At 71.9% G+C, this 44147-nt stretch carries 42 protein-coding genes; 21 read left to right on the forward strand and 21 right to left on the reverse strand.

Going from position 1 to position 44147, the window contains the following annotated elements:
- Window positions 1-255 precede the first annotated feature (255 nt).
- Window positions 256-1149 carry a LysR family transcriptional regulator gene (locus AC6H2I_RS27940; protein WP_497504058.1) on the reverse strand — a complete coding sequence of 298 codons (894 nt, stop codon included), beginning with the start codon at window positions 1147-1149 and terminating at the stop codon, window positions 256-258.
- 183 nt (window positions 1150-1332) lie between these two features.
- Here AC6H2I_RS27940 and AC6H2I_RS27945 point away from each other — a divergent pair, with 183 nt between their 5' ends.
- The gene (locus AC6H2I_RS27945) at window positions 1333-1662 is read left to right on the forward strand and encodes a nuclear transport factor 2 family protein (RefSeq protein WP_497504059.1); all 330 of its coding nucleotides are present in this window, start codon (window positions 1333-1335) and stop codon (window positions 1660-1662) included.
- Between the two features lie 49 nt (window positions 1663-1711).
- Here the strand turns inward: AC6H2I_RS27945 and AC6H2I_RS27950 are convergent, their stop codons facing one another.
- Complete coding sequence (locus AC6H2I_RS27950; RefSeq protein ID WP_497504060.1) at window positions 1712-2185, reverse strand: MarR family winged helix-turn-helix transcriptional regulator; 474 nt, start codon at window positions 2183-2185, stop codon at window positions 1712-1714.
- Between the two features lie 130 nt (window positions 2186-2315).
- Here AC6H2I_RS27950 and AC6H2I_RS27955 point away from each other — a divergent pair, with 130 nt between their 5' ends.
- Complete coding sequence (locus AC6H2I_RS27955; protein WP_497504061.1) at window positions 2316-3110, forward strand: alpha/beta fold hydrolase; 795 nt, start codon at window positions 2316-2318, stop codon at window positions 3108-3110.
- A 100-nt stretch (window positions 3111-3210) separates the two neighbouring features.
- Here the strand turns inward: AC6H2I_RS27955 and AC6H2I_RS27960 are convergent, their stop codons facing one another.
- From AC6H2I_RS27960 to flgF, 5 genes are read right to left on the reverse strand one after another with little or no spacing between them, the layout of a single operon-like run.
- A complete protein-coding gene (locus AC6H2I_RS27960) occupies window positions 3211-3717 on the reverse strand; it encodes a hypothetical protein (RefSeq protein ID WP_497504062.1) in 507 nt (168 codons plus the stop codon).
- 47 nt (window positions 3718-3764) lie between these two features.
- Window positions 3765-4496 carry a flagellar basal body L-ring protein FlgH gene (gene flgH, locus AC6H2I_RS27965; protein ID WP_497504063.1) on the reverse strand — a complete coding sequence of 244 codons (732 nt, stop codon included), beginning with the start codon at window positions 4494-4496 and terminating at the stop codon, window positions 3765-3767.
- A 14-nt stretch (window positions 4497-4510) separates the two neighbouring features.
- Window positions 4511-5314 carry a flagellar basal body P-ring formation chaperone FlgA gene (flgA, locus tag AC6H2I_RS27970; protein WP_497504064.1) on the reverse strand — a complete coding sequence of 268 codons (804 nt, stop codon included), beginning with the start codon at window positions 5312-5314 and terminating at the stop codon, window positions 4511-4513.
- Between the two features lie 5 nt (window positions 5315-5319).
- Window positions 5320-6105 (reverse strand): flagellar basal-body rod protein FlgG, encoded by a 786-nt coding sequence (gene flgG, locus AC6H2I_RS27975; protein WP_497504065.1) that lies wholly within the window; start codon window positions 6103-6105, stop codon window positions 5320-5322.
- A gap of 12 nt (window positions 6106-6117) precedes the next feature.
- Window positions 6118-6849: a flagellar basal-body rod protein FlgF gene (gene flgF, locus AC6H2I_RS27980; RefSeq protein ID WP_497504066.1), complete on the reverse strand. Its 732-nt coding sequence runs from the start codon at window positions 6847-6849 to the stop codon at window positions 6118-6120.
- 249 nt (window positions 6850-7098) lie between these two features.
- Between flgF and AC6H2I_RS27985 the strand changes: the two genes are divergently transcribed.
- The 9 genes from AC6H2I_RS27985 to AC6H2I_RS28025 all read left to right on the forward strand — a co-directional run bounded on the left by AC6H2I_RS27985 (window position 7099) and on the right by AC6H2I_RS28025 (window position 17776).
- Window positions 7099-9705 carry a hypothetical protein gene (locus tag AC6H2I_RS27985; RefSeq protein WP_497504067.1) on the forward strand — a complete coding sequence of 869 codons (2607 nt, stop codon included), beginning with the start codon at window positions 7099-7101 and terminating at the stop codon, window positions 9703-9705.
- Between the two features lie 85 nt (window positions 9706-9790).
- Window positions 9791-10675 carry a flagellar motor stator protein MotA gene (gene motA / locus AC6H2I_RS27990; RefSeq protein ID WP_497504068.1) on the forward strand — a complete coding sequence of 295 codons (885 nt, stop codon included), beginning with the start codon at window positions 9791-9793 and terminating at the stop codon, window positions 10673-10675.
- Window positions 10676-10681: 6 nt separating this feature from the next.
- Complete coding sequence (locus tag AC6H2I_RS27995; protein ID WP_497504069.1) at window positions 10682-11746, forward strand: flagellar motor protein MotB; 1065 nt, start codon at window positions 10682-10684, stop codon at window positions 11744-11746.
- A gap of 178 nt (window positions 11747-11924) precedes the next feature.
- Window positions 11925-13169: a flagellar hook protein FlgE gene (locus AC6H2I_RS28000; protein WP_497504070.1), complete on the forward strand. Its 1245-nt coding sequence runs from the start codon at window positions 11925-11927 to the stop codon at window positions 13167-13169.
- 25 nt (window positions 13170-13194) lie between these two features.
- Window positions 13195-14592, forward strand: coding sequence for a flagellar hook-associated protein FlgK (gene flgK, locus AC6H2I_RS28005; protein WP_497504071.1), 1398 nt, complete (start codon window positions 13195-13197; stop codon window positions 14590-14592).
- Window positions 14593-14596: 4 nt separating this feature from the next.
- The gene (locus AC6H2I_RS28010; RefSeq protein ID WP_497504072.1) at window positions 14597-15697 is read left to right on the forward strand and encodes a flagellin; all 1101 of its coding nucleotides are present in this window, start codon (window positions 14597-14599) and stop codon (window positions 15695-15697) included.
- A gap of 9 nt (window positions 15698-15706) precedes the next feature.
- Entirely contained in the window at window positions 15707-16861 is a 1155-nt protein-coding gene (locus AC6H2I_RS28015; protein WP_497504073.1) for a flagellar basal body P-ring protein FlgI, read from the forward strand.
- 25 nt (window positions 16862-16886) lie between these two features.
- Entirely contained in the window at window positions 16887-17267 is a 381-nt protein-coding gene (locus AC6H2I_RS28020; protein WP_497504074.1) for a rod-binding protein, read from the forward strand.
- On the forward strand, window positions 17264-17776 hold the full coding sequence (locus tag AC6H2I_RS28025) for a flagellar protein FlgN (RefSeq protein ID WP_497504075.1): 513 nt from the start codon (window positions 17264-17266) through the stop codon (window positions 17774-17776). Before AC6H2I_RS28020 ends, AC6H2I_RS28025 begins: the two co-directional genes overlap by 4 nt.
- Window positions 17777-18018: 242 nt before the next feature.
- Here the strand turns inward: AC6H2I_RS28025 and AC6H2I_RS28030 are convergent, their stop codons facing one another.
- From AC6H2I_RS28030 to AC6H2I_RS28040, 3 genes are all read right to left on the reverse strand, one after another.
- Window positions 18019-18270 carry a pilus assembly protein HicB gene (locus tag AC6H2I_RS28030; RefSeq protein ID WP_497504076.1) on the reverse strand — a complete coding sequence of 84 codons (252 nt, stop codon included), beginning with the start codon at window positions 18268-18270 and terminating at the stop codon, window positions 18019-18021.
- A complete protein-coding gene (locus AC6H2I_RS28035) occupies window positions 18267-18689 on the reverse strand; it encodes a putative toxin-antitoxin system toxin component, PIN family (RefSeq protein ID WP_497504077.1) in 423 nt (140 codons plus the stop codon). Before AC6H2I_RS28035 ends, AC6H2I_RS28030 begins: the two co-directional genes overlap by 4 nt.
- Before the next feature lie 310 nt (window positions 18690-18999).
- Complete coding sequence (locus tag AC6H2I_RS28040) at window positions 19000-19545, reverse strand: hypothetical protein (protein ID WP_497504099.1); 546 nt, start codon at window positions 19543-19545, stop codon at window positions 19000-19002.
- A gap of 227 nt (window positions 19546-19772) precedes the next feature.
- Here AC6H2I_RS28040 and AC6H2I_RS28045 point away from each other — a divergent pair, with 227 nt between their 5' ends.
- The 8 genes from AC6H2I_RS28045 to AC6H2I_RS28080 all read left to right on the forward strand — a co-directional run bounded on the left by AC6H2I_RS28045 (window position 19773) and on the right by AC6H2I_RS28080 (window position 29412).
- On the forward strand, window positions 19773-21824 hold the full coding sequence (locus AC6H2I_RS28045; protein WP_497504078.1) for a TonB-dependent receptor domain-containing protein: 2052 nt from the start codon (window positions 19773-19775) through the stop codon (window positions 21822-21824).
- Window positions 21825-22012: 188 nt separating this feature from the next.
- Window positions 22013-22771 (forward strand): sulfite exporter TauE/SafE family protein, encoded by a 759-nt coding sequence (locus tag AC6H2I_RS28050; RefSeq protein ID WP_497504079.1) that lies wholly within the window; start codon window positions 22013-22015, stop codon window positions 22769-22771.
- Between the two features lie 192 nt (window positions 22772-22963).
- A complete protein-coding gene (locus AC6H2I_RS28055; protein ID WP_497504080.1) occupies window positions 22964-23797 on the forward strand; it encodes a ParB/RepB/Spo0J family partition protein in 834 nt (277 codons plus the stop codon).
- Window positions 23798-23914: 117 nt separating this feature from the next.
- Complete coding sequence (locus AC6H2I_RS28060; RefSeq protein ID WP_497504081.1) at window positions 23915-24940, forward strand: AAA family ATPase; 1026 nt, start codon at window positions 23915-23917, stop codon at window positions 24938-24940.
- Window positions 24930-25781 carry a ParB/RepB/Spo0J family partition protein gene (locus tag AC6H2I_RS28065; protein WP_497504082.1) on the forward strand — a complete coding sequence of 284 codons (852 nt, stop codon included), beginning with the start codon at window positions 24930-24932 and terminating at the stop codon, window positions 25779-25781. Before AC6H2I_RS28060 ends, AC6H2I_RS28065 begins: the two co-directional genes overlap by 11 nt.
- 509 nt (window positions 25782-26290) lie before the next feature.
- Window positions 26291-26710 (forward strand): type II toxin-antitoxin system HicB family antitoxin, encoded by a 420-nt coding sequence (locus AC6H2I_RS28070; RefSeq protein ID WP_497504083.1) that lies wholly within the window; start codon window positions 26291-26293, stop codon window positions 26708-26710.
- Between the two features lie 887 nt (window positions 26711-27597).
- On the forward strand, window positions 27598-28476 hold the full coding sequence (locus AC6H2I_RS28075) for a hypothetical protein (RefSeq protein ID WP_497504084.1): 879 nt from the start codon (window positions 27598-27600) through the stop codon (window positions 28474-28476).
- A gap of 30 nt (window positions 28477-28506) precedes the next feature.
- On the forward strand, window positions 28507-29412 hold the full coding sequence (locus tag AC6H2I_RS28080) for a hypothetical protein (RefSeq protein WP_497504085.1): 906 nt from the start codon (window positions 28507-28509) through the stop codon (window positions 29410-29412).
- 592 nt (window positions 29413-30004) lie between these two features.
- Here AC6H2I_RS28080 and AC6H2I_RS28085 read toward each other — a convergent pair.
- On the reverse strand, window positions 30005-31237 hold the full coding sequence (locus AC6H2I_RS28085) for a plasmid replication protein (protein WP_497504086.1): 1233 nt from the start codon (window positions 31235-31237) through the stop codon (window positions 30005-30007).
- Between the two features lie 725 nt (window positions 31238-31962).
- Between AC6H2I_RS28085 and AC6H2I_RS28090 the strand changes: the two genes are divergently transcribed.
- Window positions 31963-32817: a helix-turn-helix domain-containing protein gene (locus AC6H2I_RS28090; protein WP_497504087.1), complete on the forward strand. Its 855-nt coding sequence runs from the start codon at window positions 31963-31965 to the stop codon at window positions 32815-32817.
- The gene (locus AC6H2I_RS28095) at window positions 32814-33431 is read left to right on the forward strand and encodes a hypothetical protein (RefSeq protein ID WP_497504088.1); all 618 of its coding nucleotides are present in this window, start codon (window positions 32814-32816) and stop codon (window positions 33429-33431) included. Before AC6H2I_RS28090 ends, AC6H2I_RS28095 begins: the two co-directional genes overlap by 4 nt.
- A gap of 80 nt (window positions 33432-33511) precedes the next feature.
- On the opposite strand, the gene AC6H2I_RS28100 is transcribed toward AC6H2I_RS28095, so the two are convergent.
- From AC6H2I_RS28100 to AC6H2I_RS28145, 10 genes are all read right to left on the reverse strand, one after another.
- Window positions 33512-33829: a hypothetical protein gene (locus AC6H2I_RS28100; RefSeq protein WP_497504089.1), complete on the reverse strand. Its 318-nt coding sequence runs from the start codon at window positions 33827-33829 to the stop codon at window positions 33512-33514.
- 82 nt (window positions 33830-33911) lie between these two features.
- Complete coding sequence (locus tag AC6H2I_RS28105; RefSeq protein WP_497504090.1) at window positions 33912-34235, reverse strand: DUF3325 family protein; 324 nt, start codon at window positions 34233-34235, stop codon at window positions 33912-33914.
- On the reverse strand, window positions 34228-35817 hold the full coding sequence (locus tag AC6H2I_RS28110; RefSeq protein ID WP_497504091.1) for a PepSY-associated TM helix domain-containing protein: 1590 nt from the start codon (window positions 35815-35817) through the stop codon (window positions 34228-34230). The genes AC6H2I_RS28105 and AC6H2I_RS28110 overlap by 8 nt, the downstream gene beginning before the upstream one ends.
- The gene (locus tag AC6H2I_RS28115; RefSeq protein WP_497504092.1) at window positions 35814-36125 is read right to left on the reverse strand and encodes a hypothetical protein; all 312 of its coding nucleotides are present in this window, start codon (window positions 36123-36125) and stop codon (window positions 35814-35816) included. Before AC6H2I_RS28115 ends, AC6H2I_RS28110 begins: the two co-directional genes overlap by 4 nt.
- A gap of 13 nt (window positions 36126-36138) precedes the next feature.
- Window positions 36139-38628, reverse strand: coding sequence for a TonB-dependent siderophore receptor (locus AC6H2I_RS28120; RefSeq protein ID WP_497504093.1), 2490 nt, complete (start codon window positions 38626-38628; stop codon window positions 36139-36141).
- A 122-nt stretch (window positions 38629-38750) separates the two neighbouring features.
- Complete coding sequence (locus AC6H2I_RS28125; protein ID WP_497504094.1) at window positions 38751-39728, reverse strand: FecR domain-containing protein; 978 nt, start codon at window positions 39726-39728, stop codon at window positions 38751-38753.
- The gene (locus AC6H2I_RS28130) at window positions 39725-40294 is read right to left on the reverse strand and encodes a sigma-70 family RNA polymerase sigma factor (RefSeq protein ID WP_497504095.1); all 570 of its coding nucleotides are present in this window, start codon (window positions 40292-40294) and stop codon (window positions 39725-39727) included. Before AC6H2I_RS28130 ends, AC6H2I_RS28125 begins: the two co-directional genes overlap by 4 nt.
- A 251-nt stretch (window positions 40295-40545) precedes the next feature.
- Window positions 40546-41406: a type III effector HrpK domain-containing protein gene (locus AC6H2I_RS28135; protein ID WP_497504096.1), complete on the reverse strand. Its 861-nt coding sequence runs from the start codon at window positions 41404-41406 to the stop codon at window positions 40546-40548.
- 247 nt (window positions 41407-41653) lie between these two features.
- Window positions 41654-42700 (reverse strand): tetratricopeptide repeat protein, encoded by a 1047-nt coding sequence (locus tag AC6H2I_RS28140; protein WP_497504097.1) that lies wholly within the window; start codon window positions 42698-42700, stop codon window positions 41654-41656.
- Window positions 42697-44147, reverse strand: a 1451-nt coding sequence (locus tag AC6H2I_RS28145) for a substrate-binding domain-containing protein (protein ID WP_497504098.1), incomplete at its 5' end; no start/stop codon positions are given. The genes AC6H2I_RS28140 and AC6H2I_RS28145, both read right to left, overlap by 4 nt.

Consider the following 44147-nt stretch of genomic DNA (forward strand, 5'->3'; position numbering starts at 1 on the left):
GTCCGCGACTACGAAGCCAGGATCGACGTCTCCGGCGGCATGATTCAACTCGCTATGGCGAGCCTGCTACTCCGGCGAGTCTGCCACAGATAGGGTTGTCAAACGGACTCTGAGCGGCGCCGGCGCACCCGCTCAGCCGCCGTCGCAGGTCAGCGGCCGGGCGGGAGGCCCAGCGCATGCGCACCGAGCGCGGCAGGGGCCGTCCGCCGAAGCCCCCGGCCGGCGCAGCGGTGCGCCGGATCTCTGCGGCGACGATCAGTCCGTTGCCGTTGGTGACGCCGCGAATTTCCTGGCCAGATCAACAAACACCTTGAACGCGGCAGACGGGTGCTGCCGGCTGGGATAGTAGAGGCAGAGCTGTTCCTGAGGCGGCGTCCAGTCTTCGAGAACGCGAACCAGGCGGCCAGCGGCAAGGTCGCTTTGGACGTCGGACTCCATGAAGAAGCCGATCCCCATATCCCCCAGCACCGCCATGCGGGCGAGGCTGGCCTCGTCCAGGGTGATCGGGCCGTCCACGTCGATCTGAATCGGCTGTCCTCCCTTCTCGAACGGCCACCGGTACAGCGCCCCATTGGGCAACCTCACGCGGATGCACGGATGGGCAAGCAGGTCGGGAGGGGACATCGGCTGGGTCCGCGTCCGGAAATAGTTCGGTGAAGCAACCACCGCATAGCGGCGGCGCCGGCCGAGCGGCACCGCGATCATGTCGCTGGGGACGAGGTCCGCGGTGCGGATGCCCAGATCGAAGCCGTCCGCGACGATGTCGACGAGGCGGCCCTCGGTGACGAGGTCGACATGGACCTGCGGATGGAGCCGCAGGAACTGGAGCAGGAGAGGAAGGATCTCTCGCGCCGCCGCGGCAAAGCTGTTGATGCGCAAGATGCCGGACGGCGTGTCCTGCTGCGACCGGGCGGTTTCCACCGCCTCATGGATGTCCTGGAGCGCGGGCCCGACCTTGTCCACGAACCGCCGCCCCGCGTCGGTCAGGGAGACGCTGCGGGTCGTGCGATTGAACAGGCGAACCCCCAGCTCCCGCTCCAGCTTGCCGATCGCGTTGCTGAGCGCCGTCGTCGAAACGCCGAGTTCCAGCGCCGCCGCGCGGAAGGACCCGCGGCGCATGATGGCGACCACCGCATCCAGCTCGATCAATCCACTCCGCATGATTGTCCCGAATTTTGTGACGATACATCCCGGTTTATCCCGATTATACAGGTGACGATCCCGGCGTACACTCTCGGCAGATCAGGTCGGGATGGACGGCGCACCCCCGTTTCCGAAGGGCATGGCGTCGTCTTCCCCGACTCCGTCAAAAAGATGATGAAGGAGATCGCCATGATGATGGAGCTGCCTGGCGCCATTTCCGCCTATTTCGCTGCTGACGCGACCAAGGATGCCGACCGCGTTGCCCGGTGCTTCACCCAGGACGCCGTGGTGAGGGATGAACGAAGGGCACATCACGGGCGCGACGCCATCCGGTCGTGGAAGGCGAACGCATCCACCGCCTACAGCTACACCGTCGCCCCCTTCGCGATCGCGTCCGAAGGTGGCCGAACGGTGGTGACGGGCCGTCTGGAAGGCAATTTCCCGGGCAGTCCGACGAACCTGCGCTACCTCTTCGTCCTGGATGGCGACGAGATCGCCGAGTTGGAGATCGTTCCGTGACGGCCTTCCCGCGCCCCGGTTCCGGCGGTGCGAGGGCGGGCGTCACCCTTCACTGAGCGTCGGGTGACGTCCAACCGCCGATGTGCGCGTAAACGGCATCCCGCAGCTGCGCGATCTCGCGGTTGAGCCTTGCCAAAGCGCTGGGCGACGCCCCGGAGGCGCGGAGCAAAGCATCGCCAAGGCACCCGGCCCTGAAGCGCAGAGCCGCTCCTTTGGCCGTCAGTGACACGATCACCTGCCTCTCGTTGGCCGGGTTGCGCGTGCGATGGATCAGTTCCGCGGATTCGAGGCGTTTGACCAAAGGCGTCAGCGTGCTGGATTCGAGGGCGAGTTGCTGGGCGATGCTTCCCACCGTTTGTCCGTCTTTGCGCCACAGGACGTTCAGGACGAGATACTGCGGATAGGTGAGGCCAAGGGCGTCCAGCAGGGGCTTGTAGGCCCGCTGGATGGCGATGCCGGCGGAGTAGATCGCGAAGCAGAGCTGCTCCTCCAATGGCACCGGCGGCTTGTTCTCATCCGACATGGGCTGGCTCCCTTCGCAGCGCGTCCTCCGCCGACATATATCGCGATAAATTTCCCTGGACAAGAGAACCCCTCCGCGATACACACACAGATATCGCGATAATCGTTATCGTCATATCATGGAGGCACACATGAAGAGCATGCTTCAGTCCCTGATCCTGGCCGCCTCGGTCGTCGCCCTGCCGTCCTCGGGTTCGCAGGCGCAGCCGGCCGGCCGGTCCGCCGATCAGGCGGCGGTCAAGAACATCGTCCTGGTCCACGGCGCCTTTGCCGACGGATCGGGGTGGCGGAAGGTCTTCCAGGATCTGACCAGCCGCGGATACCGGGTCACGATCGTCCAGAATCCGCTGACCTCCTTCGAAGACGATGTGGCGGCGACCCGGCGCGCGCTCGACAGGCAGGACGGGTCCGCCGTTCTGGTCGGCCACAGCTGGGGCGGCAGTGTCATCACCGAAGCCGGTGTCCATCCCAAGGTGCGCGGTCTGGTCTACGTGTCGGCCCTGTCGCCCGACGCCGGCGAGACCACGGCGCAGCAGTACAACGGCTACACGACGCCGCCCGAGTTCGTCATCGAGACCAGCGAGGACGGCTTCGGCTTCATCAAGCCCGAGCATTTCGCCGCCGGCTTCGCGGCGGATGCGACGGAGGCCGACGTCGATTTTCTGAAGGCGTCGCAAGTTCCCATCAACATGGCGAGCTTCGGCGTGACCCTCCAGCACGCCGCCTGGCGGACCAAGCCCAGCTGGGCGGTGATCGCGACGGAAGACAAGGCCTTCGACCAGCGGATGCTGCAGGACATGGCGAAACGCATCGGTGCGAAGGTCACCAACGTCGCGGCCAGCCACGCCGTCTTCTTCACGCAGGCGGAGGTCGTTGCGACGGTGATCGACGAAGCGGCCCACCAGTCGGGCGAGGTTTCGCCCTAAGCGCCGGCATCGACGGACCATTCGCTCGTACCGAGGGCGACGACCGGCAACAGCGCCCGACCGCCCGGCCCGGTGAAACCGGCGGTCGAGCCGCCCGCCGTCAGCGCCGGGTGTTGTCCTGGCGCAGCAGGCGGTCGATCAGCACCGCCTTGACCGGGGCGGCCGTGAACTGCTCGTTGGCGCTGGCGCGCAGCGCCGCGGCCACCGCCGCCGGGTCCACCGCCGGCCCGTTGAAGGCGCCGGAATGGGCGAGACCGAACAGCGTCTCCAGCATGGCGCTGCGGACGTGCAGCAGGCGCCGGCGCACCACCGCCGCCTCGATGCCGTCGCCGGCCTCCAGGGTGACCTGGGTCATGACGAAGGCCGCGGTCTCGCCGCGGGCCAGCAGCGGCACGATGAGCTGGCCGCCCTCGACGTAGTGGGGACCGGACACCCCGTCCTCGCCGGCGCGCAGGGGGGGCGCGCCCCCGTCGTCGGCCTCGGCGTCGCCGGCCGGCTCCGCCGCGGCCGCGGCCTGGGCGCGCAGCGTCAGCTCGTAGCGGCCACCGATGTAGCCCCCGGCAAAAAACAGCCCCGCCGCGAGCGCGACCATCAGCAACGCCTTCACCGTCTTCCCCCGTCGCGCTCGTCCCGCCATCGCTCCCCCGCCCCGGATCAGAAGGGCAGGACCACGTCCAGCACCTGCTGGCCGTAGCGCGGTTGCTGCACATCGGTGATCTGGCCGCGCCCACCGTAGGTGATGCGCGCCTCACCGATCTTGTCGTAGTCGATGGTGTTGCCGTTGGAGATGTCCTCGGGCCGGATGACGCCGGCGATGCGCAGCTCGCGCAGCTCGTAGTTCACCCGCATCTCCTGCCGGCCGGCGATGACGAAGTTGCCGTTGGGCAGGACCTGGGTGACGAAGGCGGCGACCCGCATGGCGATCCGCTCGTTGCGCTGGATCGTGCCGTTGCCGCTCGACGTGCTGGAACTGTCGATGTCGACCAGGCTTTCCGGGTCCACCTCGTCGGGCAGGATGGCGCCGAGCTGGCTCTCCAGCCCGAAGAAGCTGGGGACGCCCATGGATTCGCCGTTGCTGCGGGCCCGCTGCGTCCGGTTCTGCAGCTGGGCCTGGTCGGAGATGTCGATGATGACCGTCAGCAGGTCGCCGACCGTCTTGGCGCGGGGGTCGCGGAAGAAGTTGCGCGAGCCGGTGCGCCACAGCGAACTCGGCACCTGCTCGACGTTGATCGGCTGGGGCATGGGCATGGAGATCACCCGGGCCTCGGGCTGCAGGCCCGGGTTGGCGATCTCCGACAAGGGCGGCGGGGTGCCGATCTCCGACAGGCGGGAACATCCCGCCACGGCGACCGACATCAGCACCAGCGCAAGACAGGCGGCGCGCATGGCAAGGCTCCCAGTCAGGGCATGGAGGTGGCGGCGCCCGCGCTCGCGGGGCCGGGCAGGCCGGGACCGTTGACCGACACCGTCTCGGCCCCGGTGATGGTGCCGGTGACCACGGCGTTGCTGGCGATGTTCATGACGCGCACGAGGTCGCCGACGCCGCCGTCCTGCAGGGCGCGGCCGCGCGCGGCGAGGAGCAGCGGGCCGTCCTCGTAGATCAGCACGACCGGCCGGTTGCGCTGGACGACGATGGGGGCGCCGACCGAGCCGACGCGGATCAGCCGGCCGGCCGACACCTGGCGGCGCGGCGACATCCCGACCAGCGCCTCGGCATCGGTGAAGAAGGCGCCGCCGACGCGGTCCAGCGGCATCCGGATCAGCGTCAGGTCGGCCGCGGAGATGACGTCGCCGGGGCGCAGCCGGCGCACCGGCACCGGCACGTCGACCTCGATCGACACCTGCCCGGCCAGCTCGACCAGTTGGCCGTCGCTGCTCACCAGGGCCTGGAAGCTGCCGTCGCGGGGGTCGTAGGACAGCTCGCGCACCGCCTCCACCGGCCCCTCGAACGGCCGGCCGAGGGTCAGCGACACGGCGGCCTCCGGCGGCACCGCCGGGCCCAGGCTGTCGCGCAACTCGGCGGCCAGCGCGGTCTCGGCCGGACCGGCCGCGGCGGCCGCGGCGGCCGCGCCGGTCGGCGCGACGAGCGCCAGCGCCGCGGCCAGGAGGACGCCCAGGAGACCCCCCAGGACGGCGGGCCGGCCGGCGGCGGACAGGGCGCCCGCCCGGTGTGCCGGGCGGATCGGGACGGGGCGGCGGGCCATGGCCATCACCGCATGTTGGTCAGCGTCGAGGCCATCTGGTCGCCGGCCTCGACCACCTTGGCGTTCATCTCGTACGCGCGCTGGGCCGAGATCAGCTCGGTGATCTCCTGCACCACGTTGACGTTGGAGCTCTCCAGGTACTTCTGGCGGATGGTGCCGAAGCCGGCCTGGCCGGCGATGCCGTCCTGCGGCTCGCCCGACGCCGGGGTGGCGCGGAACAGGTTGTCGCCCAGCGCCTCCAGCCCCGATTCGTTGACGAACACGGTGACCGCGAGCTGGCCCTGGTTGAGCGGCTGCGCCTCGCCCTCGACGTAGACGAGGACCTCGCCGGAGCGGTTGATCACCACCTCGCGCGTGCCCTGGGGCACGGTGATCCCCGGGGCGACGGTGTACCCGTCGGCGGTGACGATGGTGCCCTCGGGCGACAGCTTGAAGCTGCCGGCGCGGGTGTACACCGTGTCGCCGCCGGGATCGGTGACGTTGAAGAAGCCGCGACCCTCGATCGCCAGGTCCAGCTCGTTGCCGGTGGAGGTCAGGTTGCCGACGATGTTGATGCGGTTGACCGCCGCCGGCCGCACCCCCAGACCGACCTCGATGCCGGTCGGGATGATGGTGCCGGTGTCGGTGGACTGGCTGCCCTGGCGCCGTTCGGACTGGTACATCAGGTCCTGGAACTCGGCGCGCGAACGCTTGTAGGCGGTGGTGTTGATGTTGGCGATGTTGTTGGAGATCACTTCGACGTTGAGCTGCTGCGCCATCATGCCGGTGGCGGCGATGCTGAGCACGCGCATGGGCGGGCCTCCTTACTGGGATTTGCCGAGTCGGTTGATGGCGGTGCGCAGCAGGTCCTGCCCTTCGTCCATCATCTTGGTCACCTGCTGGTAGTCCCGGGACAGGTCCATCAGGCGTGTCACCTCGACCACCCCCTGGACGTTGGAGCGCTCAACCTTGCCCTGGACCAGCCGGGTGTCGGCGTCGGGAAGCGCCGCCGCCTCGTCGTCGGAGCGGTACAGGAGATCGCCGCTCTGGGTCAGGGACTGGGGGTTGTCGAAGCGCACCACGCCGATCCGGGCGAGGACGTCACCGTCCGCCGACACCAGGCCGTCGGACGCGATGGTCATGGTGGCGTAGTCGGCGTCGATGGTGATCGGCTGCCCGCCGTCGTCGAGCACGGGGTGGCCGCTGGCGGTGACGAGCTGCCCGTCGGTGTCGCGGCGCAGCCGGCCGTCGCGGGTGTAGGCCACCCCGTCCGGGGTGCGCACCGACAACCACCCCTCGCCGTCCAACGCCACGTCGAACGGATTGCCCGTCTCGGAAAACGCGCCGGGCTGCAGGTCGGTGTAGGTGGAGCGGTCGATGGTGAAGGCGATGCGGTCGGTGGGCTTGGTGCCCCCCTGCTCCATCGCCGCCTCGAACAGGTTGCGGTGGCCGCGGAAGCCGACCGTGTTCATGTTGGCGATGTTGTTGGCGACCACGTCGAGCTGCCGGCGCAGGGTCACCTGTCGCGACAGCCCGATGTAAAGCTGGTTCTCCATCGCTGGATATCCCCGGATTTGAACGCTGCCTTAATCTGGACGATGCAGTTTAAAGCCGGGTTTCAACTTCGGTCGGGCGGAACGGAGCGTTCCAGACCTGTCATCGATTTTGTTCTGATTTCGATAAAATTCGGGATGACTGCGATGAATCGGCGGAAAGATCGGCGGACAGACCTCGCGCGGACCGTTGCCTCCACCCTGGCCCTCGCGCTGGCCGCGACACCGGTCGCGGGCGCGGCCGATGCGCCCGTGAGGGGCCAGGTCGGCGACCACCGCACCTTCTCGCGCCTGGTTCTGACCATTCCCAGCGGTCCCATGCCCCGCGTGGTGCCCGGCGCGTGCGAGGTGCGCATCCGCCGCGACGCGCCGACGGCATGGCCAGTGGACGAACTCCGCGACGCCTGGACCGAACGCCTCTCCAACTTCCGGATCACCGGGCCCGAGGACGTGGAGCCGGACTCCGCCCCCGAGGACACGCCCCAGGACATCGCGGAGGACACCGGCGCGGATCCCGCGCCCCCACCCGCAGCCACCGCCGAAACCGGCGGCCCGGCCCTCGCCGCCGCGATCCCGTGCGGCGGGCGGGTGACGGCGATCCGTGAACGCCGGCTGCTGATCGTCGACATCGCCGACCCGCCCGTCCCGACCCGCAAGCCCGGGGCACCGCCCCCCGACCCGCGGGCGCTGGCCCTGGCGGCGGCAACCGCGCCGGAGTCGGCGGCACCGGCACCGGCGGACCCGACGCCGGCGGGCGCCGCCCTGTCGGCCCCCGAGCCGGCGGGCGCCCTGCCCGGCGTCGCGATGGCGCCGGCGGAGGCGGTGGCGGAGGTCGCCCCCTCGGGGCTCGCCGCGCTGGCCGCCGCCGTCGCGCCGGTCGCCACCGCGCACGCCCAGATCCCGGACCCGCCGGCCCGTCCCGGCGCCCGGCCCCGGGCCGCGGAAACCGCGCCGGAAATCGCTCCGGAAGCCGCGCCGACGGCGGCGCCGACCACCGCCCCGCCCACCCCGCCCGCCCCTCCGGTGGCCGCGGCAGCGCCGGCGCCGGCGGCGACGCCGGGCAGCCTCGAGGCCTCGGTTCAGGAGAGCGTGGCGCGCACGCTGCGGCAACTTCAAGACACGCCCACGCCGGCGGCGCCCGGCGCCGCCGCGCCCGCCACCCGCGAGCCGCAGCCCCCGGCCGAGCCGCCGATCGGCCCCATGGACCTTGCGGCGTGGGCCGGAGGCGATTTCGCCACGACGCGCGACGCCCTCCAGCGCGCCTTGGCCGAGGGGCTCGGGCGGGTGCGGGTCGACGCCTTCATCGACATGGCGCGGTTCGACCTGGCGCGGGCCCTGGAGGAGGAGGGACAGGCGATCCTCGACGCCGCGGCCGCCCTGGATCCGGCGGCCGACCAGCGCTACAGTCTGCAGATCCTGGGCGACGCGTTCCGCGCGCTCGAACGCAGCGGCGACCCCGACGAGAGCCTGTTCGTGCGTGTTCCGCCCGGGGTCGCACCCGACCACCACGTCTGGCGCACCGCCACCCTCGCGCCGACCCGGTGGTCCGAGGCCCGCAAGGGCGTGCCCATCGCCCTGAAGCGGCTGCTCGACTATCCCGCCGAGCTGCGCACCCGTCTGCTCGCCCTGCTGGCCGGCTCCGCGGCCGAGGCCGGCGACGCCAACGCCTTGAACCTGATCGTGCTGAGCATGATCACCGTGGAGGGCGAGAGCATGGCCGACGGCCGGCTCGACTACTTCCGCGGCCGCCTGGCCGAGCTGCGCGCGACCCCCGCCACCGCCCTGGAGCACTACGCCAAGGCGGCGGCCGTGCGCGAGGGGCCGTTCGGCCGCCGGGCCGAGGTGCGCTCCATCACCCTGCGCCGCGCCACCGGCGCGCTGGACGACGAAGGCGCGGTGGCCGAACTGGAGGCGCTGCGCTACGCGTGGCGCGGCGACGACGTCGAGATCGACGCCCTTGCGGCGCTGGGCGGCGCCTACGCCCGGACCGGCCGGGTCGACGCCGCGCTCGACATGTTCGGCCTGCTGGGACGGCGCTTCGGCGCCACTGTGAGCGGCCACGACGCGCTCACCGCCGGCCGTGATCTGCTGCTGGCCGTGCTGGGCCGGCTGGAGGACGAGGAGCCCGGCGGCCTCCACGCCCTGGCCCTGCACACCCGCCATGGCCGCCTGGTGACCATGGCCGACGACGAGGACGCCAGCTTGCGCCGGCGGCTGGCCCTGGCGCTGTCGCGCGACGGCTTCTCCGTCGAGGCCGCGCGCATCCTGCACGCCGTCACCGAGGAGACCAGCGGGCCGCGCCAGGCGCGGCTTGGCGCCGCGCTGGCCCGGGTCCTGATCGACGCCGGCAGGGGCGGCGAGGCGCTCGACGTGCTCAACCGCACCGGCAGCGCCGGCCTCGAGCCGGAGCTGGCGCAGCGCCGGACCCTGCTGCGGGCGGAGGCGCTGGTCGGCGCCGGCGACACCCTGCGCGCCCTCGATTCCCTGCGCGGCGTGCCGGGCACGGCCGCCGCCCGGTTGCGCGCCCGCAGCCTGTTCGAGGCCGAGGAATGGGCGGCGGCGCGCGACGCCTACGCCGCGCTGGTCGATCCGGCCGCGTCGCCGCAGCCGGACGACGTGGCCCTCTACGGCCTGTCCGCCCACCTCGCCGGCGACGGCGCCGCGGTGACCGCGCTGGCCACCCGCCACGGCGCGCGCCTCCAGGGCACGCGGTGGAGCGGCCTGCTCGACGCCCTGAAACCCCTGCCGGCCCTCGACGGCCCGCTGGCCGCCGACGACGTGGCGCGCCAGCTGGCGGCGGCCGAGGCGGTGGTGCGCATGGCCGGCCATTGGAGCGGCCAGGCAACGCGCGAACCGTAAAGCCGCTTTAAACGCCGCCCTCTACCGTTTTCCCATCGCCGGCCCATCGCGGCGACGATGGTGCAGCCGTCCCGGAGAATGACCCATGCGTTTGATGTTCGGTTTGATCGCCGTTTTCGCCAGCGTCCTCGGCGGGTTCGCGGCGATGGGAGGGCACATGGCCGTGCTCTGGCAGCCCGTGGAGATCGTCATCATCTGCGGCGCCGGGTTCGGCGGCTACATCATCTCCAACACCCCCAACGTGCTGCGCGAGAGCTGGCGCACCGTGTGCGCCGTGGCGCGCGGCCGGCGCACGTCGAAGAACGAGTACATCGACGTCATCGCCCTGGTGTACGGCCTGCTGCGCGTCGCCAAGTCCAAGGGCATGTCGCAGATCGAAAGCGACATCGACCGGCCCAACGACAGCCCGCTGTTCACCCAGTACCCCAACGTGCTGCGCCACGAACGGTGCATCACCTTCCTGTGCGACTACCTGCGCCTGGTGGCGCTGGGCCAGGACAACGCGCACGACATGGAATCCCTGATGTCCGAGGAGCTGGACACCCTGGGGCGCGAGCTGAACCAGGTGCCCAAGGCCCTGCAGAACCTGGCCGACGCCCTGCCGGCGCTGGGCATCGTCGCCGCCGTGCTGGGCGTCATCAACGCCATGGGCGCCATCAACGAATCGCCGGAGGTGCTGGGCCACATGATCGGCGGGGCGCTCACCGGCACCTTCCTCGGCGTGCTGCTGTCCTACGGCGTGGTCGGCCCGATCGCCTCGGCCGCCCGGCAGCGCCGCGAATCGGAGCTGAACATGTTCATCTGCGTCAAGGCGGCGCTGTGCGCCTACCTGCGCGGCTGCCCCCCGCAGGTGTGCGCCGAGTTCGCGCGCAAGGTGCTCTACACCGACATCCAGCCCAGCCTCGCCGAGGTCGAGGTCGCCACCACCCTTTCCTCGCAGGCCAAGGGCCGCGAGCGCCAGGCGGCGTGACCGGCCATGGCCCGCAAGACCGACCTCACCCCGATCATCATCAAGCGCCACGTCCTCGACCACGGCGAGGACGAGCACAACGGCACCTGGAAGCTGGCCTACGCCGACTTCGTCACGGCGATGATGACCTTCTTCCTGGTGATGTGGCTGTTGAACATCACCACCACCGACCAGCGCAAGGGCATCGCCGACTACTTCAACCCGATCTCCGTGTCGGAGTCCAACTCCGGCGCCGACGGCATGCTGTCCGGCCGCTCGGTCGACGACCAGGGCTCGCTCACCACCCCCAACGCCGAGGGCCAGGACGCGGCACCGGTGGCCTCGCCACCGGTGGTCGCGTCGGTCGGCGACAGCGATCGCGCGCCGGCCGGCCTCAAGGACCCCATGCCCCACCCGATGGGCACCCCGGTGCAGACCCGCCCGGGCACGGATCCGGTCGACCTGCTGGCCGGCCGGCCGGCCGCCACGGCGCAGCCCCCGGCCGGCCAGGGCGCCGCGGGCATCGGACCGGCGACGGCCGGTGGCGGGCCGGCGACGGTGAGCCGTGCCGAGCTGGAGGCCCTGCTCGACCACCAGTCCGCCGCCATCCACGAGCAGGCGGCGCTGGACGGGCTGGAGCAGGAGCTGCGCAACGCCATCGCCGCCTCCCCCGACCTCAGCGCGCTGGTGGACAGCGTGATCGTCCAGCAGGTCGCCGAAGGGCTGCGCGTCCAGCTCACCGACCAGGCCCGGTTCTCGATGTTCCAGGTCGGCTCGGCACGGATGAACGACCAGGGGCGGCGGCTGATGGGCCTGGTGGCGACGGCCCTGGCCGACGTCGACAACCCCATCACCATCACCGGCCACACCGACGGCCTGCCCTACGCCGACTCCTCCAAGTACGGCAATTGGGAGCTGTCGAGCGACCGCGCCAACGCCGCCCGGCGCGCCATGATCTCGGCCGGCATCCCCGGGGGGCGGATCGTCCGCGTCGAGGGCCGCGCCGACCTCGACCACCTCGCCCCGGAGGCGCCGCTGGCCCCGACCAACCGGCGCATCAGCATCACCTTGCTGCGCCAGCCCCCGCGCTGACGCGGGCGTCGAAGACCTTCCCAGAGAAAGCGGCCGGCTTTTTAGGTAAACCGGCCGTTTTTCTTTTAAAGCGCCTTTAAAAGCGCCCCGGTATGGTCAGGATCGACAGTGGTTCGTGGAGAACCCCGGCACTGCTCTCTTCGTCTTTCCGTCCGCAGGTTGACCAGAGGATTCCACGATGAGCCTGTACAGCGCCATGCGAGCCGGCGTCAGCGGCATGTCCGCCCAGAGCAATCGGCTCGCCGTCATCTCCGACAATATCAGCAACTCCGCGACCGTCGGCTACAAGCGGGCCACCGTGGACTTCTCGACCCTGGTCACGGCGCCCGGCAGCACCAACCGCTACGCCGCCGGCGGCGTCTCCTCCAGCGTGCGCTACCAGGTCCTCTCCGACGGCACCCCGCAGGCGAGCGACACGGCGACCCACATGGCCATTGGCGGCCGCGGCTTCTTCGTCGTCGGCAACGCCTCGGCGGGCGCGTCGCAGTATTCGCTGACCCGCGCCGGCAGCTTCGCGCCGGACGACAGCGGCTTCCTGCGCAACGCCGCCGGCCAGTATCTCCAGGCGTGGGAACTCAACCCCGACGGCACGCTGCCCAACGTCAACGCCAGCGCCTTCGACGACCTGGTGCCGGTCAACGTCGGCAACCTGCTCTACGGCGGCAGCGCCACGACCCAGCTCTCCTTCTCCGGCAACCTGCCGGCCCAGGCGGCCACCGGCGACACCTTCACCACCTCGCCGACCTTCTACGACGGCCTGGGCAACCCGCAGGCCGTCGACCTCACCTGGACCAAGACCGCGGTCGCCAACCAGTGGACGCTGACGGCCACCGGGCCGGCCGGCTACACCGTGGCCGGCGTGCCGGTCACCCTGGACTTCGCCGCCACCGGCCCCTACGCCGGCATGCCGGTGGACGGCCTGGGCGACCCGCTGTCGCCGATGCCCACCTTCACCCTCACCTCGCCGGCCACCCCGACGGCCGACACCATCACCTTCGGCTTCGGCAACGTCACCCACCTCAACGGCGACTACGTGCCGCAGGTGATCGGCGACGGCAGCGCGGTGGGGCGCGTCACCACCGTCGACATCGACGAGACCGGCGTGCTGTGGGCGCTCTACGACAACGGCTCCAAGCAGGCGCTCTACCAGGTCCCGGTGGCCGACGTGATGAACCCCAACGGGCTGGTGGCGCAGGATGGCAACACCTTCACCATGGGCACCGATTCCGGCGCGCTCAGCCTCAGCGCGGGCAACACCGGCGCGGTCGGTTCGGTGATCGGCTGGGCGCTGGAGCAGTCCAACGTGGACATCGCCGACGAGCTGGTGTCGCTCATCGAGACGCAGCGGGCCTATTCGTCGAACGCCACGATCGTGCGCACGGCCGACGAGATGGTCGACGAAACCAACCGCCTGAAGCGCTGAGCGCCGACGCACGGGAGCCCCGACCATGAGCATCCAGCTTGCCCTGTCCAACGCCGCCTCCGGCCTGCGCTCCTCGCAGCAGCAGGCGGCGCTGGCGTCGCACAACATCACCAACGCCACCACCGCCGGCTACGTCAAGCGCAACCTCGCCCTGACCGCGGCCAACGTCGGCGGCACCGGCGCCGGGGTGCGCGTCGAGGGGGTCTCGCGCAACGTCGACGAGCTGCTGATCCGCGACGCCCGCCACGCGCAGAGCCTCTACGCCGGCCAGGAGTCCCGCGCCTCGGCGCTGGCCGAGTACGCCCTGGCGCTCGGCCAGCCCCAGGACGAGCGCTCGGTGTCGACCGAGCTGTCGCAGCTTCTCCAGGCGTTCGAGCGGCTCTACGACATGCCCAGCGACGACGCCGCCCAGACCGCGGTGGTCGCCCAGGCGAGCGGGTTGGCGCAGAGCCTCAACAGCGCCGCCGACGCGGCCCTGGCGGTGCAGGCCGACGCCCGCGACCGGCTCGCCGACTCGGTCGACGACGTCAACACCGCGCTGCACCGCATCAGCGACCTCAACACCTCCATCGCCGCGCTGGAGGCCAAGGGCGGCGACGCCGGGGACCTGCGGGACCAGCGCGACCGCCTGATCGACGGCATTTCGGAAGAGATCGGCATCCGCACCTACAGCCGCGACGACGGCCAGGTCGTGCTGATGACCCGCAACGGCCAGACCCTGCTGGACCGCCCGCTGGCCGAGGGCGAGACGCCGCTGACGCTGATCGGCAACGACCTGCAGGTCGACGGCCATTCCCTGTCGGCCAATCCCGACACGGAGATCCAGAGCGGGCGGATCATGGGCTACATCCAGACCGCCACCCAGGACATGCCCAAGGTGCTGGCCCAGCTCGACGAGCTCGCCGCCGGCCTGGTCACCCAGTTCCAGAACGCGGAGGCCGACAGCACCCAGCCCGGCCTGTTCACCGACGCCGGCGCCGCCTTCACCACCGCCGGCGGCCTGGCCTCGCGGATCGCCGTCAACGCCGCCGCCCTGGCGGAGCCCTGGCGGGTGCAGAGCGGCATCCAGGCGGTCGCCCCGCTGGAGGCGGGCGACCAGACCCAGATCGCCGCCTTCATCGACGTGTTCTCCGCCGCCACGACCTTCGCCGCGGCCGGCCTGCCGCCGTCGGCGACGCTGGACGAGTACGCCACCGCCCTGGTGTCGACCCAGCAGGGATACCGCACCACCGCCGAAGCGGAGATGACGACCCGCAAGATCAGCGCCGACACCCTGCAGAACGCGCGCATCAACCGCGACGGCGTCAACATCGACGACGAGATGCAGAAGCTGCTGCTGATCGAACAGAGCTACGGGGCCAGCGCCCAGGTCATCCAGGTGGCCGGACGCATGCTCGACATCCTGCTCCAGATCAAGGCCTGATCCCATGCTGTACAACTCCGTCTCGACCCTCGGCATGAGCCGGCGCGTGCAGAGCACGATGACCGAGCTGCAGATCGAACTGATGCGCGCCAACGAGGAGGCGGCCACGCTGGTCCACGCCGACGTCGCCGCCACCCTGGGGGCGCGCACCGGCCGCGACATCAGCCTGCGCAACCTGTTCGACCGCACCGAGGAGCACATCAAGACCGCGGACCTGCTGGAAGGCCGGATGGCCACCATGGACAGCGCCATGACCAGCATCTACGACGCCGGGACCGAACTGCTGGCCACGGCGACCACCGGGCTGGGCCAGCAGGCGCCGATCGGGTCGTCGTTGCAGATCCAGGCGCGCGGCGTGCTGGAGCAGATCGTCGGCCTGCTCAACGCCACGGTGGGCAACGATTACGTGTTCGCCGGCACCGCCACCGGGGCGGCGCCGATGCGCGAGGTCGACGCCGCGGACCCGCCGCTGCGCTCGCCCATGGAGATCGTGCAGGACGCCATCGACGCCGCCACCGGCGGCGGCCCGCCCGAGACGGCGGCCGAGACGACCGCGGTGATCGCCATGCTGGACGATCTGTTCGCGGTGCGCGACCCCTTGATCCCCGCGACGCTGCCCCTCACCGACACCTACGAGGGCGGCCTCTACGCCGGCACGACGGCGCTGCAGCCCGGTGGCACCCCGTCGCCACGGATCTCCGGCCGGCCCTCCGAGGACGCCGTCATCGCCTACGGCGTGCAGGCCAACGACCCGATGTTCCGCGAGATGATGCAGGGCATCTACATGCTGGCCGCGCTGGACAGCTCGAAGCTGGAGAACGCCGCCTACGCCGATTACATCGCCACGGCGGTCGACAAGATGGCGGTCGGGCTGGGGCAGCTGCGCGATGCGACGGCCCAGCTCGGCATCCAGACCAACCAGGTCACCTCCATCGCCGACCAGCACCGCACCCAGGTCGCCATCCTGAACACCCAGATCGGCAACATGGAATCGGTGGATCCCTACGTCGCAAGCGTGCGGATCAGCCAGTTGGAGGTGCAGATCGACGCCACCGCCGGCGCCACCGCGCGCCTCGCCAAGCTGCGCCTCACCAATTATCTCTAGGCACGCGCCATGCCCGCACCTCTCCGCCGCACCGCCGCCCGCGCCCTGGTCTCAGCCGTCCTCACCGCCGGCCTCGCCATCGCCCTGCTGGCCGGCGCCGCCGTCGCCACCCCGGCGGCGGCGCAGACGCGGATCAAGGACCTCGTCACCATCGACGGGGTGCGGCGCAACCAGCTCGTCGGCTACGGCCTGGTGGTGGGGCTGGATGGCACCGGCGACCGGCTGATCAACGCCCCCTTCACCGAGCAGAGCCTGAAGGCGATGCTCGAGCGCCTGGGCATCAACACCCGCGACGAGACGCTGCGCACCCGCAACGCCGCCGCGGTGATGGTCACCGCCACCCTGCCGCCGTTCGCCCGCCAGGGCACCTCGGTGGACGTGACCGTGTCGGCGCTGGGCGACGCCACCAGCCTGCTGGGCGGCACGCTGGTGGTGACGCCGCTGCTGGGCGCCGACGGCGAGGCCTACGCGGTGGCCCAGGGACCGCTGTCGGTCAGCGGTTTTTCCGCCCAGGGCGCGGCGGCGTCGGTGACGCGGGGCGTGCCGACCACCGGGCGCATCGCCAATGGCGCCATCGTCGAGCGCGAGCTGAAGTTCGCGCTGAACGACAAGCCGGTGGTGCGCATGGTGCTGCGCAACCCCGACTTCACCACCGCCGCCCGCATCGCCGACGCCGTCAACGGCCGGCTCGGCGGCGGCGCGGCGCGGGTGCTCGACCTGTCCACCGTCGACGTGCCGGTGTCCGGTCCGTTCGTCGGCCAGGTCGCCCGCCTGATCGGCACCATCGAGCAGTTGCCGATCCGCCCCGACGGGGTGGCCCGCGTCGTGGTCGACGAGCGCTCCGGCACCATCGTCATCGGCGACGACGTGCGGGTCAGCCGGGTCGCCATCACCCAGGGCAACCTGACGGTGCGCATCGTCGAAACGCCGCAGGTGTCGCAGCCCCAGCCCTTCGGGCGCGGCGAGACGGTGGTGGTGCCGCGAACCGACGTGCAGGTCCAGGAGGGCAACGGCCGCCAGTTCGTCACGGTGGGCGGCAACGTCAGCCTGCAGCAGCTCGTCAACGGCCTGAACGCCCTGGGCGTGGGGCCGCGCGACATGGTGGCCATCCTGCAGGCCATCAAGGCGGCCGGCGCCCTGCACGCCGACCTCGAGATCATCTGACCCACAGCGCGAGGGGGGATTTCCCATGGACGTCACCACGCTGCTCGGACGCTCCGCCGCCGGGCGGGAGGCGGCCGCGAGCGCCGCAACCAACGCCGCAGCCGGTGCGGCGGCCAGTGCGGCGGCCCGGGCCACGGCCACCGGCCTGCCGCTGAACCTCGAAGAGGCCGACAAGGTGGCCCGCGAGTTCGAGGCCCTGGTGGTCGGCCAGATGATGGAATCCATGTTCTCCGGCCTCGACGGCGACCACGTCTTCGGTGGCGGCGACGCGGAGAAGCCGTGGCGCAGCTTCATGCTGCAGGAGTACGGCAAGGCCATCGCCGACGCCGGCACCCTGGGCATCGGCGACCTGGTCCGCGAGGAGGTCGTCCGCCTCTACGCCCTGCAACAGGAGGACACGCCGTGACCGTTACCCTGAAGGACCTGATCCACGAGTTCGCGCCGGAGCCCGCGGCGGCGCCGGAGCCGGCCGCGGACGACGCGGCGCCGGCCTATGACGGGCCGACGGCGCTGGTGGTCTCGGAGTTCCTGGACGCCGTGGAGGCGCTGTGCGCCGTGCTGGAGGAGGAGACGGCGTGCATCGCCGCCGGCGCGCTTGACCAGCTGGAGGTGTACGCCCACCGCAAGGCGGCCATGGCGGCGCGGCTGGAGGCGGCCGGCGCCCAGGCCCGGGACGAGGCGGTGCGCCTGCCCGACGACCTCCGGGCGATGACCCTGGAGCGCCTGGAGCGCCTCGACACGGCGATCCAGTCCAACACCTCCGGCCTGGTGGCGGTGCGCAAGGCGGTGCTGACCATCAGCCGCAACATGCTGACCGCCCTGGAGAAGGCGGCCAGCGACGGGCTCTACGCCCGCAGCGGCCACAACGTCCGCCCGGTGGAGCTGTCGGCCTCGGGGCTGAACACCACGCTGTAGGCCGGCGTCACGGGGGGGCGGCCGCCCTGGCGGGATCGGTCGCAGCGGGCTATGGATCGCGATGACGACGCCCCGAGATCGTCGCCCCGCCGGCTGCCGCTTCCCCGCCGGGGTGACGATGTCAGCGGCTTATGTCGCGCCCGCTGCCCTCAAGCTCGCGCCTGATGAAGTATCCCGGCGAATTTGCAGCCCGTTGAAGACAGTGGTTTCAACATCCATCAGCCTCCTTTCTCAGATCGACGTCACGCGTCCAACCCGTCGCCCGGTGCGGGCGGCGCATCGGGCACCCGGTCGAGGAAGGACCGCAGCCCATCGCCGCTCGCGCCACCGGCGCGCGCCTTCAGGAAGGAGGCGGCCGTCTCGACGGCGCCAACCTTCTCCGCGACCGCGGCGGCGATCCACTGGTTGAGGGACACCCCGTCCTCACGGGCCAGCCGGGCGGCCGCGTCCTTGACGGACGCGGGCAGCTTCAGGGGATAGGTCGCCTTGCTCATGTGGCATCTCCTCGCAGGAACTCAGCCGGGCGGAGCACCGGAACACCGAATCGCGTCGCGGCGGCGAAGTCCCTCACATTGTGGGTCACCAGCGCGTCCGCCCGTCCATTGACGGCCGCTTCCAACACCATCTCGTCGGCCGGATCGGAAAGCTGCGGTCGCCAGGTAAAGCGCACCTCCACCGGCTCCAGGATCGCGGCCAGTTCCCCCAGCAGCCGGTCGACGTCGCCGAGGTCCAGCCCGTGCACGGCCCGCTGTTCCGGCCGCTTCAGAACCGCCTCGTACTCCAGGAACAGGGCGGTGGTGGTCAGGGCGCGGAACCCTCCGTCGGCGAGAAGGCTCAGCACCGCGAACGAAGCGCCTCGCCGGCTGCGCAGGCCGGAGGCGAGGATGCCGGTGTCGAGGATGGCTCTCTTCACGCGGGAGATCGTACCCGATTGCCTCCCGTCCGGCAACGCGGATGACATCCCATGGGATGCCTGGTTGGGCGTGGCGGGCTATGGATCGCGATGACGACGCCCCGAGATCGCCGCTGCGCCGGCGACCGCTTCCCCGCCGAGACCACCCCCAGCGTCTGACGACCGCGCCGCCAGCACCCGGGCCTTCGCGCCTTGGGCCGGGGGGTCGCCGGCGCACCGTTGGGCGGCGTGATCGCCCGGTTCTCGGGCGTCCGCGGGCAACGCGCGCCCTCCTGAACCGCCAGGATCGACAGGGTGACCTGTGCCCCTCCTACGGCTCCCGGGCGGCGGCGCTGGTGATGCTGCCGGCCTGCTCCAGCTTGATGATGCAGGCGACGAGGCCGCGCTGGAACGCCCGGGCCTCGCCGGGCAGGGACACGCCCTGCCCGGTCGGCCAGAATTCCACGAAGGCCGTCGACGCGTTCTCGCCCTCCTCGGGCCACTCGATCATCAGGCCGATGCCCACATCCGCGGACCGCCGGCGGAAGTCGGTGACCAGCACCTTGCCTTCCCAATGCATGCCGCCGCTCCCCCGGGTCGCGCGCTCCTGCGCCCAGCGCCGCAGATAGTCGCGGAAGATATCGGAATTGCGGTCGAACTGCATGTAGGTGGCGCGGTCCACCACCGTGCCCGCCAGGCGCACGGTGTAGCGCGCCTTGCTCAGCGCCTGGGTCACCTCCGCGCACAGGGCGTCGATGGTGGTGAAGGTGCGGCGCACGTTCTCCGACAGCGCGGTCGCGACGGCGCCGCCGTTCAACGCCTGCCGGTTGGCGCGGTCGTTGCGGTAGAGATCGAAGAGATCGTCGGAGTCCCCCATCGCCACCCTGGTTCCCTCGCCCACGCCCGGCCGCCGCTGCCCGGCCGCTGCCCATGTGCACAATCGATCAAAAACTTCTTAATGCACCGTGAACGACCGCTGCGGCGAGCGCCCCCCGCCGCGACGACATACCCCTTGCGGATTGGGGGTTACCAGGGTTACACCGGATGATGATAATGAGACTTATTCTCATTAGCGTTCGGACCATGCGCTGGAGACGGAACAGTATGACGGATCTTGGAACCCTGCGAGGGGGCGCCGAACGGCGCGAGCGGACCCGCGGCCGGGCCCGGCCGGGTGGGACGGGGCCGGGCGGGACGGGACCGGGCGGGGCGGAACTGGTCGCCGCGTCCCTCCGGGGACTGACGCTGGCCGCGGTGCTCGCGGTGGCGGTGCCGGCGGGCGCGCACGCGCAGAGCGCGACCGCCGCGCCGGCCACCGGCAGCGTGCACCTGCTGGGGCCGGTGGTGGTCACCGCCACGGCGTCCGCGCACACCTCGCTCACCGCGCCCGCCTTCACCACGGTGATCACCGACGAGGAGATCGAGCGGCTGGGCCCGGCCAACGGCCTGCCCGACCTGCTGCGCAAGTCGGTCGGCGTGCTCAACAGCACCGACAACCTGGGCCGCGACGAGATCGTCGTGCGCGGCCTGGGCGCCAACTACACCCTGGTGCTGATCAACGGCAAGCGGGTGTCGTCGTCGGACGCCCTGTGGCGGGGCGGCGACTTCGACTACAACTCGATCCCGCTGGCGGCGATCGACCGGGTCGAGATCGTGCGCGGCCCGATGTCGGCGCTCTACGGCTCCGACGCCATCGGCGGCGTCGTCAACATCATCACCAAGACCCCCACCGACCGCTGGACTGGCGTGGTCAGCGGCGAATACCGCATCGTCGAGAGCGGCGACGACGGCAACCAGTACCGGGTGAACCTCTACGCCGCCGGACCGGTGGCCGAGAGCCTGTCGGCCTCGATCGCCGGCGAGCTCTACCGGCGCAACGCCTGGTCGGTGGAGTCCAAGGACGGCGGCGAGGTGCCGGCCCTGGAGGAGAAGTCGCTGAAGAACCTGCTGGCGACGCTGACCTGGGACATCACCGAGGACCAGGCGCTCGACCTCACCTACGCCCTGAACCACGACGAGCGGCCCTACGCCATCTACGACACCGACCCGTCCTACCGCGAGCAGGAGATCACCCGCCACACCTTCGGCGCGGCCCACCGCGGGGTGTGGAGCTGGGGCACCACGCTGCTGGAGGCCACCCACGAGCGCGGCGCCATCGACGACTTCAACACCACCTACAACGCGCCGCAGCAGCGCTCGCTGGTGGAGACGAACACCTTCCTGCACGGCCGCGCCAGCACCACGCTGGGGGTCAACACGCTGACCGCCGGGCTCGAGCACCGCCGCCAGACGGTCGAGGACGAGGCCACCTACCTGCAGTCCGGAAAGATGGAGATCGGCCAGGTCGCCGCCTACCTCCAGGACGAGATGGCGCTGACCGACGCCCTGACCGTCACACTCGGCGGCCGTGTCGACCATCACGAGATCTTCGAGACCCACGCCACCGGCCGGGTGAACGTGGTGTACGCGCTGGCCGACTGGGTGTCGCTGAAGGGCGGCGTCAGCCAGGGCTTCAAGGCCCCGGACGCCTACCAGCTCAGCGAGGAGTACCGGGTCATCAGCTGCGGCGGGCGCTGCTTCCTGGGCGGCAACCCCGACCTGGAACCGGAGACCAGCACGAACTACGAGATCGGCGCCGAGTTCCGCCGGAGCATCTGGGACGCCAGCGTCGTGGTCTTCAAGAACAAGGTGAAGGACATGATCCTGCCGGTCTACGACCCGGTGACCGTGTCGCGGGCCTGGGCCAACGTCGACAGCGTCGACATCCGCGGCGTCGAGGTGTCCGGCTCGCTCGACGTCACCGACACCGTCTCTGTCACCGGCAACTACGCCTACCTCCTCACCGAGGACGCCGACGGCCGGGAGCTGGAGAACCGGCCGCGCCACACGGTCAACGCCGGCCTGACCTGGCGGTTCATGGAGCAGGCCAGCGCCACCGCCGGGGTTACCTACACCGGCCCGCAATACGAGGGCACCACCAAGCTGCCGGGCTACACCACCGTCGACGTGGGGGTCGCCGCCGACGTCACCGACGCCCTGCAGGTCCGTGCCGGCGTCAAGAACCTCACCGACGTCATCCTCAGCGACAAGGACGAGCGGTTCCTCACCCACCAGCTCGGCCGCAACTACTATCTCAGCGCCGCCTACCGGTTCTGACGGTCCGGGGCCGGCCTCCGGACGCCGGCCCCGCCCTCCCCCGCCCTCCCCCACCCCGGCCGGCCCTTTCGGCATGCCGGCCATGTACCGGCGCAATCCCCCTTGCGCCGGCCGCCGACCTGTCGTCCCTTCGCGCCGGCCCTTGGCGAACGGGAGCGGGCGATGCGTACAGCGGCGGCGGGCGGGCGATGATCGACGATCCTCTGTTCTATCTGGCGGCGGTGCCGGCGGTCATCCTGCTGGGTCTGGCCAAGGGCGGGTTCGCCGGGCTGGGCGCCCTGTCGACGCCGTTGCTGGCCCTGGTCGTCGACCCCGTGCGGGCCGCGGCCATCATGCTGCCGATCCTTCTGGTTCAGGATGCGGTGGCGGTGTGGGCCTACCGCCGCACCTGGGACCGCCGCAACATGACGATCCTGGTCCCGTCGGCCCTGCTCGGGGTCGCCGCCGGCTATCTGCTGGCCGCCCGGGTGCCGGGCGGTGCGGTGGAGCTGGCGCTGGGCACCATCGCCGTGGTGTTCGGCGTCCAGCGCCTGCTGCTGGAAGCCGGCGCCGCCCCGCCGGCCCCGTCCACCGCGGGCCGCGCCGCCGGCTGGTTCTGGGGCGCGGTGACCGGATTCACCAGCATGATCGCCCACGCCGGCGGTCCGCCGTTCCAGGTCTACGTCATGCCGCAGCGCCTGCCGCGCGACGTCTTCATCGGCACCGGCGTGGTGTTCTTCGCCATCGTCAACTGGATCAAGGTGCCGGCCTACGCCGCCCTGGGCCAGTTCACCGAGGGCACCCTGCTGACCGCGGCGGTGCTGATGCCGCTGGCCGTCGCCGCCACCCGGGCCGGCGTGCACCTGGTCCGCCGGGTCGACGGCACCGCCTTCTACACCCTGGTCTATCTGCTGCTGGTGGGGCTCGGCCTCAAGCTGCTGTGGGACGGCGCCGCGGCCACCCTCTGACGGCCACCCGCGGCGGCCGCCCCGCGGCGAGCGGTCTTGACAATATTCCTATTGTCAGCCATGGTGGAACCGACCGCGGCCGACCCGCGTCCGCGCCCGGTCCCCCCGACACCGACACCCCCCGACACCGCCATCGCCCCGCCGCCGCCGATCCGCGCCGCCGCCCGGGGGCGGCCAGAGGAGACCCGCGCCATGCCCATGCCCCAGCCCGCCTCCGGCGGGACCGTCGTGCTGTTCGATGTGGCCAGCCTGCGGGTGGCCGCCGATCACCCGCGCCGCCGCCTCGACCCCGCCGGGGTGGCGGCCCTGGCCCGCTCCATCGAACGCCACGGCCTGCTGCAGCCGGTTCTGGTCCGTGCGACGCGCCAGGGGCCCGAACTGGTGGCCGGGCTGCGCCGCCTCAAGGCGCATGAGGCGCTGGGGCTTCCCTGCGTTCCCGGCATCCTGGTGGACGGCGCGCCGGCGGAGCTGGCGCTGGTCGAGAACACCCAGCGCGCCGCCCTTGACGCGTTGGAGCTGGCCGACGCGCTGCACGCCCTGACGGGGCAGGGGCAGCGCCGCGACGACCTGGCCCGGCTGATCGGCCGCAGCCGCACGGTGGTCGGCGACCTTCTGCGCCTCACCACCCTGCCCGCCCCGATCAAGGCGGAGTACCCGGCCGTGCGGGCCATCGTGTCCCGCTGCCTGCTGGTGGAGATCGCCCGCATCGCCGACCCCGAGCGCCAGGCCGCGGTGTGGGAGGAGGCCAAGGCGGGAACCCTGACGGTGCGCGCCGCCCGCGCCGCGCGCCGCGGGACGGAACGGATCGCCCCCCGGCGCGCTGGTCCGGCGCGCCCCCTCACCCTGCCCCGGGCCATGGCCCAGGTGCGCCGTTGGACCGCCCGCCTCGCCGCCGTCGCGCCTCCGGCGCAGCCCCTGGCACCCGACGACCGCGCCGCCCTGGTGGCGTTGCGCGACCGCCTCGACGCCCTGCTGGCCGGGCCGCCGCCCACCCCGGACTCCCCGCCGCCGCCCGGCGTGGCGTAGCCCGGCCGATACCCGTCCCAGCCCCCGCAGTGGGTTGCCCGCCCCGACTTGATACCATTGACCCACTGGATTCAGGTGGATAGGATCCGGCCCACAGAATCGGGCAAGGGGGACGGCATGACCGGCGACGAGATGCGCGCGCTGCGCGAGCGCAAGGCCATGAACCAGGTCGAGTTCGCGGGCTGGATCAACGAGCTGCTGAACCGCAAATACGACGGCTCCAAGATCAGCCGCTGGGAGACCGAGCGGGAGAAGATCCCGCGCGAGATCGAGGGCACGCTGCTGATGGCGGCGCTGGCCGTCGGGCGCGAGCGCATGGCCAACCGGCGGCCGCTGGTGCTGGCCCTGTCGCTTCAGAAGGGCGGCACCTCGAAGACCTCCAGCGCCGTGTGCATCGCCTACATCCTGGCCCGCGCCGGATACCGGACCCTGCTGATCGACGCCGACAGCCAGGCCAACGCCTCGGTGCACGTGGGCGTCGGCAAGGAGCAGATCGTCGCCCTGGCGCGGGCAGGGCGGACCCTGGCCGACGCCCTGCTCGGCCGTGCCGCCGCCGCCGAGCTGATCGTCGAGACCGCCGTGGCCGGCCTCGACCTGCTGCCGTCCAGCATCGCGCTGGCGCGCGCCGACAACGAGCTGAACGGCCTGGGCCTGAACCGCTACGAGCACATGGCGACGATGATCCGCAGCCTCGGCGGCCGCTATGACTTCGTGGTCATCGACTGCGCCCCGGCGGTCGGCGCCGTCACCCTGAACGCGCTGGTGGCGGCGGACTACGTGCTGCTGCCCTGCCAGACCGAATCCTTCGCCGTCATGGCCCTGGAGGATCTGGTGAACGAGACCATCAACGCGGTGCGCAAGAAGGAGAACCCGCGCCTGAAGGTGCTGGGCGTCGTGCCCACCCTCTACAACGCCCGGCTCAGCCAGGACCGCGCCTCCTACGACGACATCCGCACCATCTGGGAGCCTCACTTCAAGATCTACGACCCGGTGCCCCGCTCCACCGTCTACGCCCAGGCCTCCGCCGCCCAGACCATCACCCTGGCCGGCGACCCCGGCGCGCCCGGGGTCGAGACCTACGTCGCCATCGCCCAAGACCTGATCGCCGCCGCCCACCGACTGGAGACATCCGATGCCGCCTAAATTCCAGCGCAAGCCCGTCCGCACCGCGCCGTCCTCCGGCTCGCTGGGCGTGGTGGAAGGAATGACCGGCGTGTCCAGTGACTTTCCCCGCCTCATCGAACTGGCCGTGGCGCGGGTCGCCGAGAACCCGGACCAGCCCCGCACCGTGTTCGACGAGGGCGGCCTGCGCTCCCTGGCCGCGTCCATCGAACGCCATGGCCTGCAGCAGCCCATTCTGGTGCGCGAACAGCCCGACGGCGACGGCTACCGCCTGGTGGCCGGCGAGCGGCGTCTGCGGGCCCATCGCATGCTCGGCCGCGAGACCATCTTCGCCATCATCACCACCGGCCGGCCGGAGGAGGTGGCGATCATCGAGAACGTCCAGCGCGAAGACCTGGACGCCGTCGACCTGGCACGCGGCCTGACCCGCCTGGTGGACACCCACGGCTACACCCAGGAGGAGGCGGGGGCGGTGATCGGCTGCACCAAGGCCGAGGTGAGCCGCCGCCTCGCCGTGCTCCGCCTGCCCGACGACATCCTGTCCGAATACCGCACGCGCTCCCGCGACATCAGCCGCTCGATCCTGGTCGAGATCGCCCAGGTGGACGACGAGGCGGTGCGGCGCCGGCTGTGGGACCGCGCCAAGGCGGGCCTGACCGTCCGCGAGGTCCAGGCCCAGCGCAAGGCCGCGGCCGGCACGGCCAGCGACGGCGCCACGCTGCTGCGGACCCTGGGCCGCAGCCTCACCCGGATCGGCAAGGAGGTCGAGGCGGTGCGCACGGTGCGCGACCGGCTGATGCCCGAGCACCGGGAACGCCTCAGCGCCCTGCGCGACGAGATCGACGCGTTGCTGCGGGGCTGATCCCCGCCGTTGCGACGTCGTAACACCTCCCGGGGTTGTGCGTCCGAAATCGCGCCACCGGAGCGGGTGTTCCGACGTCGCAACACCGCCCTGCGACGGCCGTCCACCGTGACCGCCAGGCGACAGGGCAGGGCAGGGTGTCGGGGGGAGAGACGCGCGAGCCGGCCCCCGATCCGGACACCGATCCGAAAACCGCGCCCCGGCCACCCACCACCCCTGAGCACGGCCTCGACCCCGCCGCCCGAAGCCCCGCGGGCCCTCCGGTTCCGGCCGGCTTCGCGCCATCCCGCCCCCACCGCGGTGCTGTCGGCGAGGGCACCGCCCTGCACGAGGATCGCCGGACCGGACCGCCCCTGTTTGGCGGCGGTTCCCACACGGGGTTCCCACACAGTGGTGCGGGAGTGATACCGCCGAGCCTAAGGGGTGATCCAGGCCGACATCCGGCTCAAAACTACTGTTCCGACACTGCCGGAATTGGGTCCGGCACCATTCCATACGAGGCTTATGCCATGTTCTACCCGGTTGAGTTCGACGAGGAGGGCGGCACGGTGATCGCCACAGCGCCGGACCTCCCTGGCACCCACGACGAGGGCACGACCCGCGGGGAGGCGATGAGCCGCCTGCAGGACGCGGCCGTCGCCATGATCCAATCCCTGATCGACGACCGGGAGGAGATCCCCGGCCCGTCGCCGGCCGCGGGGCGGCCGGTCATTCGCCTGCCATCCCAGGCTTGGACCAAGGTTCTGCTCTACCGTGCGCTGCGAGCCAAGGGCTGGCGCAAGGCCGACCTGGCCAAGGCGCTGCAAGTCGACCAGAAGTCGGTCGACCGGCTGTTCCGGCTGAGCCACGCCTCGCGCTGGGATCAGATCGACGAGGCCTTCGCTGCCCTGGGCAAGGCCTTCGTCCCCGACGTGACGGACGCCGCCTAGTCTTTCCCTTTTCCAGCCCACCCCGACCGCGCCAACGCCCCGGCCCCGCACCGTGGTGCCCTCGGCCACCGTGTTGCCATCGCTGGATGTCGTGTCGCCCGACACCCGCTGTGGGCGAACCCCTGAATCCGAACATTCCACCTGTGGGCAACGAATCGGCACCGCCGCGGTGTCCAGGTCGGCGTCTCGCACCGCCATGGCGTCGACCGGCCCGCCAGCAGGCGTAGGAGATCGTTCTCGTTGGGGTTCACCTTCTTCAAGGGGCGGCGGTCGACGCGGGGGACAAGACCGGCAACGCGCCACGTCGACCGGCTCATCTCGATGACTGCGACCAGGCTTTCCTCAGGAGCGAAGGCGGCCGTCGAGCGGCCGATCTCGGGCTGCCGCATGAGAGCGTCTCCGTCGATTCCAAACGGCTCAGCGCGCCATGACCGTCTCGCCCTCCCATAGCATTTGGACACCATCGCTCCACTGGTCGATGATCCCGCCGTAATACTTCCCGCCGTGGACGCATGAGCAATCCGGCCAGATCAGACTGAATACTCGCTGCCGAGGCGCGAGTTACACCATTCCCAGGGTCACGACCTTGGACGTTCGCGTTCAAGCAAAATTGCTTCGATCAAAAATATCATTATCAAATTCATTCCATAATTTCTTGTGAGTGGCCGTCCGATGGGTGTGAGCGTCAGGTTTCATGACGGCATTCGCGCCTGCATCAGCAAACGCGCTGCTACACGCCACGGGACACAACCCACCTTTCGGTTATTCGTTTCATCACAATGTAACTTGCGCGAGTGCTGGGCGCCGATATAGTTTCCCGCGTCTTTGGGAGGCATCCCCCCGGTAGCGGGGGTGAGAAGCCAGGGCCCTTCAGGTGGAGGACGACGATGCCTGCGCGGGTTGAGTTCTGCGAGCGGCTCGCGGGATGGCTGGAGGTCGATAAGCCGCTGTCCCTGGATGCGGGTCACATCGAGTTCGAGCATCGGACGCGCCCATCGATCTGGCTCAAGGCCGACATCGGGGCGGGCAGTGTCGTGGCGACGCAGTTCCTGACGCTGAACGGCGACATCGACTTGGCGGGTGCGACGTTCCTTCTGAAGCTGAACCATCCCGATTGGAATCGCACCGGCTGCGTCGTCGGGGCGGAGCCGGAAACGGGCGTGTTGACGGTCAGCCGCCGCTGCGATCCGGCGGGTCTCACCGAGGATGGATTGGGGCATCTTCTGGACGGCCTGTGGGATTTCGCTGGCGCGGTCGAGGTGGCCTGGGCACTGCGTCAGGAGCAACCGGTGGTCAGCGTGGCGGGCGACGTGGAGCAGCGGGCAGCAACGGGCGAGGATGCCGAAACCTCCTCCGCCTTCGAGGCGGCCATGGACGAGGCCGGCGCCCCGCTCGTGAAGCTTGCCGAAAACGTCTTCATGATGCGGTTGCCGCAGGTCGAGTTCTGTTGCGAGGTCGTGGACCGGGCGATAGTCGTCAATGCGTCCATCGCTGCCGCCTGTGACGAGACGGCGACAGAGAACCGGATCAACACGGCATTGATGAACAACCTGGCCCTGACGGGTTGCCGGTCGTCCGGCTTTTACCTGGACGAGGGCGGGAGCATCGGTGCCGTGGGCTTCGTCGACGTGGGCAGCGACCTCGCACACCGGTTCGACGTGGCGGCGACCGCCGTTGTGAATGACCTGATTGCCCTCGCGAACGGGCCGTCGCCGTCCCTGCCGACGGTGGATCACGGTGAGGACGGACCGTTCATCCGCGCCTGAATCACAACATTGGGCTTTTGGGAGGTTGCCATGCCAGGGCCTATCAGCGTCGGACGGAACATCGACGTCCAAAGCTTTCTGCAACGCCTGGACCATTCGAACCTGCGCGACAACCAGGCGATCATTCTGGCTCCGGCCACCTGTTTCAGTAGGTTTCAGATCAAGGCGGTGAGGGCCAATCAGGTGGGCGCCACGTTCCGATCGGAACAGGAGAATCTGACGACGCTCCTGGGGCGCATCAATCTTGGGCGAAACGAACGGCAAAGCGTTCTCGACGCGTTCCAGCGCAACGCCAACAATCTGCTGACTCTCGGTGATTTGAAGACAATCTTCCGGGACGCCGTCGCGAACGCGGCTCCCGCGCCGGCCCCTCGGCTCGACCCGGTGCAAGCGGGACAAAACCTGTACGCTCAGCGTGGCACCGCCCTGCCGGCCGGTGCACAACAGGCCGTGGCGACGAACAACGGGGTTACGCTGCAACCTATGGCGGGAAGCATTCACCGTCTGAACAATCGTAACTATATGCCTTACACCCAACCGGGGCACCAGCAGACCGGAATGGTCGCCGCGGTCGATAGCGCTGTCAGCCTCCACCATCTCGGAACGAATTCGATGAGCCCCTGCTGGCCGATCATCGCCTTTCTGCGGGACGCGAACGGAACCCCGAACGTGTTTCTGATGCACCAGAACGGCGGTCACTTTCCGCAAGAGCGGCTCGACAACCTGAGGCAGCAGGGATACCAGATCGAGAACATCGTCGTGGGAGCCCATGATGGAGGGCGGGCCGCTCAATATGCCGGCGCCGCCGAAGCCAACCGCTACGCGGCACGGCAGGGAATTCCGATCGATTTCCTCAAGTACCAGGACCAGGGGAGAGGCCCCTGGTGGGTCGATGCCGATGCGCAGACCAAGACGATTCGCTTCGGCAACGACTGATGCCCGCCACGTGGCGCCTGTGGCAGCCGGGCGGGTCCGGATTGGCCAGGGGGGCGAGGCCGTCACGGCACGCGGAGGTGTAGGGGTCCATGTTGAGCTCCGCCCGGAACCCCTTCTCCCGCGCGGCCCGTGACCGGCTGCCGAGGCGTTTGCGGATGACGTAGCGGATCTCCTGGCGGTCGGCGTCGCAGATGATGGTGCAGCCGCCGCGATGGAAGTCGCGGTCACCGGCCGTTCTCCAGCGCCGGGTGATCTCGATCACCCAGGGGTTCAACATGCGTCGGTCGGCCCGCAGCCGCCGCAGAGGGTGGACCGGAAGGAACACACCCGCGCTGCGTTCGTCCGAGCCCCCCATCGTCTCCTGGCCACCCGCTTTTTCCTCGACCGCAGAGAATCACGACCGGCTGACCGTGCACAGCCCTTTCTCCGCATCCTGTTAGGGAGAAAACTGACCCGGGTACATTGGGTGAAAACTGATCCACCGCTTCTAGACTCCCCCGACCTGCGCGGAGGGGGGAGGTCACCGGCGGCGGGACGAGCGCGCCGGGGACCCGCGCCGCGTGGCGGCGGCGGTCACCGGCGAGGGGGTGGATCAGCCCTCGGTGCCGGTCTTGCCCAGCAGCGGCAGATCCTGTTGGACAGCCGCCAGGCGGCGGGCACGGCTGCGGCGCGCCTCGACCGCCTGCACCGGGGTGAGGGGCACGAAGCGGTCGGGCCGCTGGGCGTCGCCGGTCAGCGACTGGATGACCGCGGCGTTGACCTCCGACACCGTCTCGGCGCGGCGGACCTGATCGAGGAAGCGCTGGGACGGCCGCATCACGTAGTGGATGCCGTCGATGCGCTTGCCGGTCTTGTCGTACACCTTGTCGAGGCTGTCGAGGATGCCCTCCTCGACCAGCGCGTCGACGGCGCTGGTGACGATGCGCAGGGTGTCGCGCCGCCGGCTCCACTCGTTCATGCCGCTGTTCTTGACGATCTCGTCGGCGGAGAAGGTCACCAGCGCCGGCTCGACTCCCGCCTCGACCGGGCGGTCGAACTCCACCGACAGACGGTTGTACAGCCAGCGGGACACAGGGCTCTTCAGCTTCATCAGCCATTCGTAGCTGACGGGGCGGAACTCCAGCCCGCGGATGGCCGCGGCCACCAGCGGGTTGAACTGCACGTAGGTCTGGTCGTCCTCGCCGTCGTCGTCGTAGGCCCCGTCGGGCCGGCGGATCACCAGCACCGGGAACGCGGTGCTGTCCAGGATGTCCTGCTTGCCGCGGCGCTTGCCGGTGGCCGGGCTGGCCGCCTTGGAGATGATCAGGCGGGTGCGGGCCAGGATGGTCAGCGCCTCGCGGATCTCCGAGCAGTTCAGCGAATGGTTGACCGCGCGCAGCTCGCGGCGGATGTCGTAGAGGCTGAAGTCGAGGCGCACCTGCTCCTGGTTCTCCCCGTCGAGCGACAGGCGCGCCGGATCCATGGCGAGGCGGCGCACCACCGCCTCGACGATCTGCTCACGCTCGGAAGGGAAGATCTCGGCCTCCACGATGGAGCGGGCCTGCTCCGGGGTGGGGGCGGGGACAAAGCGGCGCCGGCCGTCGCCGTCGCGCTCGTACGCCATCCGGGCCGGCTGGAGGGTGAGATAGAAGGTCTGGCCGCGGAAGCTGAACTCGCGGTAGACCGACTTCACCGCCTCCTTGCCCAAGGCCGGGTCGGTGTCGGCGCGCGGCGCGAAGATGAAGCGCGGCGCCAGGTCGTAGAGGGCGATCAGGTGACTCTGCCGCCGGTCCTCCATCTCGAAGAGAACCAACTGGGCTGCGTTCATGGTCGCCGGCTTGCTCATCCCGTTCCCTCCTGCCGAAGCCCCAGCATAGGCGCACCCGGGGACGGCGCCAACATGGGGGAGTCCGCCGCCGGCCTGGGGGAAACACCCGCGATGGCGGAGGATGCCAGCGTTGCCAATGGGTTGACGGCAACCGGGTGATCCGGTGGCGGGGCCGATCCGGGGCGGGGCGGGCGGTGGGGCTGGGGGAAACACCCGCGATTCCCGGGTCCCCGGGCGGCGGCGCCCGCCAAACCTGGGGGAACCACCCGCGATTGCGGCGGCGCGCCGCCGCCGGCGGGGACTCGGGCGGGGTGCGCTGGGGGAAACGCCCGCGATCGCACCGGTCGGCGGGGGAAACGCCCGCGGTTGCCGCGGTGGCCGGCCCACCCCGGCCCACCCCGGCACACAAGGACCGGCCCCGCGCGGAGCGGAACGGGGCGGAACGGGCCTGGACGGGCGTGCCGACGGCCGCGCATCGCGGCCGATTCCCCCAGCTTGGCGGCGCGTTCCCTCCGGATCCGAGTCGCGCCACCCACCGCGGGCGGTTCCCCCAGCTTCGCCGCCCTCTCCCCCAGCCCTGCGGCGGACTCCCCCCGCTGCGCGGCGGACTCCACCCTGGGGAGTCGGGCCGCGCACATGGGGGAAGGGGCCGCGATTTGCCGGTGACGGGACGGCGCGGAATCCTGGCCCCCGCACGCCCGCCGCACGCCCGCCGCACGCCCGTCGAACGAGGAGACACGCCCATGGCCGGCATCGACCGCCCCGACCCCGCCAGCGACCGCCGCTGGGGCCGGATTCCCGCATGGTGGCTGGACCACCCCGATCTCGACGCCGACGGTCTGGCGGTGCTGGCGGCTCTGGCCACCTACGCCGACGACCACGGGGTGTGCTGGCCGTCCCAGTCGACCCTGGCCGACAAGCTGAAGCGGTCCCGGCCGACGGTCAACCGCATCCTCCAGCGTCTCGACGCCATCGGCCTGGTGACGATCGAGGGGCGCAGCGGCCGCGACGGCGCCCGCCTGTCCTGCCGCTACCGCCTGCGGCTGACCGCCACCGACCCGGACGGCGCCCCCGACTCCCGCCCGGACAGGGATGACTCCGCCGCCGACACCCCCTGTCGGCCGGCGAGTCAGGAACAGCACCATTCCGAACAGATTCCAGATCCGCTCCCGGTGCGCGCGGCGCCGGACGGGCAGACGGTTCCCGAGGGATGGAGGCCCGACGCCGCTGATCTCGCCTGGGCCCGCGACCGCTTCCCCGGCACCGACCTGATGCGGCACGCCGAGGCGTTCGCCCTGCGGTGCCAGGCCCATGGCTACCGCTACCGCGACGCCGGCGCGGCCTGGCGGTGCTGGCTGGTCCAGGACATCGCCGTGCAGGGCGGCGCGGCCGGAGCGGCCACGCCACGCCCGGCGGCCCGGCAGCCCGCCCAGCGCGCGACGGCCGCGACCCGGGAGACGGCGGCCCAGACGCGGCTTGCCGGGTGGATGGCCGCCGCCGCCCGCCTGGACCACGGCCGGTCCGCGACCCCGGCCACCACCCCGGCCGCCACCGCTGCGGCCACCTCTGCGGACCCGGCCGGGGAGTGGCGCCGATGACCGGCTCCGTCGCGCCCCTGCACCGTGGCCCCGCGGCGGCCTTCGATCCGGCGGAACCGGCCGCGGACCGGCAGGCCGCGCTGCTCGAGGGACTGCCGGCACCCTTGCGCGCGGTTCTCGCGGGCGGCCGCACGGACCGCCGGACGCGCTTCGCCGAGGACGGTTTCGACGGGCTGAGCGAGCGGTGGACGCCGCCGCCGGTGACGGCGCAGCAGGCCGCCCTGGCGCGCCGCGCGGTGCAGGACCTGGAGGCGGCGGCGCTGGCCCCGGCCCCGGTGAACCACCTGCTGGCGCGCGTGCTGGCGCTGCTCAGCCACTACCCGGCCCGCGGCATGAGCGCGGAGGTCGAGGAGATGGTGGCCCTGGACTGGGCCGAGGACCTCGGCGAGTTTCCCGCCTGGGCCATCGACGCCGCCGCCCGGACCTGGCGGCGCACCCGCAAATGGCGGCCCAGCATCGCCGAGCTGCGCGCCCTGTGCGAGCAGGCCTGCGCCGGCGAGCGCGCCCTGGCGGCGCGTCTGCGCGCGGTGGCGCGGGCCGGTGGGACGGAGGGGGACGCCGGCGCCGGCCGGGTGCGGGCGATCGCCGCCGGGGCGCTGAGGCGCATGGCATGACGGCCGGCCGGACCGGCGCGGTGGCGGCGTCCAGGCGTGGGCGCTGGAGACGTGGCGGACGCCGCGATCAGAACGCGCGATCAGAAGGGGGAGGCGCCCGGCCCTGCCGGGGCGAAGGCGACGACGCAGCCGCACGAGGGGCAGGGCGTCCGCCGCAGCACCGCCTGGACCAGCGGATCGTCGGCCGCCCGACCCAGCGCCGTGGCGGTTTCCTCGACCAGCCACCCGTGATCGCCGCCGGCGCCGCAGGCGGATGCCAGGACGGCGCCGTAGTCGGAGGCGGCGAGCGGGGTCAGGGCCGCCGCCGGCGCCGACAGCGCCACCGCGCCGGTCGCGCCGCCCACCGCCAGGGCCGAAGCGGTGCGAAGGAATGCGCGCCGGCTGGGACGTTGTGACATGGAATCACCGTGCCTTGGCTGACCGGTTGAACCGTCACGCCAGCATCGGGTTGCGCCCGGCCGTTGGCAAGGGGAATCCGTTTCAGGAGCCGGTCGTTCCCGGCCACAGGAAGCGCAACGCCCGCGGCCGCAACGCCAGGGCCAACGCCGTCGCCAGCGCGCCGGCGGACAGCAGCAGCATCCACACCAGCGCGGCCATGGCCGGCGTGTCGACCAGAGAGCACAGCGCTGCCGATCCGCCCAGCCCGACCACGCCTGCGAGGCGCAACGCCGCCTTGCCGCCCCGCCGGCCGTCGCCACCGTGCACCCGGCGCCAGTGGCCGTCCATTGCCAGCGCCACCCATGCCCAGCCCGCCGCCGCGGCGACGGCGGCGCCCGCCAGGGCCAGTCCCTGGGCCTCACCCATGGCCGGCCCCGATCCGCCGGCCGATGCGTCGGCCGGCACGCGCGGCCAGCGCCGCCCCGGCCGTGAGAACCAGGTCGGTTCCGGCGACCGGCCAATACGGGTCGGTCAGAACCGTCTTGACCAGGTGGTCCCCCGTGGTGAGCCAGTTCGCCGCAACCGCCACGACCGCCAGCCCGGCCACCGCGTGGCACTGGTCGCGCCACGCGCGCAGGTGACCCTGCCTCCGGTCCGCCAGAATGCGGGCCGCGGCGTGGACGACGGACAGGACCCACACCCCATGGAAGGCCAGCACCTCCCACCGCGCCCGGTCGGCGGCCCACGCCGCGCCCGGGTCGGGCAGCCAGCGGTTGGCGATGAGGAAGGCGAGGGTCGCCGCGACGATCCCGCACACCGCGGCCACGCCGACCGTGTCCACCAGTCCGACCCCGGCGTGCCCGTCCCCTTGCTGCGCCTTTCGCCGTGCCCGGGTCCAGAAGAACAGGCCGGTCGCGATCATCGCGCAACCGCCGAGGCCGCCGAGGAAGTAGAGCCAGCGCAGCGTCCAATGTCGGAACTGGATGTAGTGGGTGCCAGCGACGACGTTCCAGGCGTTCACCGTCGGCGACGCCCGGAATGGCTCCATCGCCGCCCCCGTGGCGGAGGCGAAGCGGACGTTGTCGATGCCCTTGGTCACGGTGTCGCCGGTGGTGCGGCGCAGGACGACGTTGCCGCCGGAATCCTTGGGGTTGTTGACCCGGACCAGGTACACGTTTCCGTAACCCCACGCCCGTTCGGCGACGGCCACCATGGCGTCGAGCGACGCCGGTTCCGCCGGCCTCCCGGCGGGCGGCAGACGCTTGCGGCCGAGCGCCTCGCGCAGGAAGGCGCGCTCCGGCGTCTCGGCCGGCGCGGCCGGCGCGGCGGCGGGCGCATAGAGCGCGTCGGGGGCGGCCGGGTAGTAGATCGGGAACGCGACGATCAGCCCCGACAGGGTGATCAGGATGTGGAAGGGCAGGAGCACGACGCCGGCGATGTTGTGCACGTCCAGCACGCTGCGGCCAAAGGCGCGGTTCAGGCGCAGGGTGAAGAATTCGGCGAACAGCTTGCGGTGAATGACGACGCCCGACAGCAGCAGGCAGAGCATCGCCATGCCCGCGGCGCCGACGAGCCACGCCCCGGTATCCTTCCAGCGGATCGTCAGGTTGTGGTGGAACGGATAGAGGAACCCGCTGGCTCCCAGCGTTCCCGGCTCCTCCAGCGGGGCCAGGGTGTGCGGATCGAAACGGTCCCGGCTGCTCTTGCGCGCGCCCTCGGGGCCGTAGGTCACCGTCAGGAACGGCACCCGGTCGGACGGCAGGATGATGGTCCAGGCCGGGGAATCCGCGGCCCGCGCCTCCAGCAGCGGGCGGACGTCACGGTCCAGCGAGAGGCGCGGCGCCGCCACGTCCCAGGTCAGCCGGGTGGCCGGCATCATCCAGCGGTCGATCTCCTTGTCGAACACGCTGAGGGTGCCGGTCCAGAACACGGCGAACAGCAGCGCCCCGAAGACGACCCCGGCCCAGGTGTGCATGGCGCCCATGCGTGTGCGGAAGCCGCCGGTCATGGGACGGTCCCCGCCGGCGGTGCGCCGCCGAGCGCGGCCCCGGCCAGCGCCGCGGCCGCGGTGAGCGACCCCAGCACCAGCCAGGTGCCGGCTGGCCGCCGGCATGAGAACGCGGCGATCAGCGCCGCCAGCAGGTAGGGGAATCCCAGCATGGCCGACACCATCACCGCGTCGGCGCGCGCCATGCCGCTGCGATGGGCGACCAGCCCTGTGAGTGTGACGAGCTCGGCGCTGGCCAGGTAGGCGGCGGCGCACGCGGCCGTCACGTGGACACCGGCGGCGACCGCGCGTGCGGTGGGGACTTCCATGGGGCGCCCCCGCTCAGAACGTGTAGCGGGCGGTGAGCTGCACGGTCCGCGGCTCGCCCGGCAGGATGCCGAGGTCGTTGGTGGCGGACTCGTAGGTGGTGGCGTCCGTCACGTTCTGGACGGTCAGGGCGAACGACCACGGGCCGCGGTCATGGAACAGGCCGGCGTCCACCACGGTGTAGGCGGGCAACGTCACGGCGTTGGTGGTCGAGGCGTAGGATTTCGACTGGTGGCGCAACCCCAGCCCGACCCGCCATCCATCGCCGAAGTCCCTGACGCCCCACACGGTGGCGCTGAAGCGGGGCGCGTTTGCGGCGCGCTTGCCCTCCAACGGGGTGGCGGGTGGGGTCGGCGTGATGGCCGGGGCCGTCGTGTTGTTGGAGCGGGTGACCGTCGCGTCCAGCAGGGTGACGCCACCCTGCACGCTGAAGCCGCCGCCGAGGTCGCCGAGCGCCGTCAGTTCCACGCCCTTGGCGGTGATCTCGCCGATGTAGAGCGCCTCGCCGCTGGGGTCGCTGGGGTTGCGCGTCGGCACGTTCTCCTTGACGAGCTGGAAGAGGCTGGCGCCGATCATCAGCTTGCCGTCGTTCAGGGCGAGCTTGCCGCCGACCTCGTAGTTGGTGGCGATCTCCGGCGGCTGGATGGCGTTGCCCGGGTCGATCACCCCGGTCGCCCCGCCGGGCTGGTAGGACCGGGTGGCGGAGGCGTAGAAGGACAGGTCCCGCGTCGGCTGGTAGACGAGCCCGACGCGCGGGCTGAGGAAGCTGTCGTCGCGGCCGTAATCGCTGCCGGCGCGGTTCTGGAAGGTGCGATGAAGCCAGTCCTGGCGCACGCCGGCGAGGGCGATCCAATGATCGCCGATGCGCACGAGGTCCTGGACGTAGAGCGAGTAGGTCTTTGTGTCGTAGACGCCGTCGCGCCGGATCGACGCGCCTTCCGCCGGCACCGCCGTGAGGATCGGGTCGAAGACCCGGATGTTGTAGGCGGACGGCAGCGTGCCGCCCCGGGAGACGGTGTCGCGCCGTTCCGAGGCGTACTCGGTGCCCACCATCAGCTCGTGGCCGATGCCCAGTGCCGCGCCGGAGAGGGTCAGCTCCAGCTTGTTGGCGAGGTCGCGCTGTTCGCTGGAGAAGTTGCTGCGCGCCAGGCTCAGCGTCGGCTCCGGGGTGGTGAGGATCAGGCGGTTGATGGTGGTCTGCCGGCGGTCCAGGTCCAGGGCGCGGTAGCTGAAGGTGTTGCGCAGGCGCAGCGCAGCGCCGAGGTCGACGGCCAGGTCGGCGGACAGTGCGGTTTCCACGCTGGTGCCGCTGTCCGCGGTGCCGGGGTCACGCGCGCCGTAATAGGTGGAGATCGGCACGTCGGCGGGCCGTCCGTCGAGTCCCGGGATGCCCGCGTCGAACACCCGTTCGTCGCGCACGTGCTGGGCGCGCAGGTCCAGGATGGCGTCCGGCGTCAGGGTAACCGTCGATGCCAGCGCCACGCCGCGCTTTTCCGACCAGACCTCGGACCGGAAGGAGTCGGCCTCGTCGGCCATGGCGTTGACGCGCAGCAGCACCGACGGGCCGAGCGGCTGGTTCACGTCGGCGCTGACGCGTCGGGACTCGTGGCTGCCCACGGTTGCGTCGACGCTGGCATGGGGCCCGGGCAGCGGGCGCTTGGTCACCAGGTTGATCAGCCCGCCCGCCGAACCGCGGCCGTAGAGGACCCCGGCCGGGCCCTTGACCACCTCCACCTGTTCCAGATTGAAGGTGTCGCGGAAGGTGTAGCCGCCGTCACGCATGCCGTCGACGTACGTGTCGGCGATGGCGGAGAAGCCGCGGATCACGAACTGCTCGCGGATGCCCTCGCCGGTGCTGGTGGTGACGCCGGGCGTGTAGGCCAACGCGTCCTTCAGCGACGTCGCCCCGCGGTCGCGCAGCGATGCGGCCGGCACCACGTCCACCGTCTGCGGCAGGTCGAGCGGCGGGATCGCCATCCGTGTCGCCGCGCTCACCGGGGCGCCGGGCTGGTAGGATCCGGGTGCCGCGGCGGCGGTCACCGTCACCGGTGGCAGGGTGATGCCGCCGCCCGCCGCGGCCGCCGCGGAGCGGGAGCGCAGGGCATAGCCGCCGCCGGCCCGGGCCACCGCCTCCAGCCCGGTGCCGGCGAGGATCGCCGCCAGCCCGTCGGCCACGCCGAACGAACCGGACAACCCGGGGCTGGCCCGGCCGGCGGTGAGGGAGCCGTCAATCGCCAGCAGGATGCCGGCGGTCGCCGCGAACCGGTTGAGCACCTGGTCCAGCGTTCCGGCGGGAATGTCGTACCGCGCGGGGCCGGATCCCTGGGCGGGGGCCGGTGCCGCCTGCGCGAGCGCCGTCGCCGCCGCCGCTCCCTGGCCGAGGGTGACGCAGGCCAGCAGCACGGTGCGCCACAGGGCGGAGCGCAGCCGGGGCCGGCGCGCCGAGGGGTGGGCGGCCGGGCGGCCGGGTGGCAGGGTGGAGGCGGCGGGTGGGCCGGATCGCATCGGTGTTCCTCTCCGACATCGGGCTGGTCGGCCGCGCCGGCAGGTGCGGCCCTTACCCTCATTCCCGAGCGAGACGGAAAAAGCGCTACAGCCCGAAGGAACTATTTTCTCCGGGGGCGCCGCTACGGCGCCGTGACGGTCACCCAGTAGCGGGTCAGCGTGCGCACGCGCACCGGCAGGATCTCCGTCAGCGAGCGCAGGATGCCGTCGGTGTCGTGCAGCGGGTAGACACCGGAGACCACGAGGTCGGCGACCGCTGGGTCGCAGCGCAGGATGCCGCTGCGGTAACGGCCGAGCTCGGCCAGGAAATCGCCCAGGCGCTGGCGCTCGGCCACCAGCATGCCGCGTGTCCATGCGGCCGCGCCGGCTTCGGCGGTGCGGGGCGGACGGACGGCGGCGGGGGTGAACCGGGCCTGGCGGCCGGCGTCCAGGCGCACCGGCGCGCCGCCCAGGCGCGGCGTGATCTCGACGGCGTGCTCGAGGACCTGCACCAACGCCTCCTCTGCGCCGCCGTCGGCGAGGCGCCGCACCGTGAAGCGGGTGCCGAGCGCGCGCACGCGTCCCTCCGGCGTCTCCACCACGAAGGGGCGGGGGACGGGCGCCGCGTCCGGGACCGTGGTCACCAGAAGCTCGCCGGCGCGCAGCAGCAGGCGGCGTTCGCGGGAGTCGAAGCGCAGGTCGACGGCGGTGTCGGTGTTGAGGATCAGCCGGGTGCCATCGGGCAGGGCGACCTCGCGCCGGCCGCCCCGGCCGGTCCGGTAGTCGGCCAGCACCAGCCGCCATTCCGGCGCCTCGTGGACGGCACAGGCCACGAGGCCGCCGCCGACCAGCGCGGCGGCGCTCCGCAGGGCCATGCGGCGGCCGACGCGCGCCCGCTCCCGGGCTGCGGAACGCAGCACGGTGCCGGCGACCGTTCCCGGCACGGCGTGGATCTCCCGGCTGATGCGCTCCACCGTCCGCCAGGCGTCCGCATGCTCCGGGGCGGCGGCCACCCATCGCTCGAAGGCCCGCCGTTCGCGGTCCGTCACCTCGCCCGACCACAGGACAACCTGCCAGCGCAGGGCTGCCCGATGGACCCCGCCGGCGCCACCACCGGTCATCGTGGGCCGGCCCATCGGGAGGACGCCGGCGGCGGGGCACCCGCCGCGGCGCCGCGGTTGTCGTCCAAAGCGGAAAAGCACGCCTCCATGGCCTTGAGCATGTGCTTGCGCACCGCGCCGACGGAGAGGCCCTTGCGTTCCGCGATCTGGCTGTAGGTCATCCCCTCGAACTGGGACAGGAGGAACGTCTCGCGCACCGTGTCCGGCAGCCGCTCCAGCATGGCGTCGATGCGCAGCAGGGTCTGCAGGGTGATGGCGCGCTCCTCGGGCGAAGGCGCGATCGCCCCGGGCCACTGTGCCAGGGCGTCGAGGTAGGCGCGCTCGATCACCCGGCGGCGGTGCCGGTCGATGACCAGTCCCTTGGCGACCTGCATCAGGTGTGGGCGTGCCTGGTCCGGTGCCGGGGTGCGGCCCGAGGCGATGACACGAAGATAGGTGTCGTGCGCCAGATCGGCGGCGTTGTGCGAGCAACCGAGCCTGCGGCGCAGCCAGTCGTAGAGCCAGCCATGGTGATTGTTGTAGAGGTCGTGGACCTCCTGGCGCAGGGACAGGTCGGCGGCGGGCACGGCGCCCTCCTCTCCAAAATCGGTCGATCGCGGAACCGCGAATGCGAATGATTATCATTCTATGGATCGGCGCCGCTCCTGGCAAGGGGGGTCTTGACCGGCGGGACGGGACGGCGACGGCCGCGGGCCGCACCGTCGCCGTGGCAGGGACTGGAGGCGGCCGTGGAGTCGGCGGCGGCGGTGGCGTCCTCCCGCACCCGGCGGGCGGCGTGCCAAACCGGCACCGCGGCCGTGCGTCTTGGTGATCGCCCCTATCGCTGCGGGGCGCCCAACCAACGGACGAGCGCGTCGGCGTCGACGGAGGCGCCGGGGCCGCCGCCCAGCCGGTCCACCAGCCCGGACGAGGCGACGCGCAGGGCCGCCGCGGCCAGCACACCGCTCAACCCGCCGTTGCCGGTGAGGCTGGTCAGGGAGTCCACGCCGAACCCCCCGGTGACCGGCCGCTGGCCGGCCGCGCCGAACTGGGCCGGCCCGGCCGCGGCGAGAATCCCCTGGTTGGCCAGCAGCAGGGCGGCGTCCCGGGCGAGGCTGCGGGTCGCCGGGTCGGCGCCGGGGTGGTTGACCAGGAACTCGGCGTAGCAGGCCGACGCCTGGGCGACGTCGTCGTGGGCGCGGGCGGCGAAATCGGCGGCGTCGAAGCGCCAGATGTCGCCGTCGTTCATCACGCCGCGCCCGCCGCCGCTGTCCATGGCGCTGAACAGCGCCGGGTTCTGGCCGATGTAGCGCAGGATCTCCCGCGCCTCGGGCGGCAGGGCCGGGTCGGGCTCCGCGAGGTCGCTCTGGTTCAGCCCGTCCGGCAGCCCCCAGGCGTCCCAGTGGTCGACCAGATACTGCGCCGCCGCCGCGGGGCGGGCGAGGTCGCGCGCCTCCGCGCCCGGCGGGTCGGCGGGCGAGCGTCCCAGCAGCAGCGACCACCCGGCGGTGTCGGCCCCGGTGCGCGCCAGGGTGTCGTCGATCAGGCCGAGATTGACCGGCCCCGCCACGGACGTCGCGTCGGTCCAGGCGCAATGCGGCGACTCGGCGATCCGGTCCGCCGGTTCCACCGCCGCACGGCCGTCCGCGGCGCCCGCCCGGGGGCCGGTGCTGTCGTAGTCGAAGAAGCGGACGCCCATTCGAATCTCCGCGGAAATCACCGGCTTCACGTGCCTTCGGCACCGGACCGTCCGCAGTGTGGCGGAGCCGTCCCGGCGGGCAAAGTGCAAAGCGGGGGATTTCCACCGCGCGTGATCCCGCGGACTATCGCGTGAAACGCCGTCGAGGCGAAGCGCGCAATGTCAACCAGCGGTCAACAGGGTCATACAAAGATATCCCGCCAGCCCATCCCGTGGCGCGGGGCCGGCGCGGTCCGGGGGCCCGGGCTCATCGCGACACGATGGCGCGGTCCGGTTCGCCCGGCCGGGCCGGCATGGCCGGGGGCGGCACGGCGGGAGGCGTCGCGGCGGCGGCCGGCGCCGCCGCCCGGTCGGCGGCACCCGGGGCCTGGCGCTGCGCGCGCAGCCAGGAGTAGTACGCCAGGTTCTCGTCGACGCGGTCGCGGTCGAGGTCGAGGGCGAGCAGCCGCACCGCCTCCGAATCACGGCCCATCAGCCCATAGGCCAGGGCCAGGTTGTGGCGCACGGTGACCGGGGCGGCGACCGGATCCTGGGCGATGGTCTCCAGGATGGTGGCGGCGCCCACCGGGTTGTCCGCGGCAATCATCGACAGGGCCAGGTTGTTCTGGACGGCCATGTCGCCGGGCGCCAGGGCGAGGGCGCCGCGGTAGGCGCGCTGGGCCGCGGCGTGGTCGCCCTGGAGGTCGGACAGCATGCCGCGCACCGTCAGAACGTCGCGGCTGGCGGGCGCCTGGGCCTCGGCGACGGCCAGCCGGGTGGCCGCCGCCGCCAGGTCGCCGCGCACCAGTTCCAGCCGCGCCATCAGGGTGAGGACGCGGCCGTCGCGCGGCCGGCGTTCCAGAAGGTCCAGCGTCAGCGGCGTCGCCGCGTCGGCCCGCCCGTCGTCGAGCAGGGCGTGGGCATAGCCCAGGCGGGCGTCGACGCTGTCCGGGTCGTCGTTGAGGATCTGCTGGTAGAGGGCGGCCGCGGCCCGGGCGTCGCCGGTCCGCCGGGCGAGGGCGGCGCGGCCCTCCGGCGTCTCGGGCAGCGCCGTTTCCGGTGCCGGCGCGGCGGCGATCTGCAGCGGCGCGCCGCTCCCGCCGGCGGGTCCCGGCGCCGCGGCGCCGTCGCCTTGCCCGGTGGCCGGCGCCTCGGCGACCGCCGCGGCCGGGCTGGCCGCCGGTGGCGGCGCGGCCAGCTTGGCGCCGCCAAGCCCCCAGGTGCGGTCGACCCCCTGTTCGGTGGCCACGCATGCCGACAGCCCGCCGCAGGCGAGCGCCAGCACAACGGGAAGGACGCCCAGAGTTCGCATCATCGCACTGCCCTGATCCAGACTTCGACGCGACGGTTGCGGTTGCGCCCGTCCACGGTGCGGTTGGAGGCGACCGGGAGGATCGGCCCCAGGCCGACGGCGCGGGGTGGCCCCAGACCGCGCTGTTCCAGGGCGCGGGCGACCACCTCCGCACGCTGCTGCGACAGGAGCCGGTTGAGCTCCGGCGGCCCGGTGTCGTCGGTGAAGCCGAGCAGGATGACCTCCGCCGGCGTCCGGTGCTCGGCCACGAAATCGGCGACCCGGTCGATGTCGCGCAGCGCCTTGGTGTCGAAATCCGAACTGCCGGGGCGAAAGCGCAGGTTGGTCGACAGCCGCACCGCGTCGGCGGTGAGCGCCGCATAATCGGGCGGCGCCCCCGCGGCGGCCACCGGCGCGCCCTCCAGCGTCAGCGCCACATAGCCGGATTCGCTGGCGATCGCCTGGCCCTCGGGCGACAGCGCGAAGGCCAGGTAGTCCGCGGCGAGCGGGGAGGGCCGTGCGGCGCCGTACAGGAAAAGCCGGCGCGACAGCGGGTAGTCCTCGGTCGCCACGCTGAAGCGGGTCGGCGGGATGGCGGTCCGCACGCCGCCGCCGCCGCCGCCGTCGCCGCCGTCGTCGCCGCTGTTGCCGCGGTCGCCACCGTCGGCGATGGCGACCGCCTTGGCCGCGCCCACATAGGGCAGGCCGACGAAGCCCACCGCGCCGGGCTCCGCCGCGACCGCGGCGGCCAGCGCCGCACTGTCCTCCAGGCGCCGCGCCGTCGCCGCCAGCGGCGTGGTGCCCAGGACCAGGGCGCGGAAGGTGTCGAAGGTTCCCGAGCGGTCGTCCCGGGCGTAAAGGGACACCGGCAGGTCGGGCCCGCCCAGCGCCGCCCAGGACGCGACCCGTCCGGCGAACAGCTCGGCGAGCTGGCCCATGGTGAGGGCGCCGACGGGGTTGGCGGCGTTGACGATCACCGCGACCCCGTCGAGGCCGACGACGTGCTCGCTGCCGGGGGAGCGCAGGTCGCCCAGCGCCGTCAGGCGCGCGGCTTCGGCGTCGGTCACCGGGCGCGAGGCCATGGCCATGTCGGCGCTGCCCTCGGCCAGCGCGGCGAAGCCGGTCGAGGAGCCGTGGGCACGGATGACGATGCCGTGCGGCGGGCCGCCGCCGGGCGGGCGTCCGCTGACCATCACCTCCTCCGGCCGCAGGACCGTGCGGGTGATGGCGCCGTAGCCCTTGCGCATCAGCAGGCCGGCCGCCCAGGCCGGCGCCAGCCGCGCGCCGATGGTGTTCGACCCGGCCAGGGTCAGGGCGACGCGCACCGGGTCCACGGGCGCGGCCGGCCCCGCGGCGGCCGGCGGGTCCGCCGGGCCGGGCGCGGTGCGGGCGGCCAGGGGCGGTGCGCCGAGCGCGAGCACCGCCAGCACGCCGCCCGCCGCGGCCAACCGGGCGACCCGGCGGCGGCCCG

The sequence above is a fragment of the Azospirillum sp. NS33 genome, from assembly GCF_059703765.1.

What these genes read in the sequence shown, in the direction of transcription:
- AC6H2I_RS27945 (WP_497504059.1), top strand. Translation starts at nt 1,333, where the DNA reads ATGATGATGGAGCTGCCTGGCGCCATTTCCGCCTATTTCGCTGCTGAC.
- AC6H2I_RS27950 (WP_497504060.1), bottom strand. Translation starts at nt 2,185, where the DNA reads ATGTCGGATGAGAACAAGCCGCCGGTGCCATTGGAGGAGCAGCTCTGC.
- AC6H2I_RS27955 (WP_497504061.1), top strand. Translation starts at nt 2,316, where the DNA reads ATGAAGAGCATGCTTCAGTCCCTGATCCTGGCCGCCTCGGTCGTCGCC.
- flgH (WP_497504063.1), bottom strand. Translation starts at nt 4,496, where the DNA reads ATGCGCGCCGCCTGTCTTGCGCTGGTGCTGATGTCGGTCGCCGTGGCG.
- flgA (WP_497504064.1), bottom strand. Translation starts at nt 5,314, where the DNA reads ATGGCCCGCCGCCCCGTCCCGATCCGCCCGGCACACCGGGCGGGCGCC.
- flgG (WP_497504065.1), bottom strand. Translation starts at nt 6,105, where the DNA reads ATGCGCGTGCTCAGCATCGCCGCCACCGGCATGATGGCGCAGCAGCTC.
- flgF (WP_497504066.1), bottom strand. Translation starts at nt 6,849, where the DNA reads ATGGAGAACCAGCTTTACATCGGGCTGTCGCGACAGGTGACCCTGCGC.
- motA (WP_497504068.1), top strand. Translation starts at nt 9,791, where the DNA reads ATGCGTTTGATGTTCGGTTTGATCGCCGTTTTCGCCAGCGTCCTCGGC.
- AC6H2I_RS27995 (WP_497504069.1), top strand. Translation starts at nt 10,682, where the DNA reads ATGGCCCGCAAGACCGACCTCACCCCGATCATCATCAAGCGCCACGTC.
- AC6H2I_RS28000 (WP_497504070.1), top strand. Translation starts at nt 11,925, where the DNA reads ATGAGCCTGTACAGCGCCATGCGAGCCGGCGTCAGCGGCATGTCCGCC.
- flgK (WP_497504071.1), top strand. Translation starts at nt 13,195, where the DNA reads ATGAGCATCCAGCTTGCCCTGTCCAACGCCGCCTCCGGCCTGCGCTCC.
- AC6H2I_RS28010 (WP_497504072.1), top strand. Translation starts at nt 14,597, where the DNA reads ATGCTGTACAACTCCGTCTCGACCCTCGGCATGAGCCGGCGCGTGCAG.
- AC6H2I_RS28015 (WP_497504073.1), top strand. Translation starts at nt 15,707, where the DNA reads ATGCCCGCACCTCTCCGCCGCACCGCCGCCCGCGCCCTGGTCTCAGCC.
- AC6H2I_RS28020 (WP_497504074.1), top strand. Translation starts at nt 16,887, where the DNA reads ATGGACGTCACCACGCTGCTCGGACGCTCCGCCGCCGGGCGGGAGGCG.
- AC6H2I_RS28030 (WP_497504076.1), bottom strand. Translation starts at nt 18,270, where the DNA reads ATGAGCAAGGCGACCTATCCCCTGAAGCTGCCCGCGTCCGTCAAGGAC.
- AC6H2I_RS28040 (WP_497504099.1), bottom strand. Translation starts at nt 19,545, where the DNA reads ATGGGGGACTCCGACGATCTCTTCGATCTCTACCGCAACGACCGCGCC.
- AC6H2I_RS28045 (WP_497504078.1), top strand. Translation starts at nt 19,773, where the DNA reads ATGACGGATCTTGGAACCCTGCGAGGGGGCGCCGAACGGCGCGAGCGG.
- AC6H2I_RS28050 (WP_497504079.1), top strand. Translation starts at nt 22,013, where the DNA reads ATGATCGACGATCCTCTGTTCTATCTGGCGGCGGTGCCGGCGGTCATC.
- AC6H2I_RS28055 (WP_497504080.1), top strand. Translation starts at nt 22,964, where the DNA reads ATGCCCATGCCCCAGCCCGCCTCCGGCGGGACCGTCGTGCTGTTCGAT.
- AC6H2I_RS28060 (WP_497504081.1), top strand. Translation starts at nt 23,915, where the DNA reads ATGACCGGCGACGAGATGCGCGCGCTGCGCGAGCGCAAGGCCATGAAC.
- AC6H2I_RS28065 (WP_497504082.1), top strand. Translation starts at nt 24,930, where the DNA reads ATGCCGCCTAAATTCCAGCGCAAGCCCGTCCGCACCGCGCCGTCCTCC.
- AC6H2I_RS28070 (WP_497504083.1), top strand. Translation starts at nt 26,291, where the DNA reads ATGTTCTACCCGGTTGAGTTCGACGAGGAGGGCGGCACGGTGATCGCC.
- AC6H2I_RS28075 (WP_497504084.1), top strand. Translation starts at nt 27,598, where the DNA reads ATGCCTGCGCGGGTTGAGTTCTGCGAGCGGCTCGCGGGATGGCTGGAG.
- AC6H2I_RS28080 (WP_497504085.1), top strand. Translation starts at nt 28,507, where the DNA reads ATGCCAGGGCCTATCAGCGTCGGACGGAACATCGACGTCCAAAGCTTT.
- AC6H2I_RS28085 (WP_497504086.1), bottom strand. Translation starts at nt 31,237, where the DNA reads ATGAGCAAGCCGGCGACCATGAACGCAGCCCAGTTGGTTCTCTTCGAG.
- AC6H2I_RS28090 (WP_497504087.1), top strand. Translation starts at nt 31,963, where the DNA reads ATGGCCGGCATCGACCGCCCCGACCCCGCCAGCGACCGCCGCTGGGGC.
- AC6H2I_RS28095 (WP_497504088.1), top strand. Translation starts at nt 32,814, where the DNA reads ATGACCGGCTCCGTCGCGCCCCTGCACCGTGGCCCCGCGGCGGCCTTC.
- AC6H2I_RS28100 (WP_497504089.1), bottom strand. Translation starts at nt 33,829, where the DNA reads ATGTCACAACGTCCCAGCCGGCGCGCATTCCTTCGCACCGCTTCGGCC.
- AC6H2I_RS28105 (WP_497504090.1), bottom strand. Translation starts at nt 34,235, where the DNA reads ATGGGTGAGGCCCAGGGACTGGCCCTGGCGGGCGCCGCCGTCGCCGCG.
- AC6H2I_RS28110 (WP_497504091.1), bottom strand. Translation starts at nt 35,817, where the DNA reads ATGACCGGCGGCTTCCGCACACGCATGGGCGCCATGCACACCTGGGCC.
- AC6H2I_RS28115 (WP_497504092.1), bottom strand. Translation starts at nt 36,125, where the DNA reads ATGGAAGTCCCCACCGCACGCGCGGTCGCCGCCGGTGTCCACGTGACG.
- AC6H2I_RS28120 (WP_497504093.1), bottom strand. Translation starts at nt 38,628, where the DNA reads ATGCGATCCGGCCCACCCGCCGCCTCCACCCTGCCACCCGGCCGCCCG.
- AC6H2I_RS28125 (WP_497504094.1), bottom strand. Translation starts at nt 39,728, where the DNA reads ATGACCGGTGGTGGCGCCGGCGGGGTCCATCGGGCAGCCCTGCGCTGG.
- AC6H2I_RS28135 (WP_497504096.1), bottom strand. Translation starts at nt 41,406, where the DNA reads ATGGGCGTCCGCTTCTTCGACTACGACAGCACCGGCCCCCGGGCGGGC.
- AC6H2I_RS28140 (WP_497504097.1), bottom strand. Translation starts at nt 42,700, where the DNA reads ATGATGCGAACTCTGGGCGTCCTTCCCGTTGTGCTGGCGCTCGCCTGC.